General features: G+C 60.0%; 52 protein-coding genes (1 of these 52 cut by a window edge). 26 read left to right on the top strand and 26 right to left on the bottom strand.

Going from position 1 to position 56,900, the window contains the following annotated elements; genetic code table 11:
- The first annotated feature begins 139 nt into the window (after positions 1-139).
- From CAL20_RS16130 to CAL20_RS16115, 4 genes are all read left to right on the top strand, one after another.
- Positions 140-931 carry an SDR family oxidoreductase gene (locus tag CAL20_RS16130; protein ID WP_094838357.1) on the top strand — a complete coding sequence of 264 codons (792 nt, stop codon included), beginning with the start codon at positions 140-142 and terminating at the stop codon, positions 929-931.
- 69 nt (positions 932-1,000) lie between these two features.
- Positions 1,001-2,329, top strand: coding sequence for an MFS transporter (locus CAL20_RS16125; RefSeq protein WP_094838356.1), 1,329 nt, complete (start codon positions 1,001-1,003; stop codon positions 2,327-2,329).
- A gap of 30 nt (positions 2,330-2,359) precedes the next feature.
- Positions 2,360-3,313 (top strand): 2-hydroxyacid dehydrogenase, encoded by a 954-nt coding sequence (locus CAL20_RS16120; RefSeq protein WP_094838355.1) that lies wholly within the window; start codon positions 2,360-2,362, stop codon positions 3,311-3,313.
- Between the two features lie 123 nt (positions 3,314-3,436).
- Entirely contained in the window at positions 3,437-5,245 is a 1,809-nt protein-coding gene (locus tag CAL20_RS16115) for an IlvD/Edd family dehydratase (protein WP_094838354.1), read from the top strand.
- A gap of 70 nt (positions 5,246-5,315) precedes the next feature.
- Here the strand turns inward: CAL20_RS16115 and CAL20_RS16110 are convergent, their stop codons facing one another.
- Both CAL20_RS16110 and CAL20_RS16105 read right to left on the bottom strand, forming a co-directional pair.
- Entirely contained in the window at positions 5,316-6,305 is a 990-nt protein-coding gene (locus CAL20_RS16110; protein ID WP_254924131.1) for a Bug family tripartite tricarboxylate transporter substrate binding protein, read from the bottom strand.
- Positions 6,306-6,363: 58 nt separating this feature from the next.
- Positions 6,364-7,170 (bottom strand): class II aldolase/adducin family protein, encoded by an 807-nt coding sequence (locus tag CAL20_RS16105; RefSeq protein WP_094822069.1) that lies wholly within the window; start codon positions 7,168-7,170, stop codon positions 6,364-6,366.
- A gap of 168 nt (positions 7,171-7,338) precedes the next feature.
- Between CAL20_RS16105 and CAL20_RS16100 the strand changes: the two genes are divergently transcribed.
- The gene (locus CAL20_RS16100; protein WP_094822068.1) at positions 7,339-8,223 is read left to right on the top strand and encodes a LysR family transcriptional regulator; all 885 of its coding nucleotides are present in this window, start codon (positions 7,339-7,341) and stop codon (positions 8,221-8,223) included.
- Between the two features lie 53 nt (positions 8,224-8,276).
- Positions 8,277-8,720 carry an acyl-CoA thioesterase gene (locus tag CAL20_RS16095; protein WP_094838353.1) on the top strand — a complete coding sequence of 148 codons (444 nt, stop codon included), beginning with the start codon at positions 8,277-8,279 and terminating at the stop codon, positions 8,718-8,720.
- 69 nt (positions 8,721-8,789) lie between these two features.
- Here the strand turns inward: CAL20_RS16095 and CAL20_RS16090 are convergent, their stop codons facing one another.
- The 5 genes from CAL20_RS16090 to CAL20_RS16070 are packed head-to-tail and all read right to left on the bottom strand — an operon-like array spanning position 8,790 to position 15,044.
- The gene (locus tag CAL20_RS16090; RefSeq protein ID WP_094838352.1) at positions 8,790-10,553 is read right to left on the bottom strand and encodes a gamma-glutamyltransferase family protein; all 1,764 of its coding nucleotides are present in this window, start codon (positions 10,551-10,553) and stop codon (positions 8,790-8,792) included.
- A gap of 52 nt (positions 10,554-10,605) precedes the next feature.
- Entirely contained in the window at positions 10,606-11,625 is a 1,020-nt protein-coding gene (locus tag CAL20_RS16085) for a Bug family tripartite tricarboxylate transporter substrate binding protein (protein ID WP_094822065.1), read from the bottom strand.
- A gap of 33 nt (positions 11,626-11,658) precedes the next feature.
- Positions 11,659-12,675: a Bug family tripartite tricarboxylate transporter substrate binding protein gene (locus tag CAL20_RS16080; protein ID WP_179266683.1), complete on the bottom strand. Its 1,017-nt coding sequence runs from the start codon at positions 12,673-12,675 to the stop codon at positions 11,659-11,661.
- Between the two features lie 17 nt (positions 12,676-12,692).
- Positions 12,693-13,715, bottom strand: coding sequence for a dipeptidase (locus tag CAL20_RS16075; protein ID WP_094838351.1), 1,023 nt, complete (start codon positions 13,713-13,715; stop codon positions 12,693-12,695).
- Positions 13,716-13,760: 45 nt separating this feature from the next.
- Positions 13,761-15,044, bottom strand: a complete 1,284-nt coding sequence (locus CAL20_RS16070; protein ID WP_094822063.1) for an NAD(P)/FAD-dependent oxidoreductase — start codon at positions 15,042-15,044, stop codon at positions 13,761-13,763.
- Between the two features lie 176 nt (positions 15,045-15,220).
- On the opposite strand from CAL20_RS16070, the gene CAL20_RS16065 reads away from it, so the two are divergent.
- A complete protein-coding gene (locus tag CAL20_RS16065; RefSeq protein ID WP_256981545.1) occupies positions 15,221-15,985 on the top strand; it encodes an IclR family transcriptional regulator in 765 nt (254 codons plus the stop codon).
- A 43-nt stretch (positions 15,986-16,028) separates the two neighbouring features.
- Here the strand turns inward: CAL20_RS16065 and CAL20_RS16060 are convergent, their stop codons facing one another.
- On the bottom strand, positions 16,029-16,325 hold the full coding sequence (locus CAL20_RS16060; protein WP_094838350.1) for a putative signal transducing protein: 297 nt from the start codon (positions 16,323-16,325) through the stop codon (positions 16,029-16,031).
- A 271-nt stretch (positions 16,326-16,596) separates the two neighbouring features.
- On the opposite strand from CAL20_RS16060, the gene CAL20_RS16055 reads away from it, so the two are divergent.
- Positions 16,597-17,250, top strand: coding sequence for a DsbA family oxidoreductase (locus CAL20_RS16055; RefSeq protein ID WP_094822061.1), 654 nt, complete (start codon positions 16,597-16,599; stop codon positions 17,248-17,250).
- A gap of 69 nt (positions 17,251-17,319) precedes the next feature.
- The gene (locus tag CAL20_RS16050; protein WP_094838349.1) at positions 17,320-18,309 is read left to right on the top strand and encodes a Bug family tripartite tricarboxylate transporter substrate binding protein; all 990 of its coding nucleotides are present in this window, start codon (positions 17,320-17,322) and stop codon (positions 18,307-18,309) included.
- Between the two features lie 83 nt (positions 18,310-18,392).
- Here CAL20_RS16050 and CAL20_RS16045 read toward each other — a convergent pair whose 3' ends face one another.
- From CAL20_RS16045 to CAL20_RS16015, 7 genes are all read right to left on the bottom strand, one after another.
- Positions 18,393-19,022 carry a Maf family protein gene (locus tag CAL20_RS16045; RefSeq protein ID WP_306431391.1) on the bottom strand — a complete coding sequence of 210 codons (630 nt, stop codon included), beginning with the start codon at positions 19,020-19,022 and terminating at the stop codon, positions 18,393-18,395.
- Between the two features lie 32 nt (positions 19,023-19,054).
- Positions 19,055-19,525, bottom strand: a complete 471-nt coding sequence (rlmH, locus tag CAL20_RS16040) for a 23S rRNA (pseudouridine(1915)-N(3))-methyltransferase RlmH (RefSeq protein ID WP_094822058.1) — start codon at positions 19,523-19,525, stop codon at positions 19,055-19,057.
- 152 nt (positions 19,526-19,677) lie between these two features.
- Positions 19,678-20,079 (bottom strand): ribosome silencing factor, encoded by a 402-nt coding sequence (gene rsfS, locus CAL20_RS16035; protein WP_094838348.1) that lies wholly within the window; start codon positions 20,077-20,079, stop codon positions 19,678-19,680.
- A gap of 84 nt (positions 20,080-20,163) precedes the next feature.
- On the bottom strand, positions 20,164-20,793 hold the full coding sequence (nadD, locus tag CAL20_RS16030; protein WP_094838347.1) for a nicotinate (nicotinamide) nucleotide adenylyltransferase: 630 nt from the start codon (positions 20,791-20,793) through the stop codon (positions 20,164-20,166).
- Between the two features lie 20 nt (positions 20,794-20,813).
- Positions 20,814-21,725, bottom strand: a complete 912-nt coding sequence (gene hemF, locus CAL20_RS16025) for an oxygen-dependent coproporphyrinogen oxidase (RefSeq protein WP_094838346.1) — start codon at positions 21,723-21,725, stop codon at positions 20,814-20,816.
- 135 nt (positions 21,726-21,860) lie between these two features.
- On the bottom strand, positions 21,861-23,162 hold the full coding sequence (purD, locus tag CAL20_RS16020; RefSeq protein WP_179266682.1) for a phosphoribosylamine--glycine ligase: 1,302 nt from the start codon (positions 23,160-23,162) through the stop codon (positions 21,861-21,863).
- Between the two features lie 139 nt (positions 23,163-23,301).
- Positions 23,302-24,033, bottom strand: coding sequence for a YebC/PmpR family DNA-binding transcriptional regulator (locus CAL20_RS16015; RefSeq protein ID WP_094838344.1), 732 nt, complete (start codon positions 24,031-24,033; stop codon positions 23,302-23,304).
- Between the two features lie 361 nt (positions 24,034-24,394).
- On the opposite strand from CAL20_RS16015, the gene CAL20_RS16010 reads away from it, so the two are divergent.
- Both CAL20_RS16010 and CAL20_RS16005 read left to right on the top strand, forming a co-directional pair.
- Positions 24,395-25,924 carry a helicase HerA-like C-terminal domain-containing protein gene (locus CAL20_RS16010; RefSeq protein WP_094822052.1) on the top strand — a complete coding sequence of 510 codons (1,530 nt, stop codon included), beginning with the start codon at positions 24,395-24,397 and terminating at the stop codon, positions 25,922-25,924.
- Between the two features lie 187 nt (positions 25,925-26,111).
- The gene (locus tag CAL20_RS16005; protein ID WP_094838343.1) at positions 26,112-27,044 is read left to right on the top strand and encodes a 2-hydroxyacid dehydrogenase; all 933 of its coding nucleotides are present in this window, start codon (positions 26,112-26,114) and stop codon (positions 27,042-27,044) included.
- Between the two features lie 213 nt (positions 27,045-27,257).
- Here CAL20_RS16005 and CAL20_RS16000 read toward each other — a convergent pair whose 3' ends face one another.
- The 6 genes from CAL20_RS16000 to CAL20_RS15975 form a co-directional block, all read right to left on the bottom strand.
- Positions 27,258-28,331, bottom strand: a complete 1,074-nt coding sequence (locus tag CAL20_RS16000; protein WP_094822050.1) for a tartrate dehydrogenase — start codon at positions 28,329-28,331, stop codon at positions 27,258-27,260.
- A gap of 152 nt (positions 28,332-28,483) precedes the next feature.
- Positions 28,484-30,073, bottom strand: a complete 1,590-nt coding sequence (locus tag CAL20_RS15995; protein ID WP_094822049.1) for a DHA2 family efflux MFS transporter permease subunit — start codon at positions 30,071-30,073, stop codon at positions 28,484-28,486.
- The gene (locus tag CAL20_RS15990; RefSeq protein ID WP_094822048.1) at positions 30,070-31,263 is read right to left on the bottom strand and encodes an HlyD family secretion protein; all 1,194 of its coding nucleotides are present in this window, start codon (positions 31,261-31,263) and stop codon (positions 30,070-30,072) included. Before CAL20_RS15990 ends, CAL20_RS15995 begins: the two co-directional genes overlap by 4 nt.
- Positions 31,264-31,283: 20 nt before the next feature.
- Positions 31,284-32,702, bottom strand: coding sequence for an efflux transporter outer membrane subunit (locus tag CAL20_RS15985; protein ID WP_094822047.1), 1,419 nt, complete (start codon positions 32,700-32,702; stop codon positions 31,284-31,286).
- 141 nt (positions 32,703-32,843) lie between these two features.
- Positions 32,844-33,347, bottom strand: a complete 504-nt coding sequence (locus tag CAL20_RS15980) for a MarR family winged helix-turn-helix transcriptional regulator (protein WP_094838342.1) — start codon at positions 33,345-33,347, stop codon at positions 32,844-32,846.
- Positions 33,348-33,423: 76 nt separating this feature from the next.
- Positions 33,424-34,281, bottom strand: coding sequence for a DMT family transporter (locus tag CAL20_RS15975; protein WP_094822045.1), 858 nt, complete (start codon positions 34,279-34,281; stop codon positions 33,424-33,426).
- A 155-nt stretch (positions 34,282-34,436) separates the two neighbouring features.
- Between CAL20_RS15975 and CAL20_RS15970 the strand changes: the two genes are divergently transcribed.
- Both CAL20_RS15970 and CAL20_RS15965 read left to right on the top strand, forming a co-directional pair.
- A complete protein-coding gene (locus CAL20_RS15970) occupies positions 34,437-35,387 on the top strand; it encodes a DMT family transporter (protein ID WP_094838341.1) in 951 nt (316 codons plus the stop codon).
- Between the two features lie 54 nt (positions 35,388-35,441).
- Entirely contained in the window at positions 35,442-36,431 is a 990-nt protein-coding gene (locus tag CAL20_RS15965) for a quinone oxidoreductase family protein (RefSeq protein WP_094822043.1), read from the top strand.
- Between the two features lie 162 nt (positions 36,432-36,593).
- On the opposite strand, the gene htpX is transcribed toward CAL20_RS15965, so the two are convergent.
- Positions 36,594-37,475, bottom strand: coding sequence for a protease HtpX (gene htpX / locus CAL20_RS15960; protein ID WP_094822042.1), 882 nt, complete (start codon positions 37,473-37,475; stop codon positions 36,594-36,596).
- 146 nt (positions 37,476-37,621) lie between these two features.
- Between htpX and CAL20_RS15955 the strand changes: the two genes are divergently transcribed.
- Entirely contained in the window at positions 37,622-38,476 is an 855-nt protein-coding gene (locus CAL20_RS15955) for a DMT family transporter (RefSeq protein WP_094822041.1), read from the top strand.
- Positions 38,477-38,525: 49 nt separating this feature from the next.
- A complete protein-coding gene (locus tag CAL20_RS15950) occupies positions 38,526-39,401 on the top strand; it encodes a sulfurtransferase (RefSeq protein ID WP_094822144.1) in 876 nt (291 codons plus the stop codon).
- Positions 39,402-39,426: 25 nt separating this feature from the next.
- Here CAL20_RS15950 and CAL20_RS15945 read toward each other — a convergent pair whose 3' ends face one another.
- Positions 39,427-40,290, bottom strand: a complete 864-nt coding sequence (locus CAL20_RS15945; protein ID WP_094822143.1) for a LysR family transcriptional regulator — start codon at positions 40,288-40,290, stop codon at positions 39,427-39,429.
- Positions 40,291-40,507: 217 nt separating this feature from the next.
- On the opposite strand from CAL20_RS15945, the gene CAL20_RS15940 reads away from it, so the two are divergent.
- From CAL20_RS15940 to CAL20_RS15920, 5 genes are all read left to right on the top strand, one after another.
- Complete coding sequence (locus CAL20_RS15940; protein ID WP_094838340.1) at positions 40,508-41,581, top strand: putative 2-aminoethylphosphonate ABC transporter ATP-binding protein; 1,074 nt, start codon at positions 40,508-40,510, stop codon at positions 41,579-41,581.
- A gap of 124 nt (positions 41,582-41,705) precedes the next feature.
- Positions 41,706-43,388, top strand: coding sequence for a putative 2-aminoethylphosphonate ABC transporter permease subunit (locus tag CAL20_RS15935; RefSeq protein ID WP_373558306.1), 1,683 nt, complete (start codon positions 41,706-41,708; stop codon positions 43,386-43,388).
- 19 nt (positions 43,389-43,407) lie between these two features.
- Positions 43,408-44,229, top strand: coding sequence for a phosphonoacetaldehyde hydrolase (phnX, locus tag CAL20_RS15930; protein WP_094822038.1), 822 nt, complete (start codon positions 43,408-43,410; stop codon positions 44,227-44,229).
- A gap of 119 nt (positions 44,230-44,348) precedes the next feature.
- Positions 44,349-45,371 (top strand): putative 2-aminoethylphosphonate ABC transporter substrate-binding protein, encoded by a 1,023-nt coding sequence (locus CAL20_RS15925; protein WP_094822037.1) that lies wholly within the window; start codon positions 44,349-44,351, stop codon positions 45,369-45,371.
- Positions 45,372-45,387: 16 nt separating this feature from the next.
- Positions 45,388-46,518: a TIGR03364 family FAD-dependent oxidoreductase gene (locus CAL20_RS15920; protein WP_094822036.1), complete on the top strand. Its 1,131-nt coding sequence runs from the start codon at positions 45,388-45,390 to the stop codon at positions 46,516-46,518.
- A 446-nt stretch (positions 46,519-46,964) separates the two neighbouring features.
- Here the strand turns inward: CAL20_RS15920 and CAL20_RS15915 are convergent, their stop codons facing one another.
- The 3 genes from CAL20_RS15915 to CAL20_RS15905 all read right to left on the bottom strand — a co-directional run bounded on the left by CAL20_RS15915 (position 46,965) and on the right by CAL20_RS15905 (position 51,774).
- Positions 46,965-49,577, bottom strand: a complete 2,613-nt coding sequence (locus CAL20_RS15915; protein WP_094838338.1) for a TRAP transporter permease — start codon at positions 49,575-49,577, stop codon at positions 46,965-46,967.
- Positions 49,578-49,709: 132 nt separating this feature from the next.
- Positions 49,710-50,717 (bottom strand): TAXI family TRAP transporter solute-binding subunit, encoded by a 1,008-nt coding sequence (locus CAL20_RS15910; RefSeq protein WP_094838337.1) that lies wholly within the window; start codon positions 50,715-50,717, stop codon positions 49,710-49,712.
- Between the two features lie 115 nt (positions 50,718-50,832).
- Positions 50,833-51,774, bottom strand: coding sequence for a MurR/RpiR family transcriptional regulator (locus CAL20_RS15905; RefSeq protein WP_094838409.1), 942 nt, complete (start codon positions 51,772-51,774; stop codon positions 50,833-50,835).
- A 369-nt stretch (positions 51,775-52,143) separates the two neighbouring features.
- On the opposite strand from CAL20_RS15905, the gene CAL20_RS15900 reads away from it, so the two are divergent.
- From CAL20_RS15900 to CAL20_RS15875, 6 genes are all read left to right on the top strand, one after another.
- Entirely contained in the window at positions 52,144-52,689 is a 546-nt protein-coding gene (locus CAL20_RS15900) for a MarR family winged helix-turn-helix transcriptional regulator (protein ID WP_094822033.1), read from the top strand.
- Positions 52,686-53,246: a diaminobutyrate acetyltransferase gene (gene ectA, locus CAL20_RS15895; protein WP_094838336.1), complete on the top strand. Its 561-nt coding sequence runs from the start codon at positions 52,686-52,688 to the stop codon at positions 53,244-53,246. The genes CAL20_RS15900 and ectA overlap by 4 nt, the downstream gene beginning before the upstream one ends.
- Before the next feature lie 108 nt (positions 53,247-53,354).
- Positions 53,355-54,662, top strand: a complete 1,308-nt coding sequence (gene ectB / locus CAL20_RS15890; RefSeq protein ID WP_094822031.1) for a diaminobutyrate--2-oxoglutarate transaminase — start codon at positions 53,355-53,357, stop codon at positions 54,660-54,662.
- The gene (locus CAL20_RS15885) at positions 54,659-55,060 is read left to right on the top strand and encodes an ectoine synthase (protein WP_094822030.1); all 402 of its coding nucleotides are present in this window, start codon (positions 54,659-54,661) and stop codon (positions 55,058-55,060) included. The genes ectB and CAL20_RS15885 overlap by 4 nt, the downstream gene beginning before the upstream one ends.
- A 110-nt stretch (positions 55,061-55,170) precedes the next feature.
- Positions 55,171-56,097 (top strand): ectoine hydroxylase, encoded by a 927-nt coding sequence (thpD, locus tag CAL20_RS15880; protein ID WP_094838335.1) that lies wholly within the window; start codon positions 55,171-55,173, stop codon positions 56,095-56,097.
- A 397-nt stretch (positions 56,098-56,494) separates the two neighbouring features.
- Positions 56,495-56,900 carry the 5' portion of an ankyrin repeat domain-containing protein gene (locus CAL20_RS15875; protein WP_143277075.1) on the top strand. It continues 1,766 nt past the right edge of the window, so 406 of the gene's 2,172 nt are visible here — the first part of the coding sequence; it begins with the start codon at positions 56,495-56,497; the stop codon falls past the right edge of the window.

Here is a 56,900-nt window from a genome sequence, read left to right as displayed (position 1 = left end):
ATTTTGTCGTTGTGCCCATCGAGCATATCGCCGCTCGCGGAAAACAAGATTGCCCCTAGTGCGAGGTATTCATCCTTGATACAGGCACAGGGACTTAACAAACACACTGGCACGCATGCCAGCAAGAGGAGGGTATGACATGGAGAAAGGAACACCACAAGAAGGCGTGAAGCATAACCGTGTAGCAATCGTGACTGGGGCGAGCACTGGAATCGGCCGAGCCACTACGCGTACGTTGCTCGATGATGGCTGGTGCGTTGTGCTGGCCAGCCGCCGTGGGGATGCACTCAATGAAGTGGTGCGTGAGTATCGTGAGGCCGGGGGAGACAGCGCTCGTGTCATCGCGGTACCCACTGACGTGTCCGATCCGGCATCGGTGCAACAACTGTTTGACGTTACGCGGGACAGGTTCGGGCGCCTTGACCTGCTCTTTAATAACGCGGGCCTTGGCGTGGAAGGGGTGTCGGTAGAGGCATTGTCCATCGACCGGTGGAAGAAATTGATGGACGTCAACGTGACGGGGACGCTGCTTTGCACGCAGGCCGCGTTCCGGCAGATGCGCGCGCAGACCCCCAGCGGTGGGCGCATTATCAATAACGGCTCGCTCTCCGCGCACGTCCCACGATTGCATTCTGCCGACTACACCGCAAGCAAGCACGCGGTCAACGGCTTGACAAAGGCCTGTGCGCTGGACGGACGCCAATACGGCATAGCGGTTTGCCAGATCGATTTCGGCAATGCCCAGACTCACATGACGGCGAAGATGGGCGCGGGCACACTTCAGGCGAACGGCGAACGTGCAATTGAGCCGGTCATGGACGTGTCGCACGCGGCGCGCTCCGTGGCCTACATGGCGAGCCTGCCGCTGGAAGCCAACGTTCAGTTCATGACCGTCATGGCGACCGCGATGCCTTTTATAGGTCGTGGTTAGCGCAAGCAGGTGTAGTCCTTAGAAGTGGGTTGTTTTAACTAGCACTACAAAATAAATTGGAGACACGAAATGCAAGCATCATTGGTGGCAGGCGAACAGCCTGCCGATCTGCTAGACGAGGCCAGAATTCTAAACAAGGTCAGTTGGCGTATTGTTCCGTTAATCCTCGCCTGTTTCGTCATCGCTTACTTGGACCGGGTAAATGTCAGTTTCGCCAAACTGCAGATGCAATCGGATATCGGTCTGAGCGACGCCGCCTATGGTCTCGGCGCCAGTGCTTTTTTTGTCGGCTACCTACTATTCGAAATTCCGAGTAATGCCATTTTGGTGAAAGTGGGTCCGCGCCTCTGGATCGCGCGGATCATGATTACGTGGGGCCTCGTCTCGGCTGGGATGATGTTCGTGCGCTCGGAAAATATGTTCTACTTTTTGCGGTTCCTGCTTGGTGTACTGGAAGCCGGTTTCGTGCCGGGTGTGCTCTATTACTTCACACGGTGGTTTCCGGCCGAGCGCCGTGGACGGATCAATAATCTCTTTTTCGGCAGCATCGCGCTGTGCGGCATTATCGCAGGGCCGGTTTCGGGTGCGATTCTCAAGTATTTCGACGGTGTGCACGGCTTGCCAGGATGGCAATGGCTGTTTCTGCTGGAAGGCGTGCCTTCGATCTTTCTGGGCGTAGTCGTGCTGCTGGTACTCGACGATCACGTCAAGGATGCGAAGTGGCTCACGCAAGACGAGAAGCAGCGCCTGAGCGAGATCCTTGCGCGCGACTCCCAAGTGGGCAGCACACATTCGTTCGCTGCGGCGCTGAAGCTGCCAATCACGTATCTGTTCTCGCTTATTTATTTCGGGCTGTGCATGGGCATCTACGGCTTTCTGTTCTGGATGCCACAGCTGATCAAGACAGCCGGTACCACCGATCCGTTCATGATCGGTCTGATTACGTCGCTGCCGTACGTCGTCGCGTTGGTTGGCACGATCTTGCTGGGCAGGACGTCGGACCGTACTGGTGAGCGCCGCTGGCACCTCACAGGATGCGCATTGGCGGCGGCAATCGGCTATGTGCTCAGCGCGGCGTACGGAAATAATACGGTAATTCTCGTCATTGGCATGATGATCGCGGCGACCGGTGTGATCGCATCGTTTGGCATTTTCTGGATTTTCCCCGCTCGCGTATTGACTGGGGCGGCGGCCGCTGCGGGTGTGGCGCTCATTAATTCGATCGGGCAGATCGGCGGGCTCATCGCACCGTATATGGTGGGCAAAGTCAAGGAGGTCACCGGCAGCGCATCAATGGGTCTCTACACGATCGCACTGACTTGCGCAGTAACGGCTTTACTCATCGCCTATGCGATACCGCGAAACATTCGCTTCCGCGATGTCGGCCAGCGACGATAAATACCCACGTCTTCTACTGACTACGACCTTATGAGCAAGCAGCCCTTGATTGTTGTACGGCCATATACGCCGACTGATATGGCGATTCTCGAACAAACGTATGACGTGTACCGTCTGTGGGAGGCAACCGACAAGGTCAGCTTCCTTCGGAAATTCGGCCCAGGTGTGCGCGCGCTCGCGACTGACGGTGAGCACGGCGCCGACGCAGCGACGATGGATTTGCTCCCGGATCTCGAGCTCGTCGCCAGCTTTGGCGTCGGACTTGACGCCATCGACCTGTCGCACGCAAGGCGGCGAAATATCCGCGTGACCCACACGCCGGATGTGTTGACGGAGGATGTCGCGGACATGGCGTTCGGCTTGCTGCTCGCGTGCGCCCGCCGTATTCCGCAGTGCGATAGCTACGTGAGGCAGGGGCGCTGGCTCGAGGGTGGTCCCGGCCTGACCACACGCGTATGGGGCAAGCGTCTCGGCATACTGGGCCTCGGCCGCGTGGGGCGCGCCGTGGCCACGCGAGCAGAAGCATTCAAGCTGGAAATCGCATACCATGATCGATGCCGTTTCGACGATGTGCACTATCGGTATTTTGACGACGTGGCCGCGTTGGCTCTTGAAGTGGACTTCCTCGTGATCTGTGCGTCCGCAGATACTGACACGCGAGGCCTGATCGGCAGTCATGTGCTCGACGCATTGGGACACGATGGGATGTTAATTAATGTTGCCCGTGGCGCGATCGTTGACGAACCTGTCTTGCTAAGGTATTTGCGCGAGCACCTAATTGCCGGAGCGGCACTTGATGTCTTTCACAATGAGCCGAATATCGCACGGGAGTTCGGTGAACTCGACAATGTAATTCTGCAGCCCCATCAATCGAGTGCAACGAAGGAAACGCGCGCCTCAATGGGGGCTCTCGTGCGCGACAATCTGAGCGCTTACTTCGCCGGTCGGCCGTTGCTGACGGAGTTTCTTGGGCCAGTGAGATAGGCAAGAGATGAGCAATCAGATATGCCATGTTGTCGAGTTTTACGGCAATTAAGAACCGTACCAATGCATCGGGTGTCGCGCCCCAATGTGCGCGGCTGACACTTTTTTAGGAACGTGCGTACCATGACGACAGAAAAGCATCCGTCGGTTGCAACGGGGAGTCGTCCCCGCCTGCGCAGCCGCCGCTGGTTTGACGATCCCGCCGACCCGGGCATGACCGCTCTGTATCTCGAGAGGTACATGAACTTCGGTATCACACGCGCTGAGCTGCAGTCGGGCAAACCGATTATCGGAATCGCGCAAACCGGCTCGGACCTTGCGCCATGTAATAGGCATCATCTGGACCTGGCCAAGCGCGTCAGGGACGGCATCCGCGATGCAGGTGGAATTCCCCTCGAATTCCCTGTACATCCTATCCAGGAAACCGGTAAACGCCCGACGGCCGCGATCGATCGCAACCTCGCGTATCTCGGTCTCGTCGAGATTCTGCACGGCTATCCCATCGACGGCGTGGTGCTCACCACCGGCTGTGACAAGACTACGCCGGCCTGTCTGATGGCGGCGGCCACGGTGAATATTCCATCGATCGTTCTTTCGGGTGGACCGATGCTCGACGGTTGGTACCAGGGGCGTCTGGCGGGCTCTGGCACCGTCGTGTGGGACGCACGCAAGCGGTTTGCTACGGGCGAAATCGACTATGACGCTTTTATGAACATGGTGGCGTCGTCTGCACCGTCGGTGGGGCATTGCAATACGATGGGCACAGCGCTGTCGATGAATTCCCTCGCCGAGGCCCTTGGCATGTCACTGCCCGGGTGCGCCGCGATTCCGGCGCCTTATCGGGAGCGTGGCTGGATGGCGTATCGCACAGGCGAGCGAATCGTCGAGATGGTCGCCGAAAACCTGCGGCCGTCCGATATCATGACCCGGGCCGCATTCGAGAATGCGGTCGTCGCAGCAGCGGCGCTTGGGGCATCATCGAACTGTCCGATTCACATCGTCGCAATCGCGAGGCACATGGGAGTCGACCACACACTTGACGATTGGCAGCGCCTTGGGCCCGAGATTCCACTACTGGTCGACTGCCAGCCGGCCGGACGGTTTCTCGGCGAGGCGTTTTACCGCGCGGGAGGTGTACCGGCGGTCATGAAGGAACTGATGTGGGCCGGACGTCTCAACACGGAGGTCAGGACGGTCACGGGACGTACACTGGCCGAAGACCTGGCTGCAGTCGAGGCGCCGGACCGTACAGTAATTCGCGCCTTTGCCTGTCCGTTGAAGGAGGCGGCGGGTTATGTTGTCATGTCCGGCAACCTGTTCGACAGCGCCGTGATGAAGATTAGCGTTATTGATCCCGCTTTCCGCAAACAGTTCTTGTCCGACCCTGACAACCCAGACGTATTCGAGGGTAGGGCTATCGTGTTTGAGGGACCAGAGGATTATCATGCGCACATCGACGATCCGGAATTGGGTATCGACGAGCGATCCATTCTCGTCATTCGCAACTGCGGGCCCGTCGGTTATCCGGGCGGCGCGGAAGTCGTTAATATGCAGCCGCCTGCTGAATTACTGAAGCGCGGTGTCACAACATTGCCGACGATAGGTGATGGCAGGCAGAGCGGTACTTCGGCGAGTCCATCGATCCTCAACGTTTCGCCGGAGGCGGCTGTCGGCGGTGGCCTTGCACTACTCAAAACAGGCGACCGGATTCGCATTGATCTGAAATCGCGCAAGGTGGACGTGATATTGCCGGAAGATGAGCTCGCCCGCAGGCGCGATGCGTGGGTCGCCCCCACGTTGCAGCACAAGACTCCGTGGGAGGAAATTTATCGGAGCCTCGTGGGCCAGCACGGCAGCGGCGCGTGCCTGGAACCCGCCACGCTTTATATGAACATCTTGGAGACACGTGGTGAGTCGCGTCATAATCATTGACACGCGGTAAGGGGAAGCCCTTCGTAATGCGCCGAGTCCCCCATAATGTGCGGCGAGCCAGAGCCGTGCGCTATGGCGCAGGAAGACGGCCGCTGCGTTTGAGCTCGGCTGCCAGCCGGGTCAATGACGGTTTCGCAGCATCGATATCTTTTTGCCATGCCTGTCCGTCTTTATAGGCAATGATCGCTGAGAAAGCTTTTGCCGATTCGAGAAAGCCAGGATCTTTCAATGCCGCTTCCAACGCGGTCTGCAATTTATCCCGAATCTCGGTTGGCACGCCTTTGTCTACGGCTAATCCACGGTCCGATGGGACAACCACATCGAATCCTTCTTCTTTTGCGGTGGGGACGTTTGGCAGCATGGGGGCACGATCCTGTACGAACTGTGCCAGGATGCGGAGTTTGGTCTGCTCTCCCGCGGGGTCAGGTACGGCCGTGTGGCTGGCGAAAATCATGTCCACATGCTTGCCCATCAATGCGATCTTGGATTGACCCGTGCCACCGAATGGCACCTCCGTAAACGCAGCACCGCTTTCCAGCATCAGGACATTGAGTGCGACACCGCCATTGCTGCCCAATCCATTTTGGCCGATCGAGACGCTCTCTGGCTTGGCTTTCACCGCTGCGACGAGATCTTTGAGAGAGGTATAGGGACTGTCGTCACGTACCACTAGCAATGTCGGGTCACTGACGACGCGGCCGATCAATGCAAACTGATCTGGATCGTAGGGCGTAGATTGCACCAGAGGCATGAAGTTCATTGGTGGCGTATTGACCATTGCCACTGTGTAGCCATCCTTGGGTGCGCGCTGCACGTAAGAATTTGCGATCGCCCCGGATGCACCAGGTTTGTTGACGACGACGATGTTGGCCGCATTGGACAAATGCTTTTGCATGAACGGCGCCAGCGTGCGCGCCAATACGTCCGTCTCTCCGCCCGCGGCGAAGCCTACGACGAGTTCTATGGGTTTATCATCTGGCCATGCTGCCCAGGCGGGCGCACAGAGGCTCGCGCCGGCAACTATTGCGGCGAACAGCGTTGAGCGGATGGGGAATGCCATGGTTATTCTCCTTTATCTCATTTATTGTTGTTCGGGGCCCGCTTCGCAGGCCCTGTGATTACAGCAAGCAATCAGGTTGTTCGCGCACGATGGCGTCGTAGATAGGCTGAAAATGCAGCCAGGCCATAAAGGGGGTCGCCAAGTGATTTTTCGAGTGCAAGGCGGCCTCCCGGTTGATCATTTTCAGCGGTTTGCCGGTGGCTTCGGCCTTGAGCTGAATTTCGCAGGCGCGCTCTGCCGCGATGAACCACCAGGCAGCTTCCTCGATGGTTTCCCGTCCCGCTGAAAACAGACCGTGATTCTGATGGATCGCGATTTTGGCGTTGCCGAAGGCGTGCGCGACAGCGTGACCCTTGTCATCTTCCACCACCACTGCGCCGGCTTCCTCGGTAATCAGGGCCTGGTCTTCGTAGAATCCGCAAGCGGTCTGGGTGATCGGGTCCAGCGGCCGTCCCAGTGCGGCCCATGCCATGCCGTTAGTGGTGTGGGCATGGCACGAGGCCATTACATCGGGGTTGGCTTCGTGGATAGCCGAGTGCAGGACAAAGCCTGCACGGTTGACTGCCCATGTGCCCTCCAGGACGGTGCCGGCATGGTCCACCAACAGCATGTCGCTGGCGCGCACCCGTCCGAAATCCATGGCAAAGGGGTTGGTCCAATACAGGTTGGGATGTTCCGGATCTCTGACCGTGACATGGCCCGCAAAACCGTATTCGTAGCGGAACTTCGCAAATACGCGACAGACCGCAGCCAGGCGCTGCCGGCGGTGCCAACGCTCCGCCTCAATAGAGTCGAATGTCGGGTATTTGGGAAAATACAGATTCTCTTGCTTGGGGCGGTAGACGGTTTCCTGTGTTGACGGCATGAGGACTCCTGGCAGGTTTGTGGCAGAGACTGGGCGACGCGCTGTAGGCTGTGCGGCGTTCTGCTGGGGCTGGTGAATGCCTGGATTCTAGGCAGTGCTCTAACATAGGAACCAATCACATAAATAGTGCCGGTCATAAACGCGGCTTATGGAGACGTTGGGTCCGCTATGCTTGCTCGTATTCAATTGCGCCATTTAGAGGCTTTTCATGCCGTCATGATGTCGGGCTCGATCACGGGCGCGGCGGCGTTGTTACACGTTACGCAGCCCGCGGTCAGCGCGACGATCAAGCATTTTGAGCAGCGCCTGGGGTTTACGCTGTTTCAACGTCAAGGTGGCAGGCTGGTCCCAACGCCGGAGGCTCGCGCACTCTTGCCGGAGGTGCAGGATATTTTCGGGCGGGTTGCCGGTTTGGAGCGCTTTAGCCAGGACCTTGCCGAAGGCATTCAGGGATCGCTGTCTATCGCGGCCAGCTCGCCTATCGCCAATGCATGGTTGGCGCAGGCAGTCGCCGAGTTCGTGAAGATACGCCCAAAGGTCCGCGTCTCACTGCAATCGATGGACTCGAATCTGATTACGGAAAAGCTTATCAATGAACAAATAGATCTGGGCGTGGCTTTTGCTCCGGGAGAGCACGAGGGCGTGCAATCGCTGCCTATGGGGCATGCGGAGCTGAGCTGTATTTTCCTTGAGACGCATCCCTTGGCCGCACTCGAGTCGATTACTGTTGAGGATCTGTCTCTTTATCCGGTGATTACTTATGTTCCGCAAGCGTTGTTGCGTCGTTGTCTGGCGGAGTTTCTCAATCCACCGCCGAACATACAGGTGGAAGTCGCGACGTCAATGACGGGAATTGTGCTGGCTTTTCACGGCGCAGGAGTTGCGCTGGTTGAATCGAGTCTGTTGAATGCGTTGCCTGTGCCGGGGCTGACGAGCCGACCGTTGACGCCCGAGGTCCAGGTGCATAGTTATGTGTCGTGGAGTACGCTGCGGCCACAGACCGAGCTCGCGCGAACGTTTGTGCAGCATTTGAAAAGCTCGCCGGTCGCGTAGAACGGGCCTTTTGTCAGGCGATCTCTTACCTCCCTCTCGTTGAGTTAGACAGTATGAGCAGACCACAACCCATCAGCCGCAACGACTATCCGGTCTTTGTCCCGATCCAGACGCGATGGATGGACAACGACGTGTATGGCCATGTCAATAACGTGACCTACTATTCGTATTTCGACACGGCGGTCAATCATTATCTGATCCAATGTGGCGTGCTCGACTTTACATCGGGCAGCACGATTGGTCTGGTCGTTGAAACGGGTTGCCAGTATTTCTCGTCAGTGTCGTTTCCCGATACGCTCGAGGCAGGCCTGCGTGTGGCGCATATTGGACGATCGAGTGTTCGATATGAGGTCGGTATCTTTAAAGCAGGCGACACAGAGACGCGCGCGGCGGGGCACTTTGTGCATGTCTATGTCGATAAGGAAACCCGTCGGCCTGCACCGATTCCGGCTGATTTTTTGGCTGCGCTGGAACCGTTGTTGAAAGCAGGCGTTTGAGTTGGCTCGAGTCCATTTTCTGATTTGAACAGCGCTGTTGTTTGATCCGCCGCTTAAGTTTTTTTGACGTCACCAACCACTTGCGTACGCCGGTCTGCGCGGGTCCGCCGCGCCCCATCGGATCCCTGTTTGTTGATCATATTTCACTGCGCACATTGCGCCGGCGCGCCAGTTGCGGCCTGCCCACCACTGCACGGCGTGGCCCAGCGCTTTCAATTCGTCACCGACGCTGTGGTCCACCATGTCCTCGATCATGAGACGGCCTGGCATCGCGTTATGAGGCTCAAACGACGACGGAAAGCTGAAAGTCGCAAAGCGGGGAGCCTCGATAGCTTGTTGCAGTTCCATGCCGAACACTTCGATATTCAGAAACGTCTGCAACATCGCTTGACACTGCACGTCTCCACCGGGTGTGCCGAAGGGCATGACATATTGTCCAGGCCTGATTGCCAGAGACGGGTTGGGCGTCAGGCGAGGGCGGCGCCCAGCGCCGACGCGGCAGGGGTGCTCGGGATCAGCCCAGGATTGGCTGCCGCGCCCGGATGCGCACAACCCAGTGCCTGGGATAACAGGCGTGTTATATGAGCCGTCGCTAGGGGTTGCGGAAAATGCATTGCCATCTTTATCGACGACGGCGACATATGAGGTATCCAACCGGGGATCGGTGCGGGCCGTATCCTCAGCAGTCGCAGGCCGCATCTCGATCGCACGGTTCTGCGGCAATCGACCGGCCGCCGGCATGTCGGGGCCTGCATGGTTCATGGCAATCATGGCCAGACGTTCAGCGGCATAGGCTTTGGATAGCAGCTCCTGTTGCGGCACGGTCGCGTAGCGAGGGTCGGCATAGTGCACTTCGCGATCTGCAAAGGCCAGTTTGATGGCTTCCGTCAGCAAGTGGATGTACGAGGCCGAGTTGTGGCCTAGCGCACGCAAGTCTCGCGATTCGAGGATGTTCAGCATTTGCAGCAGCGATGGGCCCTGGCACCAGAACCCACAGCTATGGACCTGTGTGCCTCGAAAGTCGATGCTCAGCGCCGGGTCTACCTCGACGGAGAAATCGCGCAAATCCTCATGGCTCAGCCAACCGCCTTCTTGTTTGTGATAGTTGACGATGGCGGTTGCGATATCGCCTTCGTAAAAGGCGCGGCGTGCGGCTGCGAGACCCGCCAGACGGCCGCTGCCTTGGCAGAGGCGTTCTTCGTCCGCCATATATTGGAGACTGGCCGCGAGATCCGCCTGGCGAAAGATGGATCCGGCGACAGGAGGCTGGCCGCCAGGCAGATAGACGGCAGCACTCGAGGCCCAGCGGGCGTAGTTTTTGGCGTTGTCGGCGATTACCTCTGCCATCAGGGGGTACATGACAAAGCCTTCGCGGGCCAACCGTATCGCGCCAGCGGCGACCTCGCCAAAACTCATTGTGCCAAAACGCTCCAACGCCGTGATCCACGCGTCTGGCGCGGCAGGGATGACCGTGCGTAAAACTCCGGCAGGGATGGTGCCGCCGAATTTCTGCATGAACGTTTCCAGACGGGTTGCGCGGGGCCAGTATCCCAGCCCGGAAATGCTCCACACCTTATTTGATTTTGCTTCGTAGACCAGGATGGGCGCCACGCCGCCTACGTTGACGATATCGCTCTGGACCACTCCTAGCGCAATGCCTGCCGCGACACCGGCATCAATGGCGTTGCCGCCTTGCTGTAGAACGTCCATCCCCGCCTGCGTCGCGAGATAGTGGCCGGCCGAGATCATGTGCTTCAGGCCGGCCAGGGTGGGCCGCATCGATGAAGGGGCGCTGCCGGCAGTGAGGTCGGGAGCGTATGTCGTAGTGGACATGGCAATCTCTAATGGGTGGTCAAGCGTGCGCGTCTTCGAAGATCGAGCGGAGTCATTGTGGCGTGATGCCGAGCTTTTGCGTGACAGATTTCCACCGGTCGAATTCCGCGGTCAGGTACTTTCGAAACTCCGCTGGGGAACTGCCCTCGATGATGACGTCCCTGTCTTCCATGGTGCGGCGGACGTCGGGACTTTTCAATGCGGTTTTGGTTGCTTTGTACAAGGCATCGACAATTTCAGGCGGCGTTCCTTTGGGCACAAGCAGGCCATACCACGAGCCACCGACCAATGCCGGAAAGCCGCTTTCTTTTGCGGTCGGGATGTCTGGCGCCCGCTCCAGGCGTTGTTCGCTGAAGACGGCCAGTGCCTTGAGTTTGCCGTTTTTGATCAGCGGCAGTGTTGTGCCTGGGGTATCCAGAGTGTATTGCACCTGACCCGCCATGGTGTCGTTCAGCAGTGCTGAGCTGCCTTTATATGGGACATGTACCGTGTGGATACCCGAGTCCATGTTCAATTGCTCGGAAAAGAAATAATTGGCGGTCATGATGCCCGGCGAGGCGTAGTTCACCTCGCCTGGATGCGCCTTTGCGTACTCGACCAGTTCGCGCAGATTATTGGGCGGAAATTTGGGATTCGCCACCAGGATGAATGGGCCCCCACCGATGCGGGTGACCGGGACGAGGTCATTCATCGGGTCATACGTGAGGCCTTTCACGGTCAGCGGCGCGCCGGTCAACGGCGACGCTGTGGCGAACATCACGGTATAGCCGTCGGGCGCGGATCTGACGACTTGTTGGGCTGCGATGGTACCGCTGGCGCCGCCCCGGTTTTCCACGATGACAGTTTGCTTGAGTTCTTTGCCCAACTGTTGTGCCAAGACGCGTGCCACGGTGTCGGTGCCTCCACCGGGCGGGTAGCCGACAATCAGGCGTATTGGTTGCTCAGGCCAGGGCTCGGCTGCCTGGATGGTGGCTGGCAGGCACGTCGTCAATAGCGCTGCAAAGGCGCTGAGCCGCGCGGTGCGGCGGATGCTGGATTGCACTTTCAAGAACACTGCTGAACGAGTCGTCATGGTGATCTCCTGAATGCGTGAGGCGGGCAGGGGTTATTTAGAAGCCAATCCCAGTTTCTGAACAATTTCGGCTTCTTGTTGATACTGCTCTTTCGCATAGGCCGCGTACTCCTCGCCATTCATATAGACCAGTTCCTGTCCATACTGTGTCAGGATTTGTTTGAAGGCATCAGATTCTGCGATGTCTTTGAATACGGCATGCAGCTTGGCGACCGTCTCAGGCGGCATGCCTTTGGGACCTGCAATACCAAAAGGTGCATTCGCAGGCGGTGTGCCATCCAGTTCATGCAAGGTGGGAGTCTGGGGATATTGCGCACTGCGTTGCGCACCCCACGTGACCAGCATACGCATTTTTCCGGCTTGCACCAAGGGCTGTACTGTCGTGGACCCGGCGTATGCCGAGACTTGGCCGCCTAGTACTGCCGTGATGACATCGGACTCACCCTTGTATGGTATGTGACGCCATGTCACGTTGTTGCGGGTCGCGATCTGTTCCATCATGACATTCGAGGCGCTACCCACGCTCGCCGTGCCGTAAGTGATCTCGTTCGGATGCTGTTGGGCAAAGCTGATGAATTCGCCCCATGTCTTATGAGGAGACGCCGCAGGTACCGCGACACCCAATGTATACCCGCTGAGCATCATGATGTAGGTGAAATCGCGAGTGGGGTCATAGCCCATATCCTGGATGTGCGGCATGCGATAGACGGGGCTGGGCAGGATGGCGAGCGTGTAGCCGTTGGGTTCAGCCGTTTTGATGGCACGCGCGCCGAGTGTGGCGCCTGCACCGCCCCGGTTCTCGATTACGATGGATTGCCCCAGTTTGGGCGCAGCCAGCTCGGCAAACTTGCGGATGACGGTATCCGTCGAACCGCCCGCTTGATAGGGCACGATGATATGCACAGGCCGAGTGGGGTAGTCATCCGCTGCGGATGCTGTAATGGGAAGGATTGCGGCCATACCGGTTACCAAGGCGGCGGCAAATCTGGCGCAACGGGAGATGGACTGTTGTGGTGCAGCGTTGCGAATGCTGCTGGCGAGTGATGTCATGAGGATCTCCGCGAGTTTCAGTTGGCGTCCCAGGCTTGCGCAAACGCACGGGCGAAGTTGCCGCCCAGCACGCCCAGGATCTGGCTGTCCGTCAACCCGGCCTGATGCAGCGCCTCGGTGAAGGCGGGAAATTGTGCCGGGGTGGGCATCTCGACGGGATATCGTGCTTCCATCACATCGCCGAAGGCATCGGAGAAGTCTCCGCCGGATCTGGCGTATTTGGTGCGCGACATCACCATCACGTGACGCACGGCCTCATAGGTGTCTACGGACGGATAGTCGGTGCCTATGCCCACATGTTCGTAGCCAACCAGGTCTCCGATATATTTGACGTTCGCGACGAAGTCCGACAACAAGGGCTGTTGCTTCGGATCGCCGCTCCAATTGAGGTAGGCGTGAATGCTGCAGCCGATCACGCCGCCCGTAGCTGCCACCGCCTTGATGACGTCGTCCGATTTGTTGCGCGGGCGCTTGATCACGGCATTCGCGTTGGCATGGGTCAGAAAAACCGGCCGAGTGCTGCGTGCCGCGGCGTCCAGGCAAGTCTGGGGCGCGCAATGGCTCAGGTCGATCGCTATGCCGACGCGATTCATCTCGTCGACCATATTCAGGCCCAGATCGCTCAAGCCTGCATTGCGTTTTTCGAGGCATCCGTCGCCGATCAGATTGGCCTCGTTGTAGGTCAGTTGAATGACACGGATGCCGAGTGTGTGGAAAAGCGCGACACGGTCGATCTGATCGCCGAGAGGCTTGGCATTTTGCCAACCCATGATGAGTCCGAGCTTGCCGGTCTGCTTGGCGCGCGCGATATCTTCGGCGTTTTCGACCAGCAGCCAGGGGCTATCAGGCGCCGCACAACGTTGACGCCATAGCATGGTGTCTTTAAGTGCCTGTTCAAAATCGGCGCCCATGTCGCTGATTGTGACGTTGATGGCGCTCACGCCACCGGTCAACATGTCGCGGGTACTGCCATCACTAAAGAAAACCAGGCCATCGACAATCGTGGCTTGACGATGCAAATCGGCGGTGCGGCTGATCATGAACTATTTCCCTTGCTATTGAGATGATTATTTGGACTGGATGACCTAGCGGTGGTATCGGTCATAGCGGAATGGCTTCAAGTCAACAGTGGTTCGTTTACCTTGAATGAGCTGAGCCATGGCCTCGCCGGCGGCGGGTCCGATACCAAAGCCATGACCGGAAAACCCCGAGGCCAGAAATAGGCCGGGCACATTGGGCACGGCATCCATGACGGGCATCGCATCTGGTGTGACATCGATGTAGCCTGCCCAGGATTGTGCGATGCGGGCGTGATGGAATGCCGGAAAGGCGTCCGTCAATTTCTTCCAGGCCTGCGCATTGCCTCGTATCGACGGACGCGGATCCAACACGCGATGGCGTTCGAACGGCGATTGTCGATCCGTGGGGTAACGGCGAGGCAGGGACAGCTCTTCGAAAAACCGTTTGCCGAATCTCAACCGCACAAAGCTGCGATTGGCCAGCCATGAGCGCATGAAGTAACGCATCAATCTGAAACTATCGGGCACGACATCCGCCATCGAGGCGCCGAATTGCGATACGGTGTAGCCGCCGTCTGCACGCTTGCGGCAGGTAAAGTCCTTGCCGTTGATCGCCGCTGTCGAACCCGTATCGACGGGTGTCGTGCGCAGTACCGACCCACGAACCTTTAGCTGGGGAAAGTCTGCGCCCAAGTTGCCGCAAAACAGCCTGGACCAGGCGCCGGCAGCGATCAGTACCGTGGCGGTTTCGACACGCCCCTTTTCGGTGAGCAGAGCGGATACTCGCCCCGCGGACTGTTCTACGCCACGCACGGCGCAGTCTTCCAGAATTTGAGCTCCGGCGGCGCGTGCTAATGCGGCGATCGCAGTCGTGGCCAATTGGGGCTCGGCAACGCCGTCGGTGGCGCTGTACATGGCCCCGGTCCAGACCCGGGCGGTTTGGGGCAGCAGGCGTTTGGCGGCCACGCTATCAAGCAGGCGCGCATCGGTGCCATAGGCTCGTGCATTGTCGATCCAGGCTTGGTGCGAGGATGCGTCCGCATCATTGTCCTGCAAGTACAGCATGCCTGTACGGCGAAATCCCACATCGATTTGCTCTTGGATTTCTCCCCAAATCTGATTCGAACGTATCGCCAGCGGGACCTCTGGCAGATCGCGTCCCAGCGTCCTGACCCACCCCCAATTGCGGGACGACTGTTCACAGCCTAGCGTTGCTTTTTCAAATACCGCCGTCCGCACGCCGGCGCGGGCGAGGGCGTAGGCGGTGCTGATTCCGATGATGCCGCCGCCCACGATGGCGACCTCGACATGATCCGGAAATGCGGCTGAATGACTGCTTTGGTGGTGCAACGCTCACCCCTTCTGTTGTTGTTTATTATCGCTATTCGATAAATAAAAACGTATAGCGATATAATGATGGGAATTTATACTGCAAGGCCGTCCACGCGGCAACGTCTGGGTTTCCCTAGGAAGGACGATGGCGGGTCTGGCTGCTAATCTGCGTCTCGCCAATTTTTGGAGTTTGAATGTCTGAGCCTTCCGCGTTGATGATCCAGTCATTGGAGAAAGGACTGTCGGTGCTCGAGTCGTTTCGAGCCCATGCCTCGCTGAGTCTGCAGGAGATCGCCCAGATCAACGGCATCACGATGGGGTCGGCGCAGCGCGTGGCGTATACGCTGGAGCGCACAGGCTATTTATCGAAGGACCCGCGTAGTAAGCGTTATAGCGTGACCGTCAAAGGCGTCGGGCTGGGGTACAGCTATCTGTATCGGCAACCGTTGTTTCAACACGCGCATGCTGTGCTGCATCAGCTGAATCAGGAGTGCGGAGAAATCGTCAATTTGAGCGTGCCTGACGATGCGGACAACATGGTCTTTGTCATGCGGGTCGCGCCAGCTCGCCATATCCCGGAGTACATGCCGGTGGGCACCCGTATCCCATGCATATCGTCCGCGTCGGGGCGTGCTTTATGGGCGCATTTGCCACCTGCGGAACTCGATCAGAAGCTGGAGTCTGTCACACCTGTAAAGCACACGCCGCGCACCACCACCGACATTGCGGCGTTGCGAGCGTTGATCGAGCAAGCCCGCCACGATCAGTATGGCTATGCGGACGAGGAGTTTTATGCGGGCGATGTGAACGTCGCGGCCGCCATCTATGACGAAACCGGTGCGCCGATAGGGGCGGTGAATATCTCTGTTCCCAAGCCGCGCTGGTCATTGGACCGTGCGCGGCAAGAACTGGGGCCATTGGTCATGCGTGCGGCGAGGGCTATCAGCAAGCGCAAATAGACCGGTGTCGCGATTAAGCGATTGAGCGATTAAGACGTCGCGCTTATTCGTTACTCTGCGAACGTGCAGCGCCGCATTGCCAGCAGGTGGTGAATTGAGGCTCCAGCCATTCGCCGCAGTCGTCGCAGTGCCAATTGAATCTGGCGTTGAATAGCTCGTTCCTCACTGGGCCATCGATAATTTGCATGGCCGCGGCCTTATCCTGCGCGTTTTCCAACCAGATATCTGGGCCGCATTGGTCCACGGGGATTTCCCCCGCGCCGCCTTGCATGTAGCGGTTCGTGAGGTGGCAGGGGATGCCTGCTTGCGTCAGCAGGTTGAGCCAGTGTTGAGCCAGCATTAACAGTGTTGAGCCAGCATTAAATCGGGGGCTCGCGTTAGTCGGATCATGGGCGCGTCCGGGTGATGGCAGACGCGTTAATCATAAGGCAAGCAGATGCAAAATCATGCAGTCGACCACTCAGGCGGTTTTATGTCGCCATGCCGTTTGACGGCGGTGAATTCTATTGATTGGCGGCCCGTGTTAGATTGATGTTTTAGCCTCCAGCTCGTATTTCCTTGTATTTGGTGCATAGGCTTACTCCATCAGCACACTTCGTTCGGAGCCATTCATGTCCAAAAAGATCAAAATTGATTTCGTATCCGATGTCGCGTGCCCGTGGTGTGCAGTAGGCCTGGGTGGGTTGTTGACCGCTATCGATCGCATCGGCTCCGAGGCGCAGTTCGAGATTCATATGCAGCCGTTCGAGCTGAATCCGGATATGCCCAAGGGTGGGCAGAATACGGGTGAGCGTTTGATGAAAAAGTACGGCTTTGACCAGGCGCGTTTGCAGGAGAACCGCAAGGTGATCGCGGAGCGCGCGGCAGCGGTGGGGATGCCGATGCATCAGACTGAGGAGAGCCGCTCCTACAATACGTTCGGCGCGCACCGATTGCTGCATTGGGCAGGCACGCTGGGGCAGGAGCAGCAAGTCGCGCTCAAGCGGCAACTGCTGAAGGTCTATCACTTTGATAACTACGACACTAGTGAGACCGACGTGTTGGTACAAGCCGCACAAGACGTGGGGCTGGACGCAGATGCTGCCCGCGATGTCGTAGAGTCCGGACGCTACACGGACGAGGTTCGCGCGGAGCAGGCGAAATGGCGCGAGTTGGGGATTACTTCTGTGCCGTCAGTGATCATTAATGATAAGTATCTGGTGTCTGGCGGGCAGCCGCCCGAGGCGTTTGAGCAGGCGTTGCGTCAGGTCGCGTCGGAGACGTGATAGCCAGCGCGTCGTATTCAACGGCGCAGTACCGTAATGTGATGATTTTTTCTGATCAGGCATTTTTCTATGACCACACTATTGCGTCGTTATAAACAGGTTGCGTTTGCACTCTCTCTCGGGCTGTCTGCTTTGTCCGCTCAGGCTGAATCGGCGGATAGCTATCCGAGCAGGCCCGTCACGATGGTTATCGGCTGGGCTGCCGGTGGGCCGGCGGACGGCGTAGGGCGCATGGTGGCCGCGGAAATGGGCAAGCATTTGGGCCAGTCCATTGTCGTGGACAACAAAGGAGGAGCGGGCGGCAATATTGGCTCGGTGGCTGCTGCACGCGCCGCGCCTGATGGCTACACCATCATGTTGGCGACGGTCGCATCGCACGGGCTGAATTCAGCGCTCTACGACAATATCGGATATGACCCGATCAAGGATTTTGCGCCGGTAGGGTTGGTCAATACTTCGCCTTCGACGATGTTGGTGCCGCTGGATTCGCCGTTTAAAACGGTCCAGGATTATGTGGCGTACGCGAAAGCGAATCCGGGGAAGTTGACGTACGGCTCCGGCGGTGTGGGCTCGTCGCAGCATCTGGCGGGAGCGAGTTTCAAGACACGTACCGGAATCGATATTTTGCACGTCCCGTTCAAAGGCACTGCGCCCGCGTTGACGGATGTGATGGCGGGCCGTATCGATATGATCATCACGACGGGTGCGATGGCGCCGATTGCTTCGGGCAAAGTGCGTCCCCTGGCGATCACGGCGAAATCGCGGATCGCCGCGTTGCCGGATGTGCCGACGTTTGATGAGGCGGGCGTCAAAGGGTTTTATATGGATTCCTGGTATGGGCTCGTGGCGCCTGCCGGGACGCCGCGTCCGATTTTGATGAAGTTGAATGAGGCCTTGACCAAGGCAATGCAAGATCCCGAACTGCGTAAAAAGTTCATAGATCTCGGCTCCGTGCCCGCTGAACCCATGTCGATCGATACGTATTGGGATATGGTGCAAAAGGGGATGGTCGAGGCAGCGGAGCTGGTGCAGATCTCCGGGGCGAAAGCGGAAAAGTAATTCCGCCGCGTTTATCCAAACAAAAAATGGCCAGCCTGTGAATTGTGCAGGTTGGCCATTTGATTGGGGCGAATCAGATGAGGCTACGGCAGCAATATGCCCACGCGGCGCAGCAGATTCGCCGTTTCAAATACGGGTAAGCCCATGACGCCGGTGTAGCTGCCGGCGAGATGGGCGATGAATGTGCCTGCCAGGCCCTGGATGCCGTACGCGCCCGCCTTGCCAAAGGGTTCGCCGCTGTCGCAGTAGCGGGCGATGTCGTCTGCGTCGAGTGTGCGCATGCGGACTTCGGAGATCGATACGTCTTCGTACAGTTGGCCGTCGTGCCACAGGACGACGGCGGTATGAACGTGATGAGCGGTGCCGGACAGGCGGCTGAGCATGTCGATGGCGTGGGCGCGGTCGGTGGGTTTGCCCAATACCTCGTCGCGCAGGATGACAGTAGTATCGGCCGCCAGGATGGGCAGCGTTGATAGTGATTGGGATGTCATCCATTGCTGTCCGCGCTCGGCTTTTTCGCGCGCAGTGCGTTTGACGTAGTCCGCTGCCGCTTCGCCGGCATGCTGCGGCTCGTCTTCTCCTGGAGGCGCGGGGACTTGTAGTACCGTGTGGGCCACCCCGATCTGGGTCAACAGTTCACGGCGGCGCGGGCTGGCCGAGGCGAGATAGATCTGTGGGGTCATGTTGCTGGGAAAGGGGCTCGGGTTGACCATGAATGAGTCGGATAGTCTGGCGCCTGGTGATTTCAAGCCCGATGATAGGGATGATTGGTCATGATGGCCCAGGCACGATAGAGTTGCTCGGCGAGTACGACGCGCACCATGGGGTGCGGCAATGTCAGCGAAGACAGGCGTATTTGCCCGTCGCTGGCGGCTTTGAGCGAGGCGTCCAGGCCATCCGGGCCGCCCACCAGGAATACCACGTCCCGGCCATCGCCGCGCCATTGTTCGAGGCGCTGCGACAGGGCCATGGTGGTCAGATCGCGCCCGCGTTCGTCCAGTGCGAGTTTCAAGGCGCCAGGAGGTATGGCGGCCTCGATGCGGCGGGCTTCTGCCGCCATCATTTGCGCTGGTGTTTTACCGGTTGTGCGCGGTTCAGGCTTGATTTCCCGCAGTTCGAGGGCGCAGTCGGCGGGTAAGCGTTTCGCGTAGTCGTCCCAGGCGGTTTCGACCCAGGCGGGCATGCGGTTGCCGACGGCGATGACGATGAGTTTCACGTGATGGCCTCTGGCTGAAGGAGCTCACACGATACGGTTTGAGGCGTGATGAGTCCAGGGTACGGCAGCTTCAGTTTACGGCTAAGGAGGGCTCGACCCAAGGCGAATCAGGCTATGGCGAGTCGAGCCACGCGAGCTGGCTGTCGAGGATGTCAGGCTTCGTCGGTGTCGCCGGCTCGTTCAGCTGCGTGCACGGGCGATCCCGATCCGGGCAGCAGTTTGACGCGAACGGGTTTGTCGCCCCAGATTTCTTCGAGGTTGTAATACTGGCGGATTGCCGGCTGCATGACGTGGACGACAATATCGCCCAAGTCGACGACGACCCATTCGCCGGTGTCTTCGCCTTCGACGGTGATGCCGGTCAGGTCCAGGGCGCGGCCGCAATCGGCCACGCTGGAGGCCAGGGCGCGGGTTTGCCGGTTGGAGGTCCCGCTGGCAATGACCACGCGGTCGAACAGGCTGGTCAGGTGCGTCGTGTTAAAGACTTTGATGTCTTGGGCTTTGACGTCTTCGAGGGCGTCAATGACGGCGCGTTGTAGTTTTTGAATATCCATGGATGTAAATATAACCCGCGAGGGGACCTGGTGGAGCCGTTTGACGGCAGCGCGAATCCGGCTGCCGGGGGCGGCCTATTGGAATTAGCGGTAAAGGCCGTGTGCTGCGATGTAACGGGCGACCGGCTCGGTGAGCAGGCCCTCGGTCGTGTCGCCGCGAGCCAGTCTGGCACGGATGTCAGAGGCGGATATCGCCATGGGAGTAAAGGGCAGCGTGGTCAATTCGCGGTGTGTGGAGCCATCCTGACGGCGCTGGCTGGCTAGCCATTCGGTCAGTTCCTCTGGGGGAATCAATGGCGTGCCCGGGCGCGTCGCAACGGCCAGGTCTACCCTGGCGGAGATCTCTTGCCATTGGTGCCAAGTGCAGAAATTGGTCAGCTGATCGGCGCCCAGGATCCAGACGTAACGGGCGCCAGCCGGCAAGGCACGTATGGTGTCGACGGTGTAGGTGGCGCCGCCGCGTTCGATTTCGCTCGGATTGACGGCCATGCCGGACTCGCCATCGATCGCCAGCTCGATCATGCGCAGGCGATGCTCGGGCGCGGCGTTCAGGGGCGCGCGTTGCCATGGGTTGGCAGCGGGGATGAATTGCACCTGTGCGAGATGCAATTCACGCAAGGCCGCGCGAGCCAACGCCAGGTGGGCGAGGTGAATGGGGTCGAAACTGCCGCCCAGCAGGCCAATACGGGGTTCGTTTTCTTGATGGACAGGCATTGTGGACAGCGGCGTTGGGATTACACCCAGTCTCGGGGTTTCAGGAAGGCGGCGAGCTCGGATTCCGGCGTGCCGGGCTCGGGGTGCCAGTCGTACCGCCACTGTGCCATGGGCGGCATCGAAAGCAAAATCGACTCAGTGCGGCCACCGGATTGCAGGCCGAATAGCGTGCCGCGGTCAAATACGAGATTGAACTCGACATACCGCCCGCGCCGATAGGCCTGAAAATCGCGCTGAGCCTGTTCATACGGGATATGGCGGCGGCGTTCGACGATGGGCAGGTAGGCAGGCAAAAATGCGTCGCCAACCGAGCGCAGCAGCGCAAACGAGGCGTCAAAGCCGGGTTCGTTGAGGTCGTCGAAGAACACGCCGCCGACGCCGCGGGTTTCCTGGCGATGTTTCAGGAAAAAGTATTCGTCACACCAGCGTTTGTAGCGGGGATAGTACGTGTCGCCGTGGGGGGCGAGCGCATCGTGGCATATCTGGTGGAAATGCCGTGCGTCTTCTTCGAAGGGATAGTACGGTGTCAGGTCCATGCCGCCGCCGAACCAGAACACGTCGTCTTCGTCCTGCCCCGGACGAGCCGCAGCCATGAACATGCGCACGTTCATGTGCACGGTGGGCACATAGGGGTTGCGAGGATGCAACACCATCGACACGCCCATGGCTTGCCACGGACGGCCGGCCAGCTCTGGGCGGTGCGCGCTGGCAGAAGGAGGCAATTGGGTGCCTTGGACGTGGCTGAACAACACGCCGCCGCGTTCGAGCAACTGACCGCCTTCGATCAGGCGAGACACACCGCCGCCGCCTTCGGCGCGCTGCCAGGCGTCGGTGCGGAAGCCTTCGCCGCCGGCTTGCTCCAGCGCTTGCACGATGTGTGCTTGCAGGCCGGTCAGGTAGTCTCGTACGTCGGAAACGGGGATGTTGCTCATGCGGTGTCCAGATGGGATTCAGGCTGGTTGCTGACAAAAAGCGTCAGCAGCGTAGGGCGCGGCGGTTGGCGAGGAGCTGACGCCGCGTGACCTGGATAGCTTAAGCCTGAGGGGCCACCAATGCTTTGCGTTTGATTAAGGTTTGGCCTTTTGTTGGGACGGTTTCAGCGCGCGCCATCCGATGTCTGTCCGGTATTGGCGGCCATCGAAATGCACGCCGTCAACGGCAGCATAAGCGCGCTCGCGCGCCATGCGGACGGAGTCGCCCAATGCGGTGACGCAAAGCACGCGGCCGCCAGAGGTTTTCAATTGACCGTTCTCCAGGCGGGTGCCTGCGTGGAAAATGGTGCAGTCTTCGGTTTCGGCTGGCAGCGGCGCAATGGTGTCGCCGTTGCGCGGGGTGCCGGGGTAGTTGTGCGCGGCCAGAACGACGCCCAGCGCGGTACGTCGATCCCAGGTGATGTCGGCCTGGTCAAGCGTGCCCTCGACGGCGTGCTCGAGCGCATCGAGCAGATCGCTTTTGACGCGCATCATGATGGGCTGGGTTTCGGGGTCGCCCATGCGGCAATTGAATTCCAGCGTCTTGATAGCGCGATCCGGATCGTCGCCCGGCGCGATCATCAGGCCGGCGTACAGGAAACCCGTGTAGGGAATACCGTCGCGCGCCATGCCCTGTACGGTGGGCAGAATGATTTCGCGCATGATGCGGTGATGGAGTTCGGGCGTGACGATAGGGGCGGGCGAATAGGCGCCCATGCCGCCCGTGTTGGGACCGGCATCGCCGTCCTTCAGGCGCTTGTGGTCTTGGCTGGTGGCCAGCGCCAGGACGTTGCGGCCGTCGCACATGACGATGAAGCTGGCTTCTTCGCCGACGAGGCATTCTTCGATGACGACGCGGGCACCGGCCTCACCCATGCTACCGTCGCCGAGCATGGCGTCAATGGCGGCGTGGGCTTCGGCCAGGTCGGCGGCGACGACGACACCTTTGCCAGCGGCCAGGCCATCTGCCTTGATCACGATGGGCGCGCCTTCCTGGTCGACGTAGGCGTGCGCCTTGGCCGGATCGGTGAAGGTTTCGTAGCGGGCCGTGGGAATGCCATGGCGCACCATGAAGGCCTTGGCGTAGTCCTTGGAGCTTTCCAGCTGAGCGGCGGCCTTGGTCGGGCCGAAGATTTTCAGTTTGCGTTCACGAAAGACGTCGACGACGCCGGCTGCCAGAGGGGCCTCGGGGCCTACGACCGTCAGAGAAACTCCCTCGCGCTCGACGAAATCAGCCAGATCCTCTGGGCTGGTGAGCGGCACGTTTTGCAGCAGGTCGCCCTGCTCGGTGCCGCCATTGCCGGGCGCGACATAGACCTTGTGGACACGGGGCGAGCGGGCCAGGCGCCAAGCCAGGGCGTGTTCGCGGCCGCCAGAGCCGATTACCAGGAGTTTCATTTTTCGATGACTTCTTAAAGAGGCCAGGGCGTTGCCGCCACAGGCTTGGCACAAAAGGCTGACGGGTCGCCCCGTTTCGCCGGTCGGTTTTTACTGCAGACCCGCCCGGGGACATATGTCCCTGGGGTATGACGGTTAACTACTGGGCTTCGTCAAATACAACGGTGGTATAGACTTCCTGCACGTCGTCCAGGCTCTCCAGCGCGTCGAGCAGCTTTTGCATCTTGACGGCGTCGTCGCCAGTGAGCTCGGTTTCGTTTTGCGGCTTCATGATGATGCCGTCGACCTCGGCCTTCAGGCCGGCCGATTCGAACGCCTGGCGCACGGCGGCGTAGTCCGTTGGGGCGCAGATGACTTCGATGACGCCTTCGTCATCGGTGGTCACGTCTTCGGCGCCGGCTTCGAGGGCGGCTTCCATGACGGCGTCCTCGGGGGTGCCCGGTGCGAACACAAACTGGCCGCAATGTTTGAACATGAAGGCAACGGAGCCTTCTTGACCCAGGTTGCCGCCGTTTTTGGAGAAGGCGTGACGGACCTCGGCAACGGTACGGGTGCGATTGTCCGTCATGCAATCGACGATGACGGCCGCGCCGCCGATGCCGTAGCCCTCGTAGCGGACTTCTTCGTAGTTGGCGCCGTCGGTGCCGCCTGCGCCGCGCTGGATGGCGCGTTGGATGTTGTCCTTGGGCATATTGGCGTCGGTGGCCTTATCCCAGGCCATCCGCAGGCGCGGATTGCTGTCGGGATCCGGGCCGCCGGCACGCGCCGCGACGGTGATTTCACGAATGATTTTGGTCCAGAGCTTTCCGCGTTTGGCGTCTTGGCGGCCTTTGCGGTGCTGAATATTGGCCCATTTACTGTGTCCGGCCATGGTGTCCCAGATGAAAATGTCTGCAAAACCGGCATTTTACCGTGGTTGGAGGACAGACGAGTGGCCGGATGTGCGTTCTGTGCGCCTGCCAGACCATTGCACGGCCCGGCATTGACAATTCCTGCCGTTTTCCTATCTTCAAAGTCCGCACAAGGCTGCCCTTACGCTCTACACTTGCGGCACTGTTTTTTGCCGCCGAGCCGCCTCAAGGCAAAAGCGCCCCCTGGGGGGCAGCAAGCCGAAGGCGCGGCGTGGGGGCATTTTTCTGCCGCCGAGCCGCCTCAAGGCAAAAGCGCCCCCTGGGGGGGCAGCAAGCCGAAGGCGCGGCGTGGGGGCCTTGTCTTGCTGTCGGAGAGCACTGATGCCTGATCCCATTGTCATTGCAAAAAATAACGAGACTCAATTGGCCTTGTTGCCGGCATTGGCGAATCGCCACGGCTGTATCACAGGGGCGACGGGAACGGGTAAAACGGTCACCTTGCAGGTGCTGGCCGAGGCCTTTTCCCGTATGGGCACGCCGGTGTTCCTGGCTGACATCAAGGGTGATCTGACGGGCGTTTCCCAGCAAGGGACGGCGTCGCCCAAGTTGCAGGAACGCCTGAAAAACAACGGGTTGCCCGAGCCGGTCTGGGGCGGGAACCCGGCCGTGCTATGGGATGTGTTTGGTGAGCAGGGCCTGCCCGTGCGCGCGACGATCTCTGACATGGGGCCCTTGTTGTTGTCGCGCATGCTCGAGCTGAACGATACCCAAGAGGGCGTGTTGACCTTGGTGTTTCGAGTGGCCGACGACGAAGGACAGCTGCTGCTGGATCTGAAGGACCTGCGCGCCATGCTGCAAAACGTGGCCGACCGGGCCGCGGAACTGAAGACCAAGTATGGCAACGTGTCCTCGGCATCGGTGGGCGCGATCCAGCGCAATTTGCTGACACTGGAGTCGCAAGGCGCCGAGCAGTTTTTTGGCGAACCGATGCTGGATGTCGCAGATCTGATGCGCACCGACGCGCAGGGGCGCGGCATCATCAATATTCTGGCAGCCGACAAGTTGATGCAGGCGCCGCGTCTGTACAGCGTATTCCTGTTGTGGATGCTGGCCGATCTGTACGAAAAGCTGCCCGAAGTGGGTGATGTGGATCAACCCAAACTGGTGTTTTTCTTTGACGAAGCGCATCTGTTGTTCAACGATGCGCCCAAGGCGCTGTTGGACAAGATAGAACAGGTTGTGCGGTTGGTGCGATCCAAAGGGGTGGGCGTGTATTTCGTGACCCAGAATCCTCTGGATATCCCGGATACGGTATTGGGTCAGTTGGGCAATCGTGTGCAGCATGCGCTACGCGCGTTTACGCCACGCGACCAGAAGGCGGTCAAAACTGCCGCAGAGACCATGCGTCCGAATCCGGGACTGGATATCGAAGCGGCCATTACGGAACTGGGTGTGGGCGAGGCCCTGGTGTCGCTGCTCGATGCCAAAGGCCGACCAGAGCCCACGCAGCGCGCATGGATCATGCCGCCGGGCAGCCGTATCGGACCGGCCACGGACGCGGAGCGGCAGGCGCTGCGTCAGGATCCCACCATGTCGGCCAAGTATGCGAAGGCGGTCGATCGCGAGTCGGCATACGAGGTGTTGTCCGCTCGTGCCAGCACCGATGTGGCAAATGCGACGGCTGGATCTGCAGCAGGCAAGGCTGCGGGTGCGCAGAAGGGAACGGCGGAGCAGAGCGAGTCGGGCGGGGTGATGGACGGCTTGAACGAATTGCTGTTTGGCTCTACCGGCCCGCGTGGCGGCAAGCGTGACGGCGTGGTGCAGTCTGTCGTCAAGAGCACGGCACGTTCGATGGCGCGGCAGTTGGTGCGCGGGGTGCTGGGCTCGTTGCTGGGATCGAAGCGGCGTTGATTGCCGGGCGTCGTACGCCACGCTGACGCGTGGCACCGGCGTGATTTGTGTTCGCAGCCAAGACTCGCCTGCGAGGGGATCCACGCTGAGCGCGGCCAGGATTAGCCTGCGAGGGTCCACGCTCAGCCGGGTCGGATTGCAAGACTATGGCAGCATAGAGGGTTGATGCTGACACGAGGGCCTTGCAATGAAAATTCTGGTTGTTTCGACGAATAGTGCCGCAGAGGAAAAATGGGTCCGGCCGCTGGCGGCGGTGATGCCGCATGCCGAGGTAGCGTTATGGCATGCCGATCTGCCGCCGCAAGACGCTGACGTCGCGGTGGTGTGGTCGCCACCAGCCGAGTTTTTCGAGCGTGAGCGCAAACTGCGAGTGGTGTTTAATCTCGGCGCGGGCGTTGATGGGCTGCTGAAGCTGCCGTCGCTGCCCGCCGAACTGCCTATCGTGCGCCTTGAAGACGCCGGCATGGCCGTGCAGATGGCGGAGTATGCCGTCTGGGCGGTGACACGTGCGAGCCGGCAATTCGATGATTATGTCGCTCAGCAAGGTGCTGGCGTGTGGCAGCCCTTGCCCGAATTGCGGCGTGAAGCATGGCCGATCGGTGTGTTGGGCACAGGGGTCATGGGAACCAAGGTCGCGCAGACGCTGGCCGCACTGGACTACCCTGTAGCCGGATGGTCGCGCAGCGGCAAGGTTCCTGCCGGAGTAGAAAGCTTTGCGGGAACAGAACAATTGCCGGCGTTTCTGGCGCGTACGCGGGTGTTGATCAATACCTTGCCGCTGACACCCGAAACGCGCAATATCTTGCGGCGCGAGACGCTAGAGCAATTGTTGCCGCAAGCGCATATCGTCAACATGGGGCGTGGCGACCATCTCGTGGAAGAGGACTTGCTTGCACTGCTCGGTACGGGGCGCGTGCAGGGAGCGACGCTGGATGTGTTTCGCCAAGAGCCCTTGCCTGCCGGTCATCCGTTCTGGACGCATCCTGCCGTCACCATCACGCCGCACGTTTCGGCAATCACCTTGCAACATGAGACGCTTGCGCAGGTGGTCGACAAAATCGAGCGTTTTTTCAAAGGCCAACCTTTGACGGGCTTGATTGCGCGCGAGCGTGGTTATTGACCGTAGCGTTGTGATCGGTCGGTCCGGTTCATCATGGTTGCGTTCGTGATCGCCGCTGGCGGTGCCGGCTGGGAGCGCAGGCCAGGGTGATGAAACACTGCGGGCACGTGGATGAGGTGTCCTTCGGAAATTGAACGTCATTCCAATTTCTGCGAGACGTTTTATCCACGCGCCCGATGCGTACGCGGGGCTGGATATCTGCCCCGAGGCGGCTTATTTGCCGGCTGCGATGATCCCGGCGATGGCTTTGCCGACTTCTTCCGTGGAGGCCGTACCTTGCATGTCGCGGGTGCGCGGACCTTCGGCGAGTACGGTTTCAATGGCGCTGACCACGGCCTTGGACGCATCCGGATAGCCCAGGAAATCCAGCATCAGCGCGCCGCTCCAGATCTGGCCGATCGGGTTGGCGATGCCTTTGCCGTAGATGTCGGGGGCGGAGCCGTGCACGGGCTCGAACAGCGAGGGGAATTTGCGTTCCGGGTTCAAGTTCGCCGAGGGAGCGATGCCGATGGTGCCGGTGCAGGCCGGGCCCAGGTCAGACAGGATATCGCCAAACAGGTTCGATGCGACGACCACATCGAACCAGTCCGGGTGCTGCACGAAGTGCGCGCACAGAATGTCGATGTGATATTTGTCCCAGCGCACGTCGGGATACTGGGTAGCGATGTCGGCGACGCGCTCGTCCCACCAGGGCATGGAAATCGAAATGCCGTTGGACTTGGTTGCTGCGGTGAGGTGTTTGCCGCGTTTTTGCGCCAGGTCAAAGGCGAATTTCAATACGCGGTCGGCGCCGATGCGGGTAAAGACGCTTTCCTGGATGACGACTTCGCGCTCGGTGCCGGCAAACAGGCGGCCGCCGCTATTGGAGTATTCGCCTTCGGTGTTTTCGCGGACGATGAAGAAATCGATATCGCCGGGTTTGCGATTGGCCAGGGGCGATGGCACGCCGGGCATCAGGCGCACGGGGCGCAGGTTGATGTATTGGTCGAAATGGCGGCGGAACTGGAACAACGAGCCCCACAGTGCCTCGTGATCGGGCACGGTCGCGGGCCAGCCGATGGCGCCAAAGAAAATTGCCTCGTGGCCGCCGATCTGGGTCGCCCAGTCGTCAGGCATCATTTTGCCGTGCTTGGCGTAGTGGTCGCAGCTCCAGTCGAAATGATCCCACTGAAAATCAATGCCGAAGCGCGTTGCCACCGCGTCCAGGACGCGCAATCCCTCGGGAACGACTTCTTTGCCGATGCCGTCACCGGCGATGACTGCGATTTTGTGCTTGGTTCCTGCCACCACTGTTCTCCAGATGTTGTTCGACTGATGAGGTGCGCGAGTGGGAATCTACGGCGGGGCCAGAAGATTCCGGCCCCGCCGTTGTGTTCGTCGTTTACGCACACAAAGGTGGCAGTTTATCGCTGTCGGGGCATTCGTGCGTCGTTTGGGACTCAGTGAGCGCCGGCTGCCGCTTCGGCGGCTCCGCCGTCGCCGCCCGCTGCGGTTTTCTTGCGGCCGTGCGCGAACCACACCAGCCCGGTCAGCAGAATGAAAATCACCCCTGAGGCGTAGAACACGTCAATGGCTGACATGGTGAAAGCCTGCGTGTTGATCAGGCCGTCGAGCCGGGCGAGGGCGGCTTGGTGTGACATTCCCACTCCGTTTTGCAGGGTATCTAGGGCCTGGTCAAACGGCTGATGTCCCGGGCCGGCGATTTCGGTCAAACGGGCATGGTGTTGCGTAGCGCGGTTTTCCCATACCGTCGTGGCAATGGAGGTGCCGAATGCGCCCGCTGTCAGGCGGGCAAAATTCGACAGCCCCGAGGCGGCGGGAATGCGCCATGGCTCCAGACCCGAGAGGGTGATCGAGGTCAGCGGCACGAAGAACGCTGCCATCGCGGCTCCTTGGATGATGGTAGGAATCATCAAGGTCCGCATATCGACATCGGTGTTGAAGCTGGATCGCATGAAACACACCAGCGCGAAAATGAGGAACGCGATGGTGACGAGAACCCGCGCATCGCGTGTCGCCAGTAGCTTGCCCACCAGCGGTGTCAGCAGAATCGCCAGAATCCCGACGGGAGCGGTGACCAGACCGGCGTATGTGGCCGTGTATCCCATATTGCTTTGCAGCCAGAGCGGCAGCAGCACGACATTACCAAAGAACACGCCATACGCCACCGCCAGCGTCACCGCACCGACCGTGAAGTTACGCTCCTTGAACAAGCGCAAGTCGACGATAGGATGGGCATCGGTGAGTTCCCAGATCAAAAAGAACACGAACGCGACAAAGGCGACCAAGGCGAGCAACTGAATGGTCTGGCTGGCAAACCAATCGAGTTCTTTGCCCTTGTCCAGCATGATCTGCAGGGACCCCACCCAGACCACCAGCAGTACCAGGCCGACCTTGTCGATGGGGAGCTTGCGGGTGGCGGACTCGCGGTCACGATAGACTCGCCAACTGATCCACGCGGCCAGCAGGCCCACAGGGACGTTGATGTAGAAAATCCAGGGCCAGGTGTAGTTATCCGAGATCCATCCACCCAGCAGCGGTCCGGCGACGGGCGCCACCAGCGTGGTCATGGACCAGATCGCCAGCGCCATGCCGGCTTTGGATTTCGGGAAACTGGCCAGCATCAGCGCCTGTGACAGCGGAATCATGGGGCCTGCGACCGCGCCTTGCAGCACGCGAAAGGCGATCAGCGCCTCCAGCGACGGCGAAAAACCGCACAGCCATGACGACAGCACGAACAGCAAGGTAGAAATAAGGAATAGCCGGACCTGGCCGAACCGCTGTGTCAACCAGCCGGTGAGCGGCACTGTGATGGCGTTGGCGACCGCAAACGAGGTAATGACCCACGTGCCCTGGCTGCTGCTGACGCCCAAGTCCCCGGAAATGGTAGGGATCGAGACGTTGGCGATCGAGGTGTCCAGCACGTTCATGAACACCGCAGTCGACAGCGCGATGGAGCCTATGATGCGGGTGGCCCCCTCTAGAGGGGGCGGCGCGCTGGGCTGTCCAGAGGAACGGGGCGCGCTCATGGTTCTAGATTGGCCTTGATGATTTTGTCGATCAACGCATCTGCGCCAGCCTGGGTATCGGTAAACACATGCGTCGACCAGGCGGGTTCATGGCGCGGCTGGGCTGGTGTGCCGGATGACGTCTCTTTCTGGCTGACATCAACCTCTACGTCCATCGACAGGCCGACGCGCAACGGATGGGCCTTGAGTTCCTCGGGATCGAGTTCGATACGTACCGGTACGCGCTGTACGACTTTGATCCAGTTGCCCGTAGCATTCTGTGCGGGCAGGAGCGAGAACGCGCTGCCCGTGCCGGCGTCCAGGCCGACGATGGTGCCGTGATAGACAACGTCGTCACCGTACATGTCGGAGACCAGCGTGGCACGTTGGCCGGGATGCATGTGGCGTAATTGGCCTTCTTTGAAGTTGGCCTCGACCCAGACTTGATCGAGTGGCACGACATTCATCAGCGTGTTGCCGGGGGCGACACGTTGGCCGACCTGCACGCTGCGGCGCGCGACCAGGCCGTCCACGGGGGCGGGCAGGACCGTGCGGGTATGGGCGAGCCATGCGTCACGCAGTCTGGCGGCTGCTTGGCGGACATCAGGATGATCGGTGACGGTTGTGCCGTTGGTCAGTGCCTGATTCGTCGCCAGGCGGGCCTGTGCGGCAGCCAGTGTGGCCTCGGCTTGCGCCAGGCCGGACTGTGCTGATTTCAGCTCGGTCTGGGCATGCAGCAGTTCTTCGCCGCTGACGCCGCCGGATTTGGCCAGTGTCTGGCGCCGTTGCAAGTCACTCTGTGCGCGTTTCAGGTCAGCCTGCGCGCGTTCGATGTTGGCGCGTTGAACGTTGACATCGGCGGCCAGAGAATCGTTTTGCACGTACAGCGTGCGGACTTGGCGCACGGTCTGGGCCAGCTGGGCCTGGGCCTGTTGCAGGGCGATCTCGGCATCGGCCGGATCCAGCCGGATCACGGCCTGGCCGGCCGAGACATGTTCGGTGTCGCCTGCTTCGATGGCGATCACAGTACCGGGAACCTGCGGGGTAATTTGCACCAGGTTTCCATGCACATAGGCATCGTCGGTACTTTCCACATGAGAGCCAAACAAGACCCACCAGATGGCATACAAGACGGCCAGCACGATGAATACGCCAGCGGCGATCAACAGCAGGCGTTTGCGGGCAGGATGAGTTACAGGAGTTGCGGTCATGACGTCGGGGTCCGGGTCGGTCAATGAGAAGAGGAGTCAGCCGGGGTGTCGGCGGCGGGCGCGTAGCCGCCACCCAGGGCATAGGCCAGATCGGCATCTAACTGGTAGGCGCGAAAGCGCACGTCGGTATCCAGCCGGGTCTGGGTGAGCACGCCGGTCTGGGCGACCAGCACCGTAAGATAGTTGCCCATGCCTGCGCGGTAGCGCTGCACGGCCAGCTCATAGGCGGCATCGATGGCTTCGCGGGCCTGGTGTTGCTGTTCGATTTCGCGATCGATCAGGCGCAGGCCATCGATGGCGTCGGCGGTCTGATGCACGGCGTCCAGCACGGTCTGGTTGTAATCCGATACCGCTACGTCTGCGTCCGCCTTGCGGCCCGCCAGGTTGGCATTGAGTTCGCCGCCATGGAAAATCGGCAGCGTGATGGCAGGGCCGATGCCGGCGGTGCGGCTGGCGGCGTCCAGCAGGTTGCCGGTCCCGATAGCTTGAAATCCGGCAAAGGCCACCAAGTTGATATTGGGGTAGAACTCGGCGCGAGCCGCCTCGATCTGGCGCTGGGCCGCCTCGGCACGCCAGCGTGCAGCCGTGATGTCGGGGCGATGGCCCAGCAGTTCGAGCGGCACGTTCTCCGGTATGACGCCCGCACGTGCCGACAGGGCGACGGGTTGCAAGGACTGGCCGCGTACCGGCCCCGCGCCTGCCAGCGCGGCGACCTGGTTGCGCAACTGGGCCAGATTGGTTTCTGTCTGCGTCAGGTCTACCTTGGCCGCGGCGACCGACGATTCGGCCTGCTTGACTTCGACTTGCGTGTCCAGGCCCGCGCGTTGGCGATCACGCGTCAGTTGCAGCACATCGATGCGTTGCTGCACGATACGTTGCAGGACTTGCCGCTGCGCAAACGCATTTTGCAGATTCAAATAGCTGCGTACCATGGCGCGAGCCAGCACGTTGCGCGCTGCCTGGGTGTCGGCCTCGGCGGCGGCACGCTGCGAAATCGCGGCATTGAGCCGCGCGCGATTCTTGCCCCAGAAATCCAGCTCGTAGCTGAAGTCCAGTGCAAGACGATTATCCGAAACCACAGACCCCGCCATGGGCGGTTGGTAAATGTATTTTTCGGGCAGATGCTCGCGGCTGAGCGAATAGTTGGCGTCTACACGAGGCATCAACGGCGCGCGTGCGCCGCGCACGGCTGCATTCGCCTGGGCCAGACGCGCCTGAGCCGATGTCATGGACGGGCTGTTGGCCAAGGCCTCGTCAACCAGCGCATCCAGTTGCGCGTCGCCATAGCGGCGCCACCACTGCGTGTCGGGCCAGGATACAGATGCGTTCTGCAATCCGAGTTGTGTGGCCTCGAGCGGCGCCACGGGCTCGGTCGTCGGGTCCATAGATGCGCAGCCTGCCAGGACCAACAGCAGCGCTACGGGAAGTAGAGGTTTCATCAGTCGTCGGTAGCAGTCAATCTGACGTTTTGCTGAATATTGTTGATTAAACTGTATTTGCCTAGGCAAATATTATGGCGTAAAAAAGCCCTGCCGAGGGGAATATCCCCATTTTGATCCAGGGTTTCGTGCTGCGTGAAGTCAGGGCTCGGGGGATTTGCCGTCCGAGCCGTTGGCCAGCATTCGGCCGAGCAAATGGCGCAATTGCGAGTGCTCCTCGTTGGAAAAGCCTCGTAGGTGATGATTCAACACGCGAGCGATACAGGAAGGAATGGCTTTGGCCTTTTCGTGGCCCAATTCGGTGAGCTCGATTTTGACCACGCGGCGATCCTCGTGACTGCGAATCCGGCGCAGCAGGCCCTTGCTCTCGAGGCGGTCGAGGGTACGGGTCATCGCGCCGGTATCGACTCCGTTCAAGCGTGCCAGCTCGGCCGGCGTGTCGGCGGTGCCGCGCGCAATCAAGGCGATGGGTCGCCATTGGATGGCTGTCAGCCCCAACGGAGCGGTTTCCATGTCCAGCAGGCGGGTCAGCGAATGATAGACCTGCTTGATCATGAAACCGACATTGTCGTCGGAGGTACAGCGGGACGTAGCGCGGTAGTGCGCTGGCGTGCCGTCGTCGGGAGCGGAGCGGGGGGCGTTCATGGAGCGTATTTTATTGCCTAGGCAATAATTGTCAACGCAGGAATTATCGAACAGCCAAATCCAGACTCATGTGTGTTTAATGCGCCGCCTTGCGCAGCCCCGACCACACAATCGCCGCCACGATCAGCACGGCCCCCGCCATCATGCGCAGGCTAGGCTCCTGCGAGAACAACACCCAGGCGAACGCGATGGCGTATACGGGCTCGAGGGCAATCACGAGGCCCGCGGTACGTGCATTGAGCTTTGTCAGGCTGGACACGAACAAATAGTGCGACAGGCCCGTGCAGAAAACGCCCAGCAAGACGATCCAGAACAGGTCTATGCCGGCGAGCTGCGGCAACTGGCTGGCGGCAAAGGGCAACATGGCGAGCACCACGACGATGTTCTGGCCGCAGGCGACCTGCATGGCATCCAGCCCGACGGTGGAGCGCCGGTTGCTCAGCGCCAATAGCGCGAACGACAGACCGGACAGAATGCCCCAGGCCAAGCCCACTGTGCCCTGATCAGCGAAATCGAACGACGGCGTCACCAGGACCAGCCCGAGGGTGACCAGTCCGAGTACCAGCCATTCCGCCAAGCGGACTTTTTCACGAAACAGCAGACCTTCGAACAGGGTGATGAAAGCCGGAAAACTGGCAAAACCCAGCGTGGCGACGGCGATGCCGCCGACCTTGACCGAGATGAAGAACGTCACCCAATGGGCAGCCAGCAGGCAGCCGGCGACGATCAACATGAATAATTGCGCGGGAGTCAGCGACGTGAACAGCGGCCTGCGTTGCAACCGCGAAAAACCAAGCAAAGCGACCACCGCGAACAGGGCACGGCCCAGCGTAATGAGGGCGGCGCTGGCCTGGATGAGTTCGCCGAAAACGCCTGTCAGGCCGAACAGCACAGCGGCAATGTGGATATAAACTAGGGCGCGTTGACGGGTCATGCGTGAGTCGTGAGGAGCGGGGACCGGATTGGCTTGGTTGTCGCCGTTCCCAGGATCCGACGATTATAGCGGTGTGGCCTCGGCCGTTTTGCTGCAGGCGCCGTGCGGGATCTCTTTCGTCTTCGCCCGAATGCTGTGGTTTCTTAAAGCCCCTGATGAATCTTCCTTCTCAATTGCGCTTCACCACGATTGTTTCGCCCCGTGTCCTTGGTTTTTTCCTGGCGACCGTGGGGGCCGTGCTTTTTGCCGCCAAGGCCATCGTAGTGAAATTCACCTATCGCTACGGCATCGACGCGGTCACTTTGATTGCTTTTCGCATGCTGTTTTCCTTGCCGTTTTTTGCCGCAGTGGCGTGGCGCGAGTCCCACCGGGCTGCTCAGGGTGAGCTGCCCGTCTTGACAGGACGAGAGCGGGTCGTGCTGTGTTTGCTGGGACTGCTGGGGTATTACCTGTCCAGCTTTCTGGATTTCCTGGGCCTGCAGTATGTGACGGCAAGCCTGGAGCGTTTGATCCTGTTCTTGTCTCCTACGCTGGTGGTGCTGTTGTCTGCGTGGTGGCTCAAGCGCCCGGTTTCGCCGCGCCAATGGGTGGCCATGGTGGTTTCGTATCTGGGCGTGATCCTGGTGTTCGCGCAGGATCTGGCGCATGGGACCGGTTCCCATGTGGCGCTTGGGGCTTTGTTTATTTTTGGCTCGGCGCTCAGCTATGCTGTGTACCTGATTTGCTCGGGCGAGCTCGTCAAGCGTGTGGGCGCAACGCGGCTGGTGGCTTATGCCATGACGGTATCGTGCATCGCCTGTATCGTGCAGTTCTTTGTCGTTCACCCGCCATCCATGTTGATCCAGCCTTTGGGCGTATATGTCTACTCTTTTGTACACGCCACATTCAACACGGTGATGCCGGTGTTCATGTTGATGTGGGCGGTCGCGCTGATTGGCGCGCCGACCGCGTCGTTGTTGGGTATGGTGGGACCGGTGTCGGTCTTGTTTCTGGCTGCATGGCTGCTGGACGAGCCCATTACGCTGTGGCAGCTAGGGGGAACCGCGCTGGTGTTATGTGGGATATTGGTACTCATGGGCGGCCGCCGTCCAGAGCCAAAGCAATGACGCGGTATGTCGCCGCAGGCAGTTTGGATATTCATCACAACATAGGAGGCTGGTATGACCAGCAATGTCGTCAAGGCAATCCGTATTGAGCAGCATGGCGGACCCGAAGTCCTGAAACTCGTGGACGTCGAGGTCCCGCCGCCCGCAGCCAACGAGATCACGATCCGCCAGCATGCGGTTGGATTGAATTTCATCGATATCTATTACCGCACGGGCTTGTATCCGCATCCCTTGCCACATGGTCTGGGTTTTGAGGCAGCGGGCGTGGTCGAGGCGGTGGGCGCGGACGTCAAGCACCTGAAAATCGGCGATCGTGTGGCCTATGGCCAGAGCCCGATCGGTGCCTATGCCCAAGCGCGCAATGTGCCGGCGGCGCAGGTCGTCAAGCTGCCCAAGGGCGTCGAGTTCGACGATGCGGCTGCGCTGATGCTCAAGGGCCTGACCGTACAGTATCTGTTCCGCCAGACCTATCGCCTGCAGGGTAACGAAACCATCTTGTTCCACGCGGCAGCCGGCGGCGTGGGCTTGATTGCTTGCCAATGGGCCAAGGCGCTGGGCGTCAAGCTGATCGGTACGGTCTCCAGCCCGGAGAAAGCCGAGTTGGCTCGCGCCAACGGCGCATGGGAAACCATCGATTACTCGCGTGAAAACGTGGCCGAGCGCGTGTTGGAGCTGACCAACGGCAAGAAAGTCCCGGTGGTGTACGACGGCGTGGGCAAGGATACCTGGGAAACCTCGTTGGACTGCATAGAGCCACGCGGGCTGATGGTCAGCTTTGGCAATGCCTCGGGTCCCGTGTCGGGCGTGAACCTGGCGACGCTGAATCAAAAAGGCTGCTTGTATGTGACGCGCCCGTCGCTGGGGCTGCACGTCAACACGCACGAGAAACTGAATGCCGCGGCTAAGGAGATGTTCGACCTGGTCTTGAAGAAAAAGATCAAGGTGCGCATCGACCAGCGTTACCGCTTGGAGGACGCAGGCGAGGCGCAGACGGCCTTGGCCTCGCGCAAGACGACCGGGGCAACCGTCCTGACCTTGGATTAAGGGCCGGGCAGTAAAAGGCCCTCGCGCAGCGCCTGCAGCGTGGCGCAGGGCGGTTGGGTTTTGCAGTGTCTCATCAACAAAAAACCGGCTTGACGTAAAAATCGTCAAGCCGGTTTTTTGCTGGTGGTCAGCCAGCGTTGCTGATCACCCTCTCGAGCCGTTTCAGGCGACGCGCATTTGCTGCAAGGCAGCGATACGGGACTGAATAGGCGGGTGCGAGGCAAAAATCGCAGCCAGGCCGCCTTTGCCGGCGATACCCGAGGCCTCGAAGCTCTTCGGCAACTCGCCCGCCTCTATGCCACCCAGGCGAGCCAGGGCGCGCATCATGGGTTCACGCGAACCCATCAGTTGAGCCGAACCGGCATCAGCGCGGTATTCGCGTTGGCGCGAGAACCAGGCCACGATGATCGAGGCCAGAATGCCGAAGACGATCTCACAGACGATGACGGTGACGTAGTAGCCGATGCCGACGCCGCGCTCGTTCTTGAACACCACGCGGTCGATGAAATAGCCGACCAGGCGCGCCAGGAATACGACGAAGGTGTTGACCACGCCCTGGATCAGGGTCAGCGTGACCATGTCGCCGTTGGCCACGTGCGCCACCTCGTGACCGAGGACGGCGGCGATTTCTTCTTCGGTCATGCTGTCGAGCAGGCCGGTGGACACGGCCACGAGCGAATCGTTTTTAAAGGCGCCCGTCGCAAACGCGTTGGGTGCACCCTCGTAGATGGCGACCTCGGGGCGGCCGATACCGGCGCGGTCGGCCAACTGGTGCACCGTATCGATCAGCCACGCCTCGCGGGGGCCCCCGGGGGCATTAGGATCGATCACCTGAGCGCCCGTGCTCCATTTGGCCATGGGCTTGCTCATCAGCAGCGAGATGATGGCGCCCGTAAAGCCCACCACCACCGAAAAAATCAGCAGCGCTTGGACGTTGAGGCCTTGGGCCGTGATCATGCGGTCCACGCCCAGAATGCGGAGCGTAGCCGATAGCACCACCATGACAGCTAAGTTGGTGATGATAAACAGAAAAATGCGTTTCATGCTTGGGGTATTCCTCTGCGAGCGATGAGGGCCTTTTTTGACTGGGAAAAAGCGCGGCAGTTCCCGTCTGGCCAACGTTGATTTTTCGGACCCGGAGTATAGTAGCGCTTTCCCCCGTTTTTCTTCATTTTCATCGCGTAGCCCCCATGCAGGCTCTTTGGATGTTGGTGGCGTCGGCCATGTTTGCCCTCATGGGGTCATTTGTGAAAATGGCCACGGAGTATGGCGCGTCGCTGCCGCAGATCGTCCTTTTCCGTGGATTCCCGTCGGTTGTTCTGCTGTTGATCTGGGCTCGTGCCGGACGTCAGTCCATTGTGCCGACCAGTTGGCGCCTGCACGTATGGCGCAATGTGGCCGGGGTGGCGTCCATGTGGCTGGGTTTTTTTGCGATCTCGCATCTGCCTCTGGCGACGGCGACCAGCCTGAATTACACCGCGCCGCTGTTTATTGCCTGCTGGATGCTGGGATGGGGCGGATCGCAGCGCGACCCGGTACGGATCCTGGCTGTGGTCCTGGGATTTGCCGGGGTCATTTCCATATTGCGTCCCAGCATCAACCCCGACCAATGGATGGCGGCGTTGTTCGGTTTGTGCGCCGGCGCGACGTCTGCCGTGGCGATGATGCAGATCCGCCTGCTTGGCCGCGTCGGCGAGCCCGAATGGCGCACTGTCCTGTTTTTCTCGCTGGCGGTGTGCCTGAGCAGCGCCCTCGGCCTGACGCTCGAGGGTTGGGGGCAGGTCGGTTGGGAGGGCTACGCCTCGCTGGTCGGCATCGGCGTGGCGGGTCTGTTCGGGCAATTGACGATGACGCGGGCCTTTGGCGTCGGCTCGGCGCTGTTGACGGCTGCCTTGCAATACACCACGATCATTTTTGCCGCCTTGCTGGGCATGGGGTTCTGGGGCGATCAGCCCGATGGCCTGGCCTGGGCGGGGATGGCCCTCATTATCGCCGCGGGACTATTGTCAGTGTGGCGGACCATGCGCATGCCCGCCGGCTCGTGAGGGGGGGATGGAGGCGTGGCGTTTTTTTGATTTGCCGGAGCGAAAACGGATGACTACGACCTTGATTTCCGCGACCGAGCTTGCTGCTCGCCTGGGTTCTTCCGATCTGCGGGTATTCGACGTGCGCCACGACCTGATGGATCATGCTGCGGGGCGGCGCGCATATGAACAGGGGCATATCCCTGGGGCGCACTATCTGGATCACGAAACGGAGCTCGCCGCGCCGCGCACGGGCAAAAATGGCCGTCATCCTCTGCCTACGCGCGAGGCGCTGGCCGCGTTGCTGACCGCGCATGGCGTGGGGCCGGATACCTTTGTCGTCGCCTATGACGCCAGTGGCGGTATGTTTGCTGCCCATTTGTGGTGGATGTTGCGCTGGCTGGGGCACGAGCGTGTCGCTGTGCTGGATGGCGGCTGGCAGGGATGGACGGCGGCGGGCCTGCCCACGACGACGGACGCTCAAGTTCCCGGCGGCACGGTGGCGACTCATGCCGAGCAGACCGAAAACGCTACGCTGTTGGGCCAGCCGTTGGCCGATACTGTCGATGCCAATGCGGTGCTGGCAAACCTGGCGGCGCCCGCGTTTACCGTGCTGGACGCCCGTGCGGCGAACCGCTATAGAGGCGAAGTCGAGCCCATGGACCCCGTGGCAGGCCATATTCCGGGAGCCTTGAATCGTCCCAATGGTGAGAACCTGCAGGCGGATGGACGGTTCAAGGACGCGGCGCAACTGCGCGCCGAGTTCACGGCGCTGCTGGGCGATCGCGACCCCGCGACGATCGTGCATCAGTGCGGCTCGGGGATTACGGCTTGCCACAATCTGCTGGCCATGGAGGTCGCGGGATTGAGCGGGTCGCGTCTGTATCCGGGCTCGTGGAGCGAATGGTGCAGTGATTCAACCCGCCCCGTAGCGCGCGACGTGTGACGGTTTGGGGAACGGCGTGGTTTTCTCAACCCGCTGTGGGCGCCATTTCCAGGAACCGTGCAATCAATTGCACGGGTTGGCGTTCGCGCAGGCAATAGAGGTATTCGTTCATCACGATGGTCGCGTCGGTAATGTCCAGCGTGACCAGGTCGGGATGCGTCGGGGCCTCGCGTGACGGAATCAGGCTGATACCCAGATCGCACAGAATGGCCTGGCGTATCGATTCGCGGCTGCCGATTTCCAGGACGCGGCCGACGGTGACGCCCGCGGCCTCCAGCGCGCTCTCTGTCAATTTCCGGGTCATCGAGCCTGGCTCACGCAGCAGCAGCGCATAGTGGGACAAGTCGGATAACTGGACCTGGCTGCGGCGGGCAAGGGGATGCTCGCGATGCGTCACGATGCGCAGCGGGTCGGCGGCGATCATCCGGCGATAGAAGTGTTTTTCTTCGCTCAGATACGATGAGGTGGCAACCTCGATACGGTAATCCTGCAGGGCCTGCAACATGGCCTGCGAGTTGCCGATCGTGAGCGTCAAATCAATACCTGGGTACCGCTGGCTGTACCGCTGCACCGTATCCATGATGTAAAACGGCCCCGTGGCGCCGACGCGCAGGTGGCCCTCACGCAGGTCGCTGGCATCGCGCAGCCAAAAATCGATCTCGGTTTCCTGCTGAACCAGTTTTTCGGCCAAGGGCATCAGGCGCTGGCCCGCATCGGACAGGTGCATGCTGCGCCCATGGCGGTAAAACAGCTCGATGCCGTAGCGGGACTCCAGTTGGCGCAACTGGCCAGTGACGGTGGGCTGGCTGATCCCGAGTTGCGCGGCGGCCTTGGTGACAGTGCCCCAGCGGGCGACGGCATAAAAAGATTTGAGTTCGGCGACGAGCACGGTGTCCTGAATATCAAATGAGGCAAAAGCCCGCACGCTGAGGCGAAGGTCCCTGTCCCGAACAGGGGCCGGATCCCTTGGCCCAAAAAAGGGGCGTGAGGCCAACCCCTAAGTAAACCAAAATTATTTGATATTTCTATTACGACATTTTTGCGTAGTGTCATAAACACACAATACGCGGTTCTCATACTGCCTCTGTCTTTTACGCGGAGGCACTATGCCCCAACCCGGCCAAGCATTTCTTTCTGTCAGGCAACTCGTCAAGCGATTTGGCGCGCATACGGCTTTGGCCGATGTGTCGCTCGATATCCGCGCGGGCGAGCTGGTCTGCCTGCTGGGGCCGTCGGGCTGCGGCAAAACGACCTTGCTGCGCGCCATCGCAGGGCTGGAGCGGCAGGATAGTGGCACGATCGTGTTGTCGGGACGTGATATTTCTCACGTCCCACCTCAGGAACGCGATTACGGCATTCTGTTTCAGTCGTATGCCCTGTTTCCCAATCTGACTGTTGCACAGAACGTGGCTTATGGCCTCAGCGGCAAACGCTCGCATCGCAAACACGTAGAGCACCGTGTCGAGGAAATGCTGACGCTGGTCGGGCTGGAGGGGGCGGCGAAGAAATATCCCGGGCAGATTTCCGGCGGACAACAGCAGCGGGTGGCGATGGCGCGTGCCTTGGCTCCGTCGCCGTCGTTATTGCTGCTGGATGAGCCCATGTCCGCGCTGGATGCCCGCGTCCGCGAGCATTTGCGCGTTGAACTGCGCGCGTTGCAAAAACGTTTGTCGATCACCATGCTGATGGTGACCCATGACCAGGAGGAGGCCATGGTCATGGCAGATCGTATTGCGGTCATGAACGGCGGCGTGATCGAGCAGTATGGCACGCCGCGCGATCTGTATCGCCAGCCGGGTTCGGCATTCATCGCGGATTTCGTGGGCGAGGCCAACTGGCTGCCGTTCCAGCGCGTCGATGCACATCGTGCGCGGGTAGGGCGTCAGGAGCTGGCCGTGGAATCGGCACTGGACCTCGATGCAGGCAAACTCTTTGTACGCCCGGAAGCCGTGCGCGTCAGTACGGTCCGTCCCGATGAGCCCAACGCCGTGTTGGCCGAGGTGCTGGATGGTGTGTTCCTGGGTCGCAGCTATCGTCTGGCGCTGCGTCTGGACGGCGTGCCCGGTACCACGTTGCACTCCATCGTTTCCCCTGAAATCGGAGACGCCCTGCTGGGCCCTCATGCTGCCAGCCGTTGCTGGGTGGAGCTGCCTTGCCATGCGATACGCGCCTACGCTTGAGCCTGCGATGACTGAGCCGTCTGGAACTACCTTGTCAATGGGAACGCGAGACGCTGCGGCAAACGCAGTGCGTAACCGTCATTTCGCCTCAGAGGGAGCTTCGCATGCGTTGGGCAGGCGTCCCATGCCCGCCTGGGTGGGCACGTGGGGCCTGAACGCGGGGCAGGGGGCCTTGGTGCTCGGCCTGCTGATTTTCCTGGCGCTGCCGTTGCTGGGAATTCTGGCCAAGTCCGTCATGGACAGCGACGGCAATTGGGCAGGGTTGTCGGTATTGGCCGGCATCATCAGCGCCGACGGTTTTCTGGCGATGGTGGCGCGCAGTTTGACTGTGGGCATGGTGACGATGGCGGTCGTAGTGCCCTGCGCGTACGCGTTTGCCTATGCGCTGACGCGCACGCGCATCGTAGGCAAAAGCCTGTTGCGTACGATCGCGCTGCTGCCGTTGCTGGCGCCCTCGTTGTTGCCGGGGATCGCGTTGGTGTATCTGCTGGGCAACCAGGGTCTGCTGAAAGACTTGCTCGGCGGCGTCACGATTTACGGGTTCTGGGGCATTGTCGTAGGCGAGGCGTTTTATACATTTCCCCATGCGCTCATGATTCTGTTGACCGGCCTCGCATTGGCCGACGGCCGTCTCTATGATGCGACCCGTGCGATGGGGGCGGGCGCGCTGCGCACGTTCTGGACGGTCACCTTGCCAGGAACGCGCTACGCGGTGTTTTCCGCCTGCTGCGTGGTTTTTACCTTGACTGTGACGGACTTTGGCGTGCCCAAGGTCGTTGGCGGCGACTATAACGTCCTCGCCATGGAGGCCTATAAAGCGGTCGTCGGTCAGCAGAATTTTCCGAAGGGCGCGGCCATCGGCATCATGCTGTTGTTGCCCGCGATCTTGACCTTTGTGCTGGATCGCCGCTTGCGTGCTCGCCAAGGGGCGCAAATGAGTGGCCGTGCCCAGCCCTATGTGGCCGAAACGAATCGCAAGCGCGATACCGTGTTCTTGACGCTGGCCGGCATTGTGGCGGCGTTCCTGCTGCTGATCATCGGTGTGGCGGTCTGGGCATCGTTCGTCAAGATGTGGCCGTACAACTTGTCCATGTCGCTGCGTTCATACGATTTCAACAATATGGACGGTGGTGGGTGGTTGGCGTGGCGCAATAGTCTGCAGTTGGCGTTCTGCACGGCAGTCGTGGGCACGACGGTGGTTTTCGTCGGCGCATGGATGATGGAGAAAATCCCTGCACGCGGCGTGGTTGCGCGCAGTTTGCGTGGCCTGGTCGGCATGCTGGCGCTCATGCCGATGGCCGTGCCGGGATTGGTGTTGGGCCTGGGCTATATCTTCTTTTTCAATAGTCCGTCGAATCCGCTGAATGTGTTGTACGGGACGATGCCGTTGCTGGTGTTGTGCACGGTGGTGCATTTCTATACCAGCGCTCATTTGACTGCGGCCACGGCGCTGAACGCGTTGGATCCTGAATTCGAAGCGGCCTCCGCATCGCTGAAAGTACCGCGTATCACCACCTTTTTGCGTGTGACGCTTCCGATGTGCTTGCCCGCTGCGCTGGACATTGCTCGTTATCTGTTCGTGTCGTCGATGACGACCGTCTCTGCGGTGGTGTTTTTGTATAGCCCCTCTACGGTGTTGGCGGCCGTGGCGGTGTTGAACATGGACGATGCCGGATTCATAGGTCCTGCTGCGGCGATGTGCACTGTGATCATGGCCAGCTCCGCCATCGCGGCGTTGGCGATGCATGTGGCCAGCCGCGCCCTGGTGGCTCGCACGCAAGCGTGGCGTCGCCCCGTCTCCGTCTAATTTTTCTGGAATAACTATCATGACAGTACCGTCATTGCCCGTCCGCCTGGAAGCGGTGATTTTTGACTGGGCCGGCACCTTGGTCGATTTCGGCTCCTTTGCGCCGACCAAAGTTTTTGTCGAGGCGTTTGCACAATTCGGCATGGATGTTTCGCTGGAGCAGGCCCGTGGCCCGATGGGGATGGGCAAATGGGATCACATTCGTACGCTGTGCGACGAGCCCGCGATTGCGAGCCAGTACGAGGCAAAATTTGGCCATCTGCCCACTGACGATGATGTGACGGCCATCTACGAACGTTTTTTGCCGATGCAGTTGGAAAAGGTGGCGCAGTATTCCGCTGCCATCCCTGGTGCTGTCGAGGTGTTGAACACCTTGCGTGACCGGGGTTTGAAAATCGGTTCCTGCTCGGGCTACCCCCGCAGCGTGATGGATCGCGTCATCGAGCGCGCCGCCACCGAAGGTATTGCACCGGAGTACATCGTTGCCAGCGACGAAGTGCCGCGCGCCCGCCCGGCGCCCGCGATGGCGTTGAAAAATGTCGTGGAATTGGGCCTCGCGGATGTGGCAGGTTGCGTCAAGGTCGACGATACCGCGCCGGGTATCGAAGAAGGCCGTCGCGCCGGAATGTGGACGGTTGGCCTGCTGCTATCGGGTAATGCCGCCGGGTTAACGCTAGAGGAATATCAGCATCTGGATGCAGCTGGCCGCGATGCAGCGCGCACGCGTGCCAACCAGGAGCTCTCTGGCGCCGCTCCGCATTTTCTGATTGATACCGTGGCCGATTTACCGGCCATCATCAGTGAAATCGAGTCACGTCTGGCTGCTGGCGAGCGTCCATGATCGTCTGAGCGACCTCTGCACTGACTCGATAAAGCATCCGCGCGAATCTGACCAATCCTGCAGCCTTTGGGCTGCTCCCCTTTCCTGTCCGGCGATGCCGGAATCTATCGGAGTAAAAGATGAAACACTATACGCTAATCGCCCTGGCCGCCGCGCTGACTGGCGTCATGGGTACCGCTTCGGCTGCGACCACGCTGACCGTTTACACTGCGCTGGAAGCCGACCAGATCAAGGCCTATCAGGCGGCGTTCGAAAAGGCCAATCCCGATATCAAGATTCAATGGGTACGTGATTCCACCGGCATCATCACCGCGAAATTGCTGGCCGAGAAGGCGAATCCGAAAGCAGATGTCGTCTGGGGCTTGGCGGGCACGTCGCTCGGCTTGATGGACAGTGAAGGCATGTTGCTGCCATATGCGCCGAAGGGCTTGGATCAGATCGCCGCTAACATGCGCGACGCCAAGGCTGAGCCGAGCTGGGTCGGCATGGACGGTTTCGCTGCCGCGATCTGCTTTAACACCATCGAAGCCGAAAAGCAGAAACTGCCCAAGCCCGCGTCATGGCAGGACCTGACCAAGCCCGAATACGCTGGCAAAATCGTGATGCCGAATCCGGCTTCCTCCGGGACGGGGTTCCTGGATGTGAGTGCGTGGCTGCAGATGTTTGGCGAAGAAAAAGGCTGGGCGTTCATGGATGCCTTGCACAAGAATATCGGCTCGTACACGCATTCGGGCTCCAAGCCTTGCAACATGGCGGCCGCCGGCGAGTTTCCGATCGGCATCTCGTTTGACTATCGCGCCGCCAAGCTGAAAGCCGATGGCGCACCCATCGAGGCCGTATTCCCCTCGGAAGGCCTGGGCTGGGAAGTCGAGGCGACCGCGATCATCAAGGGCACCAAGAATCTGGATGCTGCGAAAAAACTGGCGGATTTCTCGGCCAGCCGCGAAGCCAACGAGTTGTACAAGACGAACTTTGCCGTGCTGGCGATTCCGTCCATCGCAACGGCCAATCCCAATCTGCCGGCAGACCTGAGCTCGCGCATGATCAAGAACGATTTCACGTGGGCCGCCACCAATCGTGACCGCATCATCGCCGAGTGGACCAAGCGTTACGACGGCAAGTCCGAAGCCAAGAAAAAATAAGCAGGGTTCTTTGGAAATGAAAAACTTCGACGTCATCGTGGTCGGCGCCGGTATGCTCGGCGTTGCCCACGCCTGGGCTGCGGCCAAGCGCGGTCTGTCTGTGGCCGTCATCGAACGCAGCCGTCAGGCGCATGGGGCCACTGTCCGCAATTTTGGCCAAGTCATCGTCACGGGGCAGCCTCCCGGCATGATGTTGTCGCATGCGCAGCAGGCGCGCGAGCTCTGGCTGGACCTGGCTGCAAAGGCTGGATTTCATGTGCGTGCCAACGGTGCGCTCGTGCTGGCGCGTAATGCCGATGAGGCGGATGTATTGCAGGAATTTGCGGATACGCGATTGCACCAGGAAGGCTATCGTGCGCAGCTATTATCCAGCCGCGAGGTCGCCCGTCTGTATGGCGGCAGGCTTGCACATCATTGCGCCGCGATACAAGGGCACGACGATCTGCAGATCTATTCGCGCGAAGCGTTGCCGGCCATTACTCGCTATCTGGCGGAGTCATTGGGCGTGACGTTCATTACCGGCACGTTGGCGCGTGCAGTGCAGGGCGGCCTTGTCAGTACGACGGCGGGGGATTTTCAGGGCGGGCATGTGTTTGTGTGCCCGGGGCATGATTATCTGACGCTGATGCCTGAGTTGTTTGCGCCGATGGATCTGGAGGTGACACGGCTGCAAATGCTGCGTGCCGTGTTCGAGTCTAATCCTATCGAGCAGTTGGACCGTCCGTTGTTGACGGGGCTGTCATGTGTGCACTATGGGGCGTTTTCGGATCTGCCCTCGGCACAGGTGTTGCGCGACATCATCCAGGAGCGCTCGCCGTATTTGCTCGAGAATGGGATTCATCTTTTGATCAGCCCTACGCCTTATGGGGAATTGATCATTGGTGATTCGCATCGTTATGGGCAGGATGCGCCGCCGTTCAATGACGAGGCGGTGGATAACGCGATGCTCGAGCTGGCCTCGCAGGCGTTGGGGGCGCGGTTACGGGTTGTTGAGCGCTGGCAAGGGGTTTATGGGGCGCATGGGCCGGCGCCGTTCTCTGTGATGCCGGTTGATGAGGCTACCACGGTGGCGGTGATGCATTCGGGGGTGGGGATGACGGTGGGGTTGGCGATTGGGGAACGGACTGTTGGGGGGCGGTTGGGGTAGGGTGTTTGTTGTTTGTTGTTTGCTGGTGAAGGGTAAGGTTCTTTTGGCGCCAGGCCTCGCCGTGTAAAAGGGGCACCGGGCCTATCGCACGGACTCGGCCCATGACCAGGGGCCTCGGCCTCGCTGCGCGAGGCTGAATCCGCGCTCTACGGCCCGGTGCCCCTTTTGCACGGCGAGGCCTGGCTCGCAGCGTCTCTTATTCACGGCAGCTCTCAACATGTGCACGCTCTATACGTCGTCTGCATCCGTGATTCATCTCTACTGTGAGTTCCTGTCGGGGGCAAAACGCCTAGCCGCGCCGTAGAGCACGGATTTAGCCTCGCGTAGCGAGGCCGAGCCCCCTGGTCATGGGGCGAGTCCGTGCGATAGGCTCGGCTAGGCGTTTTGCCCCCGACAGGAACGTGTTCACAGAGAACGTTCCCGCAAGCAAACGATCAACCCATCAACTACGCGACAGAAGGCGTTAACTCCCGACGCTGCCGACGTCCTTGCAATCCCCACACCGCTGCCAACAGCGCCAACGCCGGGATATACACCCAGAACTCCGACGGCCGATGCGGATTCGGAATCTGGACGCTGACGACATCCCATCCTTGCTCCCATCCTGCCTTGCGCGCACGGCTGCCGAATTGCACAGCGCCAATTTGGACTTGATCCCCTAAGGCCGTGACCATGAGACCGGCGTCGCTCAGTCGCTTGCGTCCTGCGGCGACACCGGTGCTGGTATCGCCTTCGGGCAATGGCGATAGCGTCACGGCAACCGTTTTCGTAAGCTCATCGCCCTCGATGTTCATGCCATGCAAGACCGCGACCAGCCGACCGCTGTCAGGCAGTTCGGATGCGACCTGATTGATCTGGGACGCAGGCAAGCTTTCGTATTTGCCATACAGATGGTTCATGAACCAGTCTGGGCGGAACAGCATGAACGTCACCAGCAGCAGCACAGCGATCTCGACGATCGTGCACCGCACACGGAACCAACCCAGCGTTGCTGCTGCAAAGGTCAGGGACGCCAAGGTCGCGCCGGTGATCACCAACAGCAACTCCGCCCATCCATGCACATCGATCAACAACAGCAGCGGGTTGAAGACAAACATGAAAGGCAGCACGGCGGTACGCAATGCATAGGTCGTGCCCTGGATGCCGGTCTTGATGGGATCTTCGCCGGAAATCGCCGCCGCAGCGAAAGTGGCCAACCCCACTGGCGGTGTGATGTCGGCCATGATCCCGTAATAGAACACGAACATGTGCACGGCGATGAGCGGAATCACGAGTCCGTTCTGCGCACCGAGTTCGACAACCACAGGGGCCATCAAGGTGGCCATCAAAATGTAGTTGGCCGTGGTCGGCATGCCCAGGCCCAGAATCAGGCACACGATGGCGGTAAAGATCAGCATCAGCAGCACGTTGCCCATCGATACCAATTCGACGAACGCGGTCATGCGCAAGCCCAGGCCGGTGAGCGTGATCGCGCCCACGATCAGTCCTGCAGTGCCGCAGGCGATGGCGATGCCGATCATGTTGCGGGCACCGTCCTCCAGTCCGCCGATAGCCTCACGCCAGCCGCGCTGCAGAGCAGGTGCGACGGGTTGTTGCCGGAACCATGCAGTCAGAGGACGCTGCGTGATCATCTGCACCAGCATCGCGACGGCGGCCCAGAATGCGGACAGCCCGGCAGACAGTTCCTCGATACTCAGGCACCATACGAGAATGCCGATGGGGATCAGGAAATGCAGGCCGGCCCGTACGGTGGGCCATGGCTCGGGACGCACAGGGTTTGTGACGTTGATCTCTTCGGACAAATCGGGATAGCGTGCTGCCACACGCAGCAGCCAGACGTTCAGGATCACCAGCAGCGCCAGCAGTATCCAGACCGCAGACGCGCCTGCGACCGCTTTGACACCCATCCCGATCCAGTACACCAATCCCATGACGATCAGCGTGCCGCAAATTCCCATGCCCCAACCTGCGAGTTTCTGCAGTGGCGTACGGGGTTTGCCGCCGGACATCATGGGCTGGATGCCGAGCTTGAGCGCTTCCAGGTGGACGATGTAGAACAGCGCAATGTACGAGATCGAGGCCGGCAGAATCGCGTGGCGAATGATGTCGGTGTAGGGGATGCCGACGTATTCGATCATCAGAAATGCCGCTGCTCCCATGACCGGGGGCATGATCTGTCCATTGACCGATGATGCGGTTTCGATAGCGCCTGCACGAATGCCGCCATAGCCGGCTTTTTTCATCAAGGGGATGGTGAAAATCCCGCCTGTGACCACGTTGGCGACTGATGAGGCAGAGACCAGTCCGTTGACCGCAGACGATACGACGGCGACTTTGGCCGGACCGCCACGCAAGTGGCCCAGCAGTGCGAATGAGACTTGCATCATGTAGTTGCCCGCACCGCATTTGTCCAGCAGCGAACCCAGCAAGACAAAAATAAAGATGTACGAGACCGACACGCCCAGCGCGACGCCGTAGACGCCCTCTGTCGTCAGCCACATATGCGAGGCGAGCCGCTCGATGGAGGCGCCACGGTGCGCGAGCACGTCGGGCAGCCAGGGGCCGGCCAGTACGTACAGCACGAATACGGCGCCGAGCACCGTCATGGGCAAGCCTAGCGAGCGGCGTGTGACCTCCAGCAGCAGCACCAGACCGATGGCCGCGGTGGCCACATCCATCGTGGTGGGCTGGCCAGGACGGCCTGCCAGTTCTTTGTAAAACAAAAACAAATACGCGCCGCAAAAGGCTGCGACGATGGCGAGTATCCAGTCGTGCCACGGCATGCGATCGCGCGGCGAGCTCTTGCGTGCGGGATAGGCCAAGTAGCCCAAAAACATCGCGATGCCCAGGTGCAGTGCGCGCGCCTCGGTATCATTGAAAATGCCCCAGCGCAGCGAGAACGGCAGCGGCGAGGCATACCAGAGCTGGAACAGCGACCATAGCAGCGCACCTATTGCCAACGTGGCGCCGGCGATTCCGCCTGCTTGGCGTCCGCCGCGATCGACGTCCGCAACCAACTGCTCTAGATCAGCGGTTGTGGTGGACGGCTCAGTTTTCATCGGATTCCCCTACATGGTTGATCTGCCTGGCAGGCATGCGCGATGTGATAGGTCTTGGACGCAGCCAGGCGAATTGCTGAATACGGTCTCGGGGCGACGCGCTGAGCGCGCGCGCCGAGACCGTATCCGTATTTACAGCAGACCTTTTTCTTTGAAGTACTTCTGGGCGCCGGGATGCAACGGCGCCGACAAGCCGTTCTTGACCATGTCCTCTGCCTTCAGGTGGGCAAAGGCAGGGTGCAGCTTCTTGAAGTCTTCCAGATTGTCGAAGACGGCTTTGACGATCACGTACACCGTTTCTTCCGGCACGTCGGCGGAGGTCACAAAGGTCGCGGTGACGCCATAGGTCTTGGTGTCATTGGGGTTGCCTGGGTAGAGCCCGCCCGGAATGGTGGCGTGCGCGTAATACGCATATTTCTCGACCAATTTATCCACGGCAGGACCGGTCAAAGACACCAGTTGCGCGCCGCAAGTGGTAGCCGGGTCCTGGATGTTGGCGGACGGGTGGCCGACGCCATAGAAGAAGCCGTCGATCTTGCCGTCGCACAGTGCCGAGCCGTGCTCGTCGGGCCGCAGTTCAGAGGCCAGCGAGAAGTCTTTCAGCGTCCAGCCCATCGTGGCCAGCAGTTCTTCCATGGAGGCGCGCGTGCCCGAGCCTGGATTGCCCACGTTGAAGCGCTTGCCTTTGAAATCTTCAAACGACTTGATGTTGGCTTCTTTGCGAGCTACGACTGTGAACGGTTCCGGGTGGATCGAAAACACCGAGCGCAGTTTTTCGAATTTGCCGGCATCTTTGAATTGACCGACGCCGTTGTAGGCGTTGTAGCCGACATCGGATTGCACGACGCCCAGATCCAGTTCGCCGGCTTTGATGGTGTTGACGTTGAACACTGACCCGCCGGTGGACTCGACCGAGCAGCGCACGCCGTGCGATGAGCGGTCTTTGTTGACCAGACGGCAAATCGACCCGCCCGCGGCGTAATACACCCCCGTCACGCCGCCGGTGCCGATGCTGACGAATTTCTGCTGTGCCGAGGCGGGCGACGGCGCGGCAAACGCCAAGGCCATTGCGGCGCACATGGCGGCCAGAGCCCCAGTTTTTCTTTTGTTGTCCAAAGTGGGTTTGACGAACTGACGCATACAAACTCCTTTTGAGGATTTTCCCCGTGAAAACCGCCGGTGTTCCGGCAAATGATGCACCCGAGCCAGGGTGCGCGATGGCTGCGGCGCCGGATGTTCCGAAGCCGCGTAATAGTTAACGATCCGGTGCTGCGGCAGATGCCGACCAAAACACTTTGTCGGCATGCATACGTGCTTCGATTTCACTCAGTCGATTCAATACCGCCTCACCGCCGCGGGCAGTGAGGCGGGCAATGAGGTGTTCGGCCAATCCCAGTAGTCCTGCCGTCGTATGGAAAAACGAACCCGGGCCTCGACGCGCGGGCCGCTGTCCGACCTGTTCGCGATCTGCGCGATCAAACGTCAGGACGTGTCGGGCATCCGCGGCCAGGGGGGACAAGGGGGTGTCGGTCAAAGCAATGATGGCCACGCGCTGCTGAGCCGCCAGGCGCGCCAGACGAACTGTGGCAGATGGGTAGGGCGCTTGCGAAATGGCAATCAACGCATCGCCCTCGCACAGGTTGTCGATGGCCTCGGCCTGCAAGCCCCCCAGTCCATCAATCAATATGCTGTTGGGTCGTACCAGTTGATAGGCATAGTGCATTTGAAACGCAATGCCAAAGGCCGATCGCGTGCCCAAAAACCCGACGTGACGCGCCGTGAGCAAGGTCTTGACCGCGGCATCGAATGTCGCCGGGCTGTTTACCGAGACGATAGATTCGATGGCGTCGGCTTGTATCTCGGTCAGCCTGTCGTGGCCTGGCACATTGTTTTGGTCTTGAGTCGCCTGCAGTTCCGCAGCGCGTTCACGCAGTGTGCTAGGACGTTCGCCGGCCAAGGCTGCCTGAAACGGCGCCCGAAAGGCCTCGTAGCTGTCGTATCCTGCCGCGCGCGCCAGCCGCAGCATAGTGGCTGGTGCAACACCCACGCCCTGGGCTTGGCGCCGCATGGACCACAGGCTGACCTCGGCGGGATGATCCACCACCCAATGCGCCGCCCGCCGCAGCTCAGGCGGCAATTGGTCCAAGAGGCTTTGCAGGCGCTGCAATACCAACGGTGGGGCAGAAGGAGGAGGCATGAAAGAACGGCGGCCCGCTACGCAAAAAAACACATGAGAACGGATGTGAAATGTAGAAAACGTTTGTTTTTTTTGCAATCAGGGTATTCCTGAGGAGCGCCCCGATAGCTTTCTGTCGTTGGACTGTGTCTGAAACCCTTGAATCGCACATCTTTTCCAGGGCAATCACGGCGTCTCTCCCGTCCGATTCGTACGAATTCTTTTCCCGGGGGAAAATAAAAAAGTTCATATTTTTCTTTATCTTCTGTAAATATGAGCTTATTTCTTCATTTTTTCTGGATAGCACGGGTTGACCATGTCGGCTCATCCGCATATTATCTGGGTAGAATCATTTGAGTAGAAATTAATCCTGCTGAACTATTTTCAGTCATGAACACCGTACCTACGCCCGATCCGTCACAGCAGTACGACCTGCGCATTTTGCGTGCCTTGCGCCGCATCACGCGCTCGATTGCGCTGCATTCGCGCCAACTGGCCGCCGTGAGTCACATCACCGCGCCGCAGTTGATGTGCCTGCGCACGGTCATAGCCAATGGCCCCCTGACGGCGACGGCGATCAGCCGAGAAATCCACGTCAGCCCCAGTACCGTGGTAGGCATTCTGGACCGCCTCGAGGACAAGGGATTCGTTCGCCGCGAACGCGGCCGCGAAGACCGCCGTATTGTTTTCGTGACCGCGACCGACGCGGGGCGCGATCTCGCGGCCGGGGCGCCGTCGCCACTGCAAAAGCATCTGGCCGATGGTCTGAATGCCTTGCCTGAACTGGAGCAGGCCACTATTACCCTAGCGCTGGAGCGCATTGTGAATCTAATGGAACAAGAAGGCCATGTGAGTGAAGTGCATGGCGATGTGTCCTCGCCCATTCTCGAGGTCCCCACCGGCGGTGCGCCGCCCGAGTCGGGGTTGGTCGTATGAGGGGGCAAGACCTGACCCCCTCTCTGCCAGCCTCGGCCGCTCAGCCGGCCAATTCATCATCGCGTCTGCAACTCAGGCAGCCGCGTCGCACCGACGGTGCCGCATTGCACCGTCTGGTTTCCGAGTGCCCGCCACTCGATGTCAACTCTTTATATGCCTATCTGTTGCTGTGCGAGCACTTCAGCGCCACGTGTGTGGTAGCCGAGAGTGCCGGCGGCCGCATCGATGGGTTCATATCCGCATATGTGCCGCCGACCCGGCCCGACGTGATTTTCGTCTGGCAGGTTGCCGTGCACGCCCGAGCACGCGGCCAACGGTTAGGCCGCGCCATGCTTCGAGAGCTCTTGCAACGCGATGAGCTCAAGCATGTTCGTCATCTTGAAACCACGGTAGGTCCTGATAACCAGGCCTCGCGCCGCACGTTCACCGGCTTGGCCGGCGAGCTGGGTGCGCACGTCTCCGAGCAGCCGTTCTTTGATCGGCAGTTGTTCGGTGGCGCAGACCATGACGACGAGATGTTGTTGAAGATAGGCCCGTTCACACTGCCGCCCCAATAGGGGAGTGTGTTTGCGGTCTATTGGAACCGGGACGCAGTGTTGCCCGAATGCCTTCTGTGGCATCGGTGCGGCTGTGTCTGTCAATTCACGAGATGAAGGGAGGATTCTATGGACTTGAAAATTTTTGACCGGATGGAGTCGGAAGTGCGTGGCTACATCCGGTCGTTTCCGGTCATATTCAGCCAGGCGCGCGGCTCGCTCCTGATCGACGAAGAGGGCGGTGAATACATCGATTTCTTCAGCGGTGCAGGGACGCTGAACTACGGGCATAACAACCCTGTCTTCAAAGAGAAACTGCTCGAGTATCTGGAATCGGATGGCGTGGTGCATGGCCTGGACATGGCCACCAGCGCCAAGAAACAATTCCTCGAGACCGTCGATCGCGTGCTGCTCAAGCCGCGCAATTGGCAATACACCTTGCAGTTCACCGGCCCCACCGGTACCAACGCGGTTGAGGCGGCGCTGAAGATTGCCCGCCAAGTCAAAGGCCGCTCCAACATCATTTCGTTCACCCATGGGTTCCATGGCGTCAGCGGCGGCTCATTGGCGGCGACCGCCAATATGAAGTTCCGCGATGCGGCCGGCTATGCCTTGGGCAATACGACGTTCATGCCTTATGACGGTTATTTTGGTCCCGACGTCGACACCATCGCTTACCTCGAACGCATGCTTGACGATCCCAGCAGCGGCTTGGACAAGCCGGCTGGCGTGATTGTCGAAACGGTACAGGGCGAGGGCGGTGTCAACGTCGCTACCCTGCGTTGGTTGAAAGAGTTGGAAAAGCTCTGCCGCCGTCATGACATGCTGCTGATCGTCGATGACATTCAAGTCGGTTGCGGCCGTACGGGCAACTTCTTCAGCTTTGAGTCGGCCGGGATTCGCCCCGACATCATCACGCTGTCGAAATCGCTGTCGGGCTTTGGCCTGCCCATGTCGCTGGTCCTGATGCGCCCTGAGCTGGACATCTGGAAACCCGGCGCGCATAGCGGCACGTTCCGCGGCAACAACCTGGCATTCGTCACGGCGACTCAGGCGCTGGATTCCTACTGGGCCAGCGATGCGTTTGCCAGCGAAGTCCAGCGCAAAGAGCGTCTGGTGCGGGATTGGCTGGAAAACCTGGCACACAGCTATCCCAATGCAGGTCTGGCCGTGCGCGGCCGCGGCCTGATTCAAGGTCTGGTCGCCACTGCCGAGCCGGCACTGGCCAACCGTATTGCGCAGCAAGCCTTTAAACGTGGTGTCGTGATCGAGACCTCGGGGGCGCAGGACGAAGTCCTGAAGCTGTTGCCGGCGCTGACGATCGAAGACGAGCTGCTCACGCGCGGTCTCGAAACGATCGAGGCCTCTGTGGCCGAAGCGCTGGGCGAGTCTGGGCAATCTGCCCGTGTTCTGAAATTTGGAGGAAAACGTCGATGATCGTACGCAATGTGAAAGATGTGATCGGAACCCAAGACGAAGTCCGGACCGACACCTGGGTCAGCCGCCGTGTGCTGCTGAAGAAGGACGGAATGGGGTTTTCGTTTCACGAGACCACCATTTTTCCGGGCGGACGGACCCACATCCACTACAAGAACCATCTTGAAGCGGTGTGGTGCATCGAGGGCGATGGCTCTATCGAAACCATCGCCGACGGCAAAAAATACGACTTGGGCCCTGGTGTGGTCTACGCCCTGAACGAAAACGACGAGCACTGGCTGTGCGGCGGAAAAGAGCCGTTGCGCGTCATCTGCGTGTTCAATCCGCCGCTGACGGGCCAGGAAGTGCACGACGCCGATGGCGTATATGCATTGCCCGCAACGGCGGAAGCGGCGTAATCGAGCAGTCGTTCGACGGTCGCCAGTCGTAGCTCAGCATTCTGATGTCTACGGCAGGTGATCGAGGGCGCATCGATCAACCCAGTGATTAACGAATTAGGAGGCTAATGATGATCTCACCTGCACAGGATCCGTACGCCTCGCGTACGGATCGCAGCTCAGCCATCATCGCCCGCCAAGACCCTGTGGTGTATGGCGATGGTACCTACGCCGACGCGTTGTCGGCCGAACAAGTTGAAAGCTATGACCGCGATGGCTTCCTCTTGCTGGAAAATGTATTTTCCGAGGCAGAGGTCCAGGCGCTGATTGCCGAAGTCGACCGCATGACGCGCGATCCGGCGATCGTACGCCGCGAGGAATCCATCACCGAGCCCGGCAGCAATGCCGTGCGTTCGATCTTTCGTGTCCACGTGCTCAACGCCATGTTGGGACGTCTGACCCGCGATCCGCGTCTGGCCAATGTCGCGCGTCAGTTATTGGGATCCGAGGTATACATCCACCAGTCGCGCGCCAATATGAAGCCAGGCTTCAAAGGCAAAGAGTTCTACTGGCATTCGGACTTCGAAACCTGGCACGTCGAAGACGGCATGCCGTCGATGCGCGCATTGAGTTGTTCGGTACTCCTGAGCGACAACAATGAATGCAACGGCCCGCTGATGCTGGTGCCAGGATCGCATCGCCATTTCATTTCATGCGTGGGCGAAACGCCGAAAGAGCACTACAAGCAGTCGCTGAAAAAACAGGAATACGGTGTGCCCGACGCCGTCAGCCTGCAGTTGCTGGTGGAGCAGGGTGGCATTCGTACCATGACGGCCAAGGCTGGCTCGGTGGTGTTCTTCGACTGCAATACCATGCATGGCTCGAACAGCAATATTTCGCCGTGGCCGCGCGCGAATGTGTTCATGGTCTACAACAGCATGGAAAACACGCTGAATCCGCCGAAGTATGGATTGGACCCTCGGCCGGAGCATATTGCGACCCGCCAGGCATTCAAAGCGGTGACGCCGTTGGACGCGCTGAAGCTAGTGGAGTCGTAGCGTGATATGCGGGGACGGCGGCAATCATGCCGCCGCCCGTCTTCGTGCCAAGAATGGCACGAGTCAATCAACGCCATATTCGGCTTGTGCGTTAGGTGTGTAGGACCGATCTTATGAGTGGATCGAATGCGAATTCGATCCGCTTATGAGATCGGTCCTATTTCTATTTTGCGGAGCTGCAGCGCTTATCCATTTGCTCACTGTTGAACGGAACCGCTTTTGATGTCTCGTCACCTAGAAAAGTGGCCGATTCTGCATCTAGTATTTCAAAACCATAAAAACAGACGGCACATTATTCTCAATTGCAAAAAGGTGTCTAGCTGTGCAGACTGAACAATACAATCCTCCCAGAATTTCCGAAACGGGCCAGATCTACGGATCTCTTACGCCAACAGACGTGCCCCCGCCTCCTGACGCGTTGTTTTCGATGATCGAGCAGGGCGCCCCGAATGCGGTTCGTGATGCCTTGGCTCGTTTCCAGTTCGATATGTCGGCAGTCGATAGCCAGGGACAAACCCCTCTTCATCTGGCCATCGCGCTAGGCAAAATCGGTATCGCGATCGCGCTATTGGAAAATCCGCGTAGCGACATGAGCGTTGCGATCCATGCAGTGAACAGGGACGGCCATACACCGCTGACGCTTGCGGTAGAACGGCTTGCTGCAGATACCCGAAATCTACGGCTGATCAAAGTTCTGATCGAGATGGGCGGGACTCCCCCGGTCGGGAGGAGTGTTGAGGGCGACACGCAAAAGGACGACACGTACGCGAATGCACTGCTATTGATTGCGACGAAGGGAGACG

Source organism: Bordetella genomosp. 4 (assembly GCF_002261185.1).
In the GTDB taxonomy this organism is placed as follows: Bacteria; Pseudomonadota; Gammaproteobacteria; order Burkholderiales; family Burkholderiaceae_B; genus Bordetella_A.
This window is presented reverse-complemented; position numbering and strand designations above follow the sequence as displayed.

What these genes read in the sequence shown, in the direction of transcription:
- CAL20_RS16050 (WP_094838349.1), top strand. Translation starts at nt 17,320, where the DNA reads ATGACCACACTATTGCGTCGTTATAAACAGGTTGCGTTTGCACTCTCT.
- CAL20_RS15980 (WP_094838342.1), bottom strand. Translation starts at nt 33,347, where the DNA reads ATGAACGCCCCCCGCTCCGCTCCCGACGACGGCACGCCAGCGCACTAC.
- CAL20_RS15900 (WP_094822033.1), top strand. Translation starts at nt 52,144, where the DNA reads ATGAACACCGTACCTACGCCCGATCCGTCACAGCAGTACGACCTGCGC.
- CAL20_RS15975 (WP_094822045.1), bottom strand. Translation starts at nt 34,281, where the DNA reads ATGACCCGTCAACGCGCCCTAGTTTATATCCACATTGCCGCTGTGCTG.
- ectB (WP_094822031.1), top strand. Translation starts at nt 53,355, where the DNA reads ATGGACTTGAAAATTTTTGACCGGATGGAGTCGGAAGTGCGTGGCTAC.
- CAL20_RS15915 (WP_094838338.1), bottom strand. Translation starts at nt 49,577, where the DNA reads ATGAAAACTGAGCCGTCCACCACAACCGCTGATCTAGAGCAGTTGGTT.
- CAL20_RS16060 (WP_094838350.1), bottom strand. Translation starts at nt 16,325, where the DNA reads ATGCTGGCTCAACACTGGCTCAACCTGCTGACGCAAGCAGGCATCCCC.
- hemF (WP_094838346.1), bottom strand. Translation starts at nt 21,725, where the DNA reads ATGAGCAACATCCCCGTTTCCGACGTACGAGACTACCTGACCGGCCTG.
- CAL20_RS16085 (WP_094822065.1), bottom strand. Translation starts at nt 11,625, where the DNA reads ATGACGACTCGTTCAGCAGTGTTCTTGAAAGTGCAATCCAGCATCCGC.
- CAL20_RS15940 (WP_094838340.1), top strand. Translation starts at nt 40,508, where the DNA reads ATGCCCCAACCCGGCCAAGCATTTCTTTCTGTCAGGCAACTCGTCAAG.
- thpD (WP_094838335.1), top strand. Translation starts at nt 55,171, where the DNA reads ATGATCTCACCTGCACAGGATCCGTACGCCTCGCGTACGGATCGCAGC.
- CAL20_RS16055 (WP_094822061.1), top strand. Translation starts at nt 16,597, where the DNA reads ATGTCCAAAAAGATCAAAATTGATTTCGTATCCGATGTCGCGTGCCCG.
- CAL20_RS15985 (WP_094822047.1), bottom strand. Translation starts at nt 32,702, where the DNA reads ATGAAACCTCTACTTCCCGTAGCGCTGCTGTTGGTCCTGGCAGGCTGC.
- CAL20_RS15935 (WP_373558306.1), top strand. Translation starts at nt 41,706, where the DNA reads ATGCCCGCCTGGGTGGGCACGTGGGGCCTGAACGCGGGGCAGGGGGCC.
- CAL20_RS16090 (WP_094838352.1), bottom strand. Translation starts at nt 10,553, where the DNA reads ATGTCCACTACGACATACGCTCCCGACCTCACTGCCGGCAGCGCCCCT.
- CAL20_RS16100 (WP_094822068.1), top strand. Translation starts at nt 7,339, where the DNA reads ATGCTTGCTCGTATTCAATTGCGCCATTTAGAGGCTTTTCATGCCGTC.
- purD (WP_179266682.1), bottom strand. Translation starts at nt 23,162, where the DNA reads ATGAAACTCCTGGTAATCGGCTCTGGCGGCCGCGAACACGCCCTGGCT.
- htpX (WP_094822042.1), bottom strand. Translation starts at nt 37,475, where the DNA reads ATGAAACGCATTTTTCTGTTTATCATCACCAACTTAGCTGTCATGGTG.
- CAL20_RS15995 (WP_094822049.1), bottom strand. Translation starts at nt 30,073, where the DNA reads ATGAGCGCGCCCCGTTCCTCTGGACAGCCCAGCGCGCCGCCCCCTCTA.
- CAL20_RS15910 (WP_094838337.1), bottom strand. Translation starts at nt 50,717, where the DNA reads ATGCGTCAGTTCGTCAAACCCACTTTGGACAACAAAAGAAAAACTGGG.
- CAL20_RS15970 (WP_094838341.1), top strand. Translation starts at nt 34,437, where the DNA reads ATGAATCTTCCTTCTCAATTGCGCTTCACCACGATTGTTTCGCCCCGT.
- nadD (WP_094838347.1), bottom strand. Translation starts at nt 20,793, where the DNA reads ATGCCTGTCCATCAAGAAAACGAACCCCGTATTGGCCTGCTGGGCGGC.
- CAL20_RS16045 (WP_306431391.1), bottom strand. Translation starts at nt 19,022, where the DNA reads ATGGTCAACCCGAGCCCCTTTCCCAGCAACATGACCCCACAGATCTAT.
- CAL20_RS16080 (WP_179266683.1), bottom strand. Translation starts at nt 12,675, where the DNA reads ATGACATCACTCGCCAGCAGCATTCGCAACGCTGCACCACAACAGTCC.
- CAL20_RS16115 (WP_094838354.1), top strand. Translation starts at nt 3,437, where the DNA reads ATGACGACAGAAAAGCATCCGTCGGTTGCAACGGGGAGTCGTCCCCGC.
- CAL20_RS16075 (WP_094838351.1), bottom strand. Translation starts at nt 13,715, where the DNA reads ATGATCAGCCGCACCGCCGATTTGCATCGTCAAGCCACGATTGTCGAT.
- CAL20_RS16095 (WP_094838353.1), top strand. Translation starts at nt 8,277, where the DNA reads ATGAGCAGACCACAACCCATCAGCCGCAACGACTATCCGGTCTTTGTC.
- CAL20_RS15885 (WP_094822030.1), top strand. Translation starts at nt 54,659, where the DNA reads ATGATCGTACGCAATGTGAAAGATGTGATCGGAACCCAAGACGAAGTC.
- CAL20_RS15950 (WP_094822144.1), top strand. Translation starts at nt 38,526, where the DNA reads ATGACTACGACCTTGATTTCCGCGACCGAGCTTGCTGCTCGCCTGGGT.
- ectA (WP_094838336.1), top strand. Translation starts at nt 52,686, where the DNA reads ATGAGGGGGCAAGACCTGACCCCCTCTCTGCCAGCCTCGGCCGCTCAG.
- CAL20_RS15925 (WP_094822037.1), top strand. Translation starts at nt 44,349, where the DNA reads ATGAAACACTATACGCTAATCGCCCTGGCCGCCGCGCTGACTGGCGTC.
- CAL20_RS16110 (WP_254924131.1), bottom strand. Translation starts at nt 6,305, where the DNA reads ATGGCATTCCCCATCCGCTCAACGCTGTTCGCCGCAATAGTTGCCGGC.
- CAL20_RS15905 (WP_094838409.1), bottom strand. Translation starts at nt 51,774, where the DNA reads ATGCCTCCTCCTTCTGCCCCACCGTTGGTATTGCAGCGCCTGCAAAGC.
- CAL20_RS16125 (WP_094838356.1), top strand. Translation starts at nt 1,001, where the DNA reads ATGCAAGCATCATTGGTGGCAGGCGAACAGCCTGCCGATCTGCTAGAC.
- CAL20_RS15965 (WP_094822043.1), top strand. Translation starts at nt 35,442, where the DNA reads ATGACCAGCAATGTCGTCAAGGCAATCCGTATTGAGCAGCATGGCGGA.
- CAL20_RS16065 (WP_256981545.1), top strand. Translation starts at nt 15,221, where the DNA reads ATGTCTGAGCCTTCCGCGTTGATGATCCAGTCATTGGAGAAAGGACTG.
- CAL20_RS15990 (WP_094822048.1), bottom strand. Translation starts at nt 31,263, where the DNA reads ATGACCGCAACTCCTGTAACTCATCCTGCCCGCAAACGCCTGCTGTTG.
- CAL20_RS16015 (WP_094838344.1), bottom strand. Translation starts at nt 24,033, where the DNA reads ATGGCCGGACACAGTAAATGGGCCAATATTCAGCACCGCAAAGGCCGC.
- phnX (WP_094822038.1), top strand. Translation starts at nt 43,408, where the DNA reads ATGACAGTACCGTCATTGCCCGTCCGCCTGGAAGCGGTGATTTTTGAC.
- CAL20_RS15955 (WP_094822041.1), top strand. Translation starts at nt 37,622, where the DNA reads ATGCAGGCTCTTTGGATGTTGGTGGCGTCGGCCATGTTTGCCCTCATG.
- CAL20_RS16010 (WP_094822052.1), top strand. Translation starts at nt 24,395, where the DNA reads ATGCCTGATCCCATTGTCATTGCAAAAAATAACGAGACTCAATTGGCC.
- CAL20_RS16130 (WP_094838357.1), top strand. Translation starts at nt 140, where the DNA reads ATGGAGAAAGGAACACCACAAGAAGGCGTGAAGCATAACCGTGTAGCA.
- CAL20_RS16105 (WP_094822069.1), bottom strand. Translation starts at nt 7,170, where the DNA reads ATGCCGTCAACACAGGAAACCGTCTACCGCCCCAAGCAAGAGAATCTG.
- rsfS (WP_094838348.1), bottom strand. Translation starts at nt 20,079, where the DNA reads ATGGATATTCAAAAACTACAACGCGCCGTCATTGACGCCCTCGAAGAC.
- CAL20_RS15920 (WP_094822036.1), top strand. Translation starts at nt 45,388, where the DNA reads ATGAAAAACTTCGACGTCATCGTGGTCGGCGCCGGTATGCTCGGCGTT.
- CAL20_RS16120 (WP_094838355.1), top strand. Translation starts at nt 2,360, where the DNA reads ATGAGCAAGCAGCCCTTGATTGTTGTACGGCCATATACGCCGACTGAT.
- CAL20_RS16005 (WP_094838343.1), top strand. Translation starts at nt 26,112, where the DNA reads ATGAAAATTCTGGTTGTTTCGACGAATAGTGCCGCAGAGGAAAAATGG.